Raw genomic sequence first — 57671 nt, 5'->3', positions numbered from 1 at the left:
GATGCTGAATAAGCACCACTTACAGCAGGGTGTGCCATAATAGGAACTGGGATTTCATCATCTTCTGCAAGTGATTGCAGTACATCTAGTCCGTAAGCAAATACGTTAAATAATAGAATATCAGCTCCAGCTTGCACTGCACGTTTCGCATTTTCTTTTAAATCAAAAGTTCGTCCTGTTAAATTTACGGCATATAACGTTTTATGTCCGTATGTTTCATATACGGATTGTAAAACTTCTTTTCCAGATACAATGCGTTTCGTAAGTGGTGTTAATGCATTTTCAAATAATATTTCATCATCTTTTACTATATCTACACCACCACTTGCTTGATCACGTAATTGCGTTTTTAAATACCCAATATTTCGTCCAATCATTCCTTTAAAAATACTCATTAAAAGGGGACGATCATGCACTTGTAAAAGGTTTCGAATCCCATCTATCCCGAATTTTGGACCAGGAAAATGTTCTTTCAATTCTTCTGAAAAAGTTAAGTCAATTAATTTTACTTCGCCATCAAGGGATAGCTTTCCAAATGTAGTCGTTAAAATTGCTGGTAAATCTGGACTGAAGTTTAATAACGGATATTCGATTTTAATAATTCCGCGTTTTACTTTTTTACGTAAATACGAATTCGTATGTTCATGTTCAGCTAATTCCTCAATATGAATGACGTTGCCTTTATGTTGCTTTAATTGTTCTTGCAATAATTGTGGCAAATGAGTCCAAGAGCTAATTGTTAAACCAAGTGCAATTTGCTCAGCCTTTTTTTCTAAGTTATGTGAATCATCATGGATTAAATACGTCGCTATAATTCCGCTCATTGTTATAACCTCCTAGTTAAATAAAAAAACCTCTCAGCTAAGGAGAGGTTTTTTTACAACCAGCTCCTTATCTGTCAGCATAATGCTGCGAGAATTAGCACCGTGTCTACGATTGTAGATCGGTTGCCGGGTTTCGTCGGGCTCGTCCCTCCACCTGCTCTTGATAAGAAGTATTTAGAAATGTTTAAATTTTTAAGATAACTGAATTTTGTCAGATATTTTTCATGTTGTCAATTACTTTTTGAAAAAATTTAATTTATCAATTCGATTAATGGCTTCTCGTAATCTATCTTCTGTATGCAAGAGACCAACACGGACATACCCTTCGCCATGTTCACCAAATCCAACACCAGGAGCAACTGCAACATGTGCTTTTTCTAGTAAAATATCAGAAAATTGCTCGGATGTATAACCTTCTGGTACAGGAAGCCATGCAAAGAATGATCCGGTTGGAATGTCTACATTCCAACCAATTGAGTGACAAGCTGAAATAAGAGCGTTTCTCCGAGATTCGTAACTATTTACAAGATCTACTACACAAGACTGTGAACTTAATAGTGCTTCGCGAGCAGCATCTTGAATTGCACCAAAAATACTAACATACATATGATCTTGCAATAGGTTAATGGTTTCGATGACACTTTCATTTCCAACTGCAAAAGCAATACGCCAGCCAGCCATATTGAAAGTTTTTGATAACGTGTAAATTTCAATTCCTATATCTTTCGCACCATCTGCTTGCAAGAAACTAACAGGTTTTTGACCATCAAATCCGATAGCACCGTAAGCGAAATCGTGAACAACTAATATATTATGTTTATTAGCAAAATGAATGGTTGTATCAAAAAAATCTTTTGATGCAGTAGCACCTGTAGGGTTATTTGGATAGTTTAAAAACATTAACTTTGCCCGTTCAGCGATAGAGTCGTCAATTTTTTTATAATCCGGTAAAAAATGATTTTCTGCAATAAGCGGCATGGTTTCAAAGTGTGCCTTTGCTAAGGCAACCCCAGATAAATAATCTGGATAGCCTGGATCCGGAACGAGAATTGTATCACCAGGATTTGTAAAACAAATTGGTAATTCTACTAGTCCAGCCTTCCCACCAAACAAAATAGCAACTTCAGTTTTTGGGTTTAATTCGACGCCGTATTCACGTTTATAGAATGTAGTCACGGCTTCCTTTAAGCTTTCATGTCCGCGAAATGGCGGATATTTATGATGAATGGTCTTTTCGGCAGCATCTTGTAAAGCTTTTACGATATGCTGCGGTGTTGGTTGATCTGGATTACCTTGACCTAGATTAATAACATCGTGACCAGCTGCAACGACTTTGTTAACTTTTGCAACAAGTGAAGCGAAAAATTGTGTTGGCAATGATGTTACTATCTCAGAAGGTTGAAATAATTTCATACTTTCCACCTCTTTTGAAAGTTGTTACAATTCTAGTGACAAATGATATAATCTTTCCAGTATTTTGTAAAGAAAAAAATAAGAATGGGGCTGAAAAAATGAAAGTCGCATGTATTCAAATGGATATTGTTTTTGGAGATGTAGAAAAAAATATTGAGAATGCTAAAAATAAAATAAGCGAAGCTATGAAGGAAAGGCCAGATGTTATCGTCTTACCAGAACTATGGACAACAGGATATGATTTAACGAGACTTTCTGAAATTGCAGATAGGGATGGAGTGGAAACGAAAGAAAAGTTAATAGAATGGGCGAAGCAATATGATGTACATATTGTTGGTGGTTCTATAGCAAAGCAAACAGAGCAAGGCGTTACAAATACGATGTATGTTGTAAATAATGAAGGACAGCTAGTCAACGAATATAGTAAAGTACATTTATTTCAGCTTATGGATGAACATAAATATTTAATAGCCGGTAATGGTACGGGCGAATTTAAGCTGGATGATGTTGGATGCGCTGGAACAATTTGTTATGATATTCGTTTTCCAGAGTGGATGCGTGTCCATACTGCTAAAGGGGCAAAAGTATTATTTGTTGTAGCAGAATGGCCATTAGTTCGTTTAGCACATTGGCGTTTGCTATTGCAAGCAAGAGCAGTTGAAAATCAGTGTTATGTTGTTGCATGTAATAGAGCGGGAAAGGATCCAAATAATGTATTTGCGGGTCATTCTTTAATTGTGGACCCTTGGGGTGAAGTTGTAGTAGAGGCGAATGAAGAGGAATCAATTTTATTTGGAGAGCTTGAATTCGAGAAAATTAAAGAAGTACGTAAAGGAATTCCAGTTTTTGCGGATCGCCGTCCAGAATTATACAAATAAAATGTTGACAAGTGATTTTTATTCTTGGTATAGTCTTCAACATAAAGTTAAAAATTCAAAAAAATATACAACTCTTATCAAGAGCAGGTGGAGGGATTTGGCCCGATGAAGCCCAGCAACCGACCGTAATACCATTGTGAAATGGGGCGTTTATTACGCCAAAAGGCACGGTGCTAATTCCAGCAGAAAGTAAAACTTTCTGGCAGATAAGAGGGGAGAAGATAAACTTCAAACCTCTTTCTTAGTGGAAAGAGGTTTTTCTATGTTAGAAAAACCTCTGAATTTAAAAAGGGGGAGAAGAAGATGGGATATTATTCATTAACAGAAATAACAGCTGTACAATATGCGAAAGATCATGGCTACTTTGAAGCGAAGGCAAATGTCGTTTGTCATGAAATTGGAGACGGAAACTTAAATTACGTGTTCAAATTAGATGATGGAGAGAAATCGATTATAATAAAACAAGCACTGCCTTATGCGAAAGTAGTTGGTGAAAGCTGGCCATTGTCTATAAAAAGAGCAACGATTGAAAGCAAGGCATTACAAATTTTTGCGCAGTATGTACCGGATTATGTTCCAGTAGTGTACAGTCATGATGAAGAGTTAGCGATAACGGTAATAGAAGACTTATCAAGACTAACAATTACAAGAAAAGGATTAATAGACGGAGAAGAATATCCGCTTTTATCCCAGCATATCGGCCGTTTTCTAGCACATGTTTTATTTTACACTTCAGATTTTGGTTTACAGTCAGAAGAGAAGAGGGTACTAGAAGGTACCTTTGTAAATCCGGACCTTTGTAAAATTACAGAGGATTTAGTGTTTACAGATCCGTTTGGACATTATGATACAAATGATTATGAGCCAGATTTACAGCTCGTGGTTGATGAACTTTGGAGTGATAAAACTTTAAAACTAAAAGTAGCACAATATAAATATAAGTTCTTAACAAGAAAAGAAACTCTTATTCATGGTGATTTACATACTGGTAGTATTTTTTCGTCACCTTCTGAAACGAAAGTGATTGATCCAGAATTTGCGACATATGGCCCATTTGGATTTGACATAGGTCAATTTATTGCAAATCTATTATTAAATGCTTTATCTAGAGAAGAAGAGAAAAGAAGTGTACTATTTTTCCATATAGAAAAGACGTGGAGTTATTTTGTAGAAACTTTTACAAAGTTATGGATTGGAGAAGGTGTAGAAGCATATACGAAAGAAAAACAATGGTTACCAATTATTTTGCAAAATATCTTTACTGATGCAGTTGGATTTGCCGGATGTGAACTGATTCGTAGAACAATTGGTTTAGCTCATGTAGCAGATTTAGATGAAATAGAAAATAAAGAAACAAGAATTCAAGCTAAGAAACAAGCGCTATCCTTAGGTAAAGAACTAATAAAATATGAATCTAAAAGTGCTGATATTCAACTGTTTCGAACATTATTTCAACAGACAGTTTCAGGGGGCGTAAAAGCGTGAGTACAATTGTTACTGTTCCGAGATCTATAAGCTGGAAAGGTGATGCAATTGCGGTATTAAATCAAACGAAATTGCCGCATAGCACAGAATACAAAACATTGACGACTATTGAAGAGGTTTGGAAAAGCATCGTAATGTTAGAAGTACGAGGAGCGCCTGCAATTGGAATTGTAGCTGCATTTGGCTTAGCGCTTGCATCAAAAAAATATAACATTGTACATATTGAAGAATTTCAAAAGAAGTTTAATAGAGATTGTAATTATTTAGGAACGTCACGCCCGACAGCAGTAAATTTATTTTGGGCAATTGATCGTATGAGAGAATCTATTCGAGAGATTACTACAATAAAAGAAGCACAAAAAACATTAGAAGAAGAAGCGCTTCGCATTCAGCAGGAAGATGAAGAGGTGTGCCGAAATATTGGGGAATATGCGTTAACATGTTTTAAAGATGGCGATAATATTTTAACAATCTGTAATGCTGGAAGTATCGCAACTGCCAGATATGGAACTGCATTAGCTCCCTTTTATATTGGAAAAGAGAAAGGTGTGCGTTTACATGCATATGCGTGTGAAACGAGACCAGTTTTACAAGGTGGTCGCTTAACGACCTGGGAATTGAAGCAAGCAAATATTGATGTGACCCTTATTACAGATAATACTGCAGCTCATGCTATTCAAACGAAAGAAATAAATGCAATTATTGTAGGGGCGGATCGAATTGTCGCAAATGGAGATACGGCAAATAAAATAGGGACAATGAATTTAGCTATTTTAGCAAAGCACTTTGATATCCCATTTTATGTTGCTGCGCCACTGTCAACATTTGATGTTACGAAAGAAACTGGAGCCGAAATAATTATTGAAGAAAGAGATGAAACAGAAGTTACGAAAATCTTTGGAAAACAAGTAGCACCAATTGGAACGAATGTTTATAACCCTGCATTTGACGTAACACCGAACGAATTAATTACAGGAATTATTACTGAGAAAGGTATTATAAGCGGGGATTATAAACGAGAAATTGCATCATTATTTGAAAAACAGGCTAATACATAATAGCTTGTTTTTTTATGCCTAAATGCATTGTTTTCTCTTACTTATATAATGAAAGGAGGAGAAGAGGATGGAAGAGTGGATCAAGATGATAGGTAATGTAGGGTTTCCAATTGTTGTAACATTATATTTACTCCACCGTATTGAAAGTAAATTAGAGGGGGTAATTGTTGCAATTGAGAAGCTCCCGCGGCAATTACTAAAGTACGAAGATCCTCGCAATAAAAAATAAAGTTTGCTCTTCTTGAGCAAACTTTATTTTTTATTGAGCAGTATAGCCACCATCGATAACGACAGCTTGACCAGTAATACCTTTAGCTTTTTCACTCGCTAAAAACATAGCATAATCAGCGATTTCTTGTACTTGTAATAAGCGCTTTTGTGGGACGAGTGGATAAATAACATCTTCTAAAACATTTTCAAGTGGTACATTTCGTGTAGTAGCTAAGTCTTGTAGTTGATTACGTACAAGAGGGGTATCGACATAACCAGGGCAAAGGGCATTAACAGTAATACCATGCGTAGCACCTTCTAAAGCGGCAACTTTTGTTAATCCAATTACGCCATGTTTTGCACTATTGTAGGCAGCTTTTCCAGCAAACCCGACAAGGCCGTTAATAGAAGCGACATTAATAATACGACCATATTTTTGTTGTTTCATAATCGGAAAGGCATGCTTAATTGCGATAAACGGAGCAATTTGCATAATTTGAATTAGTAGCTCAAACTTTTCCGTTGGAAAGTCTTCAATGGGTGAAACGTGTTGCATTCCTGCGTTGTTAATTAATATATCTAATGAACCGAAATGACTAACTGTTTGAGAAATTGATGCTGTAATTTCCTCTTCAGATGTAACGTCACATTTTAAACCGATAGCTTGAAAACCTTCACTTTGTAATTGCTCAGCAGCTTCTTTCGCACGTTCTTCAAGACGATCAGTAATCACAACTTTTGCACCTTCTTTTGCAAAAGCACTTCCCATTTCATATCCAATACCACTCGCAGCACCTGTTAAAAAGACAACTCGATTTGTAACCATGATGAAAAACATCCCTTCATAATAAAGTTTTCATAGTGCTCTATTTAGAGAGGTTATAATGAAAATCCTGCAAACATTTGGAAAAAATATCGTTAGCTATCTTGTTTTGCAAAATAGTCTTTGCTATACTATTTTGTAAAGCAAGATACTTACGCTTATCTATCTTGTAAAACAAGATAGTAGGAGGATTTGAATTATGTCGACAAGTCAAATGCTGAAAGGGATCTTAGAAGGATGCTTACTTGCTATTATTTCTGAAGGCGAAATATACGGTTATGAAATGAGTGAGAAGCTAGCAAAGTATGGTTTTACAATGGCGAGTGAGGGAAGTATTTATCCGTTATTAATACGAATGCAAAAAGAAGGATTAATAACAAGCGTAATGAAGGAATCTCCATCTGGTCCAAAGAGAAAATATTACACATTAACAGAAAAAGGCGAGGAAGCACTTGATGAATTTATGGATCGCTGGGAAGCGATGCAAAGTAGTGTAGAACGTCTACTTGAAGGGAAGGGAAGGAGAAAATAATGTTATCAAGTGAAGCACGAAAGTTTTTGTTAGATATGAGATTATTTTTGACGGCAAAGAGTGTGAAAGAAAATGATATTGAAAACTTTTTAGAAGACGCAGAACTTCATTTAATAGAAGGTGAGAGTGAGGGGAAGAGTGTAGAAGATATTTTCGGAAGCTCACCGAAAGAATATGCAAATGAACTTGTAAAAGTGATGGAAAGAGATAGACAGGAAACGTGGAAGCAAATTGGTTTTACAGTAATGAATATCGTATCTTTTTGGATTATTGCTTCTATCTTAATAGTGAGTAATGGAATGTTACAGATTTCACTTATTCAGTGTATTGGTTACAGTTTTTCATTAATTTTAGTTGTTATGGGTCCTAATTTTCTACTTCGCAAAATGACCTTCGTCACAAGCTTTACAAAAACATGGTTTTCCATGTGGTCTTTAGTTATGATTGCTCCATTGTTTTTATTAGGAGCTGTTACGATATTAGATGTGATATATCCTACAAAAATGCTCACATTCACCGAAGTCCAAAGTTATATAGTAGCTGGTGGGATTTTTATCATCACAGTAGCGATAAATATATATTTTGAAGGATGGTTTAAAAACTTATATTTAATCATTCCACTTTCTATTATGTTACTGTTTAAAACATTTACATCTGAAGATCTCATGCCAATGTTATTTCAAATTATATGTTTATACGGAAGTTTGTTTATTTTAATTTTCTTTGAAATTATGATGAAGACGAATAGAAGAGAAATGGTTAAATAAGGGGGTGATAAAAGTGCTATCGAATGAAGGGCAAAAGTTTTTAGATGATACTCAAGGGTATTTACGAACAAAGGGCATTAGAGAAGCTGATATTCTTTTCTTTATAGAAGATGCGGAAGTTCATTTAATAGAAGGAGAAAAGAGAGGGAAGAGTGTAAATGATATATTCGGTCATGCTCCAAAAGAGTATGCAAATCAACTTGCCAAAGAGATGGAAGTTGATAAAAAAGGGAATTATAAATTATTGCTTTATTTCATTATAAATTTATTAGCATTCACGATGATGAAGAGTGTATTTTTTAGTGAAGTCGACCATCGTTTGTCTTATTCTTTAATTGAATTAATCGGATATCCAATTATGATTTTTGTAGGAATTAGTGTATTAATATGGGGCATGAGAACAGCCTCATTTAAGCGTAAAAGAACTGAATTTTTAATTATGTATATAAGTGGTGCGATATGGTTTTTATCAATTTTCAGTATTGCATTATTAAATAATTTTTATGGTACAACATTTATTAAATTTACTGCGACAGAAAGCTTCATTCTTGTTGGAATAGTAGTTCTATTTGCAGCTATTGTAAATATTAAATTTGGTGGTTGGTTTACTTTGGCGTATTTACTAGTTCCAATTGCATTGGAATATGTATTCGTAATGATAGATTTATCAAGTATTATTGGAATGTATGTACAACAAATAATTCTTTTCATTGTTATTTATATGCTTTTGAAAATTCATATAAAATTAGAAAAAGGAAAGTATACGAATAAAAAGAGAGACAGTATTATTTATAGGTAAATTGAGTAGTAGTTTTCTAAGGTTAACCTAACAATAACTCTTTTATAAAAAGGATATATGTTGACTATTTTATTAATATATTAGATTACACATCAGGATATATTCTGTTTTTCGGTTTAATAGGAAAGCGGCTGCTCTGGATATACCAAAAATTATTTCCAAAGAAATATTATATAGGGATTTTTAGAGGGATTACATTTACATTTAGTTGTCTATTTTTATTTCTAGCAGCCGGGATTTGGTTTGTTGATTGGAACAAGTTGTTTTAAACAGTAACATGAGGGTTACTGTTTTTTTCTTTGTAGTAAAGAGCTTTGTAAAGAGAGCGCTTTTTGTTCTGTTGTTAATAAGGAATGAATATGAACGTTTTCTGGACGAGGGACTATCGGATACATAAGATTTGTTGGAGAAGGGTGGTGCTCCGAGCCGGTTGGAGAATGAGGATCTGCATGAGTAAGTTTTCCATGAATACGTCTTGTAAATAAAATATGACCGATTTCGTGAGCGAGCGTATATATATTTTTCATAGGGGCAGCCGAATTTGTTAAAACGATATAGCCAGTAAGTTGCTGTTGTTTTGCTAAAGAATAAGCGCAGGCAATTACTGCTGTTTCTTTGAAATAATCACTGCCAATATAACAAATATAAAGGTCGCATTCAGGAGCTTCATTTACACATGTTTGGAAAAAGGATGCCAACTTTTCTTGACTTTGAATGGAATTTTTATAACTGATTTCACGGTCAAAAAAACGGAAAAGTTCATTTAATACAATTACTTCTTGAATTTGAAATGTAATGGGGTGCCAAATTGATTCTGCAACAGCTAAATCTTTTGCGATGCGGTCATCAGAAATATCGGCACCGGGAGTAATACAAATACATATATTGACGTATGGATCCATAAGGAACACCTCAAATGAAAAAAGTTCTTCCTATAATATATGTGGGAAAAAGATGTCATGTATGGATAAACGCCTTCTTTATTGAATATATAGATGACAAGTCGAAAAAATTTCATAGTTCTATAACATTGTGTGGTCGTCTTTTTGATATAGTAAAGGAAAGGGGGAGAATATATGTATACATTAAAAATCGTTTCAGACAGAGAAGCACTTTATCAATTTGCGAGTTATGTAAGAGTTGTACAAGGGGTTGAAGATGTATATGTAGAGGTGGGAGAACCTTTATATGAACATCCTTTAATGAAGTTTTATGTACATATTAAGCTGAAAGAAACATATGAGCAGCATAAAGCGTTACAGGAAATAGCAAGATTAGTAGAATTGGGCCGTTTTACATATGTCCATTATCGTAATGATGAAATTGAGGAAGCTTTTGAAGCTGTAAAATATGAAAGTTTTAAGAAATAAAGGTGAAAAAATGGAGGCGAAAGCTTCCTTTTTTTCTTTAAAATTACATGAACAAAAAGAGAGAAATTTTGTTATGATAAGGGAGGTTAGGGAAAGGGGAATTTACATATGGGGTATATTGAAGAGTTACGAAAAGTCGTTGGTACAAGACCGCTTATTCTCGTAGGATCAGCAATTATTATATTAAATGATAATCAAGAAGTATTGCTTCAATATCGTTCAGATACATATGATTGGGGTGTACCTGGCGGGGCGATGGAACTGGGTGAAACGACAGAAGAAACGGCACGTAGAGAGTTATTTGAGGAAACGGGGTTAACTGCAAAAATAATGCAATTTCTTGGTGTTCTATCAGGAAAAGAAGTATATTTCCGTTATCCGAATGGCGATGAAATTTTCAATGTCATTCATCTGTATCAGGCACATCATGTGAGCGGGGAATTAAAGCTCGATCATGAAGGGTTGAAACTTCAATATTTTCCAGTAGATAAGTTGCCAAAATTGAATGAAACGACAGAGAAAATTTTACAAAAGTTTTTATATGCACTGACAGAATAGAAGGTTAATTCCTTCTATTTTTATTATATTAAATATTTTGATTTTTTAGTATGTTTATAGTATGATAGTTGTAGATATACATCTTATGGAATTTCACCTAAAAACTGACTAGGGTACATAAGAGAGGGGCAAGTACAAAATGCATAATGTTGTTATTACAGCTGCAGTTCGTTCGCCAATTGGAACTTTTGGAGGAGCGCTAAAAAATGTAACGCCAGTAGAATTAGCTGTTCCTGTACTTCAGGAAGCTGTAAAACGAGGCGGGGTAGAACCACATGAAGTTGATGAAGTAATTTTAGGTCATTGTATTCAAAGAACTGATGAAGCAAATACGGCGAGAACAGCTGCATTAGCGGCAGGATTTCCTGACACAGTTACGGGATATACAATCCAACGTCAATGTTCTTCAGGTATGCAAGCAATTATGTCAGCTGCAATGCAAATCCAATTAGGTGTAAGTGATGTTGTTGTTGCAGGTGGAGTAGAAGCGATGAGTTCGAGCCCTTATGCATTGAAACAGCACCGCTGGGGACAACGTCTACAGCACGGAGAAATTCGTGATACGGTGTGGGAAGTGTTAGAAGATCCGATTCACCATATTATGATGGGTGAAACAGCGGAAAATTTAGTTGAACAATATGAAATTACAAGAGAGGAACAAGATGAAGTTGCTCTTCGCAGTCATACATTGGCACTGAAGGCAATCGAGTCTGGACACTTTGACGATCAAATTGTTCCTATTACAATAAAAGAACGTAGAAAAGAAGTAGTATTTTCGAAGGATGAGCATCCACGTGCAGATATTACAGCGGAAAAATTAGCAGGGTTAAAACCAGCATTCCGTAAAGATGGGTCTGTAACTGCAGGTAATGCATCTGGCCTGAATGACGGAAGTGCAGTTCTAGTATTAATGAGCGAAGAAAAAGCAAAAGAAAAAGGCTTACAACCGTTAGCTAGAATTGTTGGATATTCAGTAGCTGGAGTAGACCCGAAAATTATGGGTATTGGACCAGCACCAGCAATTCGTAAAGGTTTAGAAAAAGTGGATTGGTCATTAGAAGATGCAGATTTACTTGAAATTAATGAAGCTTTCGCGGCTCAATATTTAGCTGTAGAGAAAGAGTTAGGTTTAGACCGTGAAAAAGTGAACGTAAACGGTAGTGGCGTAGGACTTGGGCATCCAATTGGTTGTACAGGGGCTCGTATTACGGTAAGTTTAATTCACGAATTAAAAAGACGTGGGTTAGAAAAAGGAATTGCCTCTTTATGCGTCGGTGGCGGTATCGGGGTTGCCTTATTTATAGAAGCACTATAAAAAAGAAGCAGCTATTGCTGCTTCTTTTTTTATGACTCAAATAGATGATGAAATAATCGATCACGATTTTCAAAGAAAAGTTTCGTTGTTTGGTAATGCTCGGTTTCTTCTAATGTGGATTCGTGAATCCCCTCTTGTGTTAAAGAGTATATAGTAGATTCAGGGTAAGCCATTAAAATAGGAGAATGCGTCGCAATAACAAATTGTGAACCTTGTTCCGCTAGTTCATGCATTCGAATGAGCATGGAAAGTTGTCTCATTGGTGATAGAGCGGCCTCAGGCTCATCTAAAATGTATAAACCTTGTCCTGAAAAACGGTTCATAAATAAGGAAAAGAATGATTCACCATGTGATTGCTCGTGAAGTGAAACGCCGCCATAAGATTTTATAGCATCTATTTCATCAATATAAGAAGCAACGTTATAAAAAGATTCAGCGCGAAGAAAGAAACCGTCGTTTGGTGTATTGAAACTTTTTGAAATTCGAAGGTATTCATGTAAAGATGAATGTGAATCGTTTGTGCTAAAGCGGAAATTTTTCGTTCCACCTTCTGCATTAAAACCTAACGCAATTGCAATTCCTTCAAGTAATGTTGATTTACCCGTTCCGTTTTCTCCAATAATGAATGTTACATTTGGATGGAAAGCTAGTGATTGTAATGTTCGGATAGCGGGTAAGCAGTAAGGATATGCGGAAAAACTAGGGATATTTTCTTTTTTTAATGTGACATTTTGTAAAAAGGGTACGTCAATCAATATATAAACCTCAATTCATAACGGATTTTGAATCTAAAAAGGCAGCAAATACAAGTGTTAATGACACCTGAATCCCTTCCTTATTTTCTGAATATTTTATGTGGATTATATCATTTAAACTATCATATTCCAATGTGAAAATAAATATTGCATGAAGATCTATTCTCTCGTTATGATAGATGGTATTCTATTGAAAATGTGAGAAGGAGTTAAAGTATGCCGTTTACATTTGCACATCCAGCAGCAGTTCTTCCTTTTGCGAAAAAGCATTCTAAATATATGTCAGTAACGGCTCTTATATTAGGTAGTATGGCGCCTGACTTTGAATATTTTTTACACTTTAGACCGTATGGTGTTATTGGGCATACGTGGCTTGGGTTCTTATATTTAAATTTACCACTTGTCTTCTTATTAGCATGTATATATCATTACATTTTAAAAAAGCCTTTTATAACACATTTACCTAAACCATTTGCTGGGTATTATACATATGTAGTAGATAAGGGGTGGAGGATTCATACATGGAAGGATCTTTTTATATTTTGTTATTCAGCATTATTCGGTATGTTAACGCATGTTGTTTGGGATGCATTCACTCATAAGACAGGCTATTTTGTTATGAAAATACCATTATTGCAAAGAGAATGGTACGGTATCCCTGTTTATAAATATATGCAACATGGAAGTACATGTATTGGTTTTCTATTATTAGTATACGTTTTATGGAAATATAGAAATGAAATGGGTAAAGACCTTATTTTAGCTTCGGAAAAAAGAAAGTATTGGATTTCAGTAATTGTTGTGGCAACTATTATATTTATCGTGCATGCGTTCCTAGATCCCTATTTTCATATTTTCCAAATTGGAGGTATAATAGTATCTGGACTGACAAGTTCATTTTGTGGACTTTTCATTGTTTCTATAGTTTACAAGGCAAGGGACTAATTTTATATTCATGAATGATAGTGTTAGGAGAAATGAAATGATGAAAGCATGGAAAAGTATTTTTGTTTTATGTAGTTTTCTTCTTATGTTAAGTGGTTGCTTCCATCAAGAAGAAAAGAAAGCTGAACCGAAGAAAAAAGAATCTATTCCTGAAACGAAAGAATATGGTGGGCGTGAGCTGAAAAAAGTAGGACAAAAAGTGAAAGAAACAGGATGGGGTACTTTCAAGTTAGAGCAGATGCACTCTGTGAATCAAACATTTGAAGTAGCGCCAATGAAAATTCACGTACAAGATGTGAAAGTAATCTCTTTATCACAGATGAGTGAAAAAGCAAAAAATACATTGAAAGTATACACGGCACTAACTCCTGAAGAAGTAAAACGTAGATTAGGGGATAAAGTAAGCCAAGAAGATGCAGAATTATATGCATCGCTAAGTGGAACAGAGATTAGTAATACAATTCGTTACGTTGAGATTACATATAAGGTGGAGAATAGCGGGAATAAAAATATGCAATTTTTCTCTATGAATGATGTTATGATTAATGGTAAGCAACATTTTAAAGTAGCGACTCAAAACTTTTTATATGATGAAGATACGTTAGTTGGTACAAAAAATGTGTCAAGAGAAGACTATAAGCCTGGTGAAACAAGAGATGGTATTATTGGTTTAATACTTGACGATGGAAAAGACAAAGTAAAGGATATTCAGTTTACAACTGATGATTTACTTGCAGGAGATTCAGAAACACAAGATGTTGTAAAAGAGTCACAAACGTTTAATATCTCACTTTCGGAGTAAGGTGTTTTTAAAATAATGTAAGAAAAACAGTCAGCACTCAAATATTATGCTGACTGTTTTTTTATTTCTTTTATGTATGAATCTACATTTTGAAAAGGTACCTTAATTTTAAACGCATCTTTTTGTTCGTTAAATTGCTTTTCATTGTAGGGACCGAAACGTTTATTGTGCTTTACGTCAATAATCCAATAATGTTCACTTTTTTTATTTGCAATTGCTGCGTCAGGGTTATTTGGATCTGATTTTTCCTCAGTTTGTTTTGCAATAATGTATTTATCATCCCAAGCAATGTCTGTAATTTTTGCAGGGATGTATTGTGTGGCATATACAGCATCTTGCGAGGGGAAAAGTTCAAATGCATTTCCAGAAGTACGTATGAGTTCGTATTCATCGTTAACCGTATAAGTTAAGTGACTTGTGTTTCCTGCACAACCAGTTAATAGGAAGGCGACGAATAGGATTATCCATTTTTTCAATATGGGAACCTCCTTTATAATGCTATTGTAACAAATTGTACAAGAAAAGTAAGAGAAACGCTAGTTTACAATGTTTTTTAGAAGTGGTACGATGAGACGGGTAAAGAAGGATATGAAGGAGTCGACATAAAATGAAGTTAAAGATGCATCGTCCAGCGCTTGTAATGAATCGCATAGGTGCTTCCCTAATTGACATGTTTTTAATCTCGGTTATGTATGGTGCAGTAGTAGCTATTATGACCGGAAACTATAGTGCTATGTTTAAGCGCTTTAATATAAGCTTAGGTGATTTTAGATATGATTTCGCAGTAGTTTTCATATTAATGGCGATATATTTTATTGTATTACCCTTTATTTGGAACGGTGTTACACTTGGAAAAAAGGTAACGAGAATAAAATTAATTTCATTGAAGAGTGAAAAGCTAACGTTGCAAACATTAATTATAAGATTTTTTGTAGTGTTATTACCGAACGTATTGCTATTAGGAATTCCATTAATATGTAACGTATATATGATGTTGTTCCGCAAAGACAATTGCGGTTTTCAGGACTTAATTACAAAGACGAAAATAATAAGTCTTGTATAATAAAATAAAATAAAAAAAGACCCTTTTATATATATAAGGGTCTTTTTTTATTTTATAAGTATATTGTGAATATTTACAGTAAGGAAAAGCTAAAATGTGTCATTTCTATTTATAATAGATTGAAAATTAAGATAATGGTATAATAATTAAAAATAATATCTTTATCTCACCATTTGGGGCTAATTAAAGTTTTACTTTATATAATAAGGGGGAAGTTGAGATGACAGGAGGCAGCATAATTTTTTGGGGGATTCTCATTTTTATCGGTCTAGTTCTTGATCAGCGTAAGAGTAAGAAAAAAGAAGGATAAAAAGTAAGCGTTTACAAATTGAATAGCAATTTTTCTTGCTTGCAGAATAATCTCATAAAGGAGTATACTGAATGACGGTAAGACTTATAGAAGGGGTAATGAAAATGAAGCTTGCAGGAAAAGTTGCTATCGTAACTGGCGGTGGCATCGGTATTGGACGTAATACAGCTCTTTTGTTGGCTAAACAAGGCGCAAAAGTAATTGTGACGGACATTGATCAAGAAAGTGGACAAGCAACAGTGGAGGAAATTACGAATCTAGGCGGAGAAGCCCTTTTTGTATTCTATGATATGGAAAAGCAAGGAGATTGGCAACGCGTTATTAGCATTACTTTGAATGCATTCAGTCGCATTGACATGCTTTTTCAAAATGCTGGTTTATATAAAATAGATTCTATTTTTTCTCGTCAACAAGAGAACGATTCCAATGTACTTTGTATTAATGACGTTTGGATAGAGATAAAACAATTAACGTCATCTTTTATGAAACAGCAAGAAGAAGTGGTGCTTAGTGATTTACCGATTTTCGGTATTATTGGCACGAAAGGACAATCATTTCATACAGTAGAAGCCCTAGTATAATAATGAAAACCGCCCTCAATATATGTGGACGGTTTTTTTGTATGTTATATAGAAGGAAATTTTTTTAGCGAATACGTTGTTCTGTTTGGCTGTCAAAGAAATGCGCTTTATTTAAATCAAATGCCAATTTAATTTGGTCTCCAGGTGAGAATATATGTCTTGCATCAACACGTGCTGCAAAATCTTGATTTCCAAGTTTCATATATAAAATAGATTCAGCACCTAACAATTCAGCAACTTCAATTTTTGTTGTGAAAGTAGTAGATTGTGAAGCTTCTAAAAATAGTAGTTCATCATGAATGTCCTCCGGGCGAATACCTAAAACAATTTCTTTATTTACATAGCCTTGTTCACGTAGCATCTTCATTTTTCCTTCAGATACTTTGATTTTTATAGTATTGTCTATAACGAAATCGGTTTCAGTCAATTTACCACGGAAGAAGTTCATCGCTGGTGACCCGATAAATCCACCCACGAAAATGTTTTCTGGTGTTTCATATACTTCTTTTGGTGTTCCAATTTGTTGAATCTTTCCATCCTTCATAACGACAAGACGCGAAGCCATAGTCATTGCTTCTGTTTGGTCATGTGTTACATAAATTGTTGTTGTTCCAAGGCGATGATGTAGCTTAGAAATTTCTGAGCGCATTGCAACACGGAGTTTAGCATCTAAGTTTGATAATGGCTCGTCCATTAAGAAAACTTTTGCATCTCGAACGATTGCTCTACCTAACGCAACACGTTGGCGCTGTCCACCTGATAATGCTTTCGGTTTTCTATCTAAATATTGTTCAAGTCCTAAAATTTTTGCTGCATCTTTTACACGACGATCGATTTCATCTTTTGGTATTTTTCGAAGTTTTAATCCAAATGCCATATTATCATATACACTCATATGTGGATAAAGAGCGTAGTTTTGGAATACCATTGCGATATCTCGATCTTTTGGAGGAACATCATTCATTAGTTTACCATCAATTGAAAACTCGCCTTTTGAAATATCTTCGAGTCCAGCTACCATTCGTAACGTTGTAGATTTTCCGCATCCAGAAGGACCGACAAATACGATAAATTCTTTATCTTGAATGTGTAAATTAAAATCAGTTACAGCTGTTACGTTATTATCATATATCTTATAAATGTTTTCTAATTTAAGTTCTGCCATGGTATTTCCCCCTAGAAATAATTATGCAAACGTTTTCTTTGAGTTCATTATAAACGAATAGATTCAAAAAATAAATAAAAAAATAAAACGTTTTCATATATTGGAGAATTATTAGTGATTTTCGCGTTTTTTCTTAGAAAAAGAACAATAAAAATTGTAAGCGCTATTTTAAATTGAGATAGAATCTGTTATCATTCATTAATGAAAACGTTTGCGCCTTAAAAAAGAGAAAAATGAATGATGAATGAAATGGGGTAGCATAATGGAAAAACAATGGTGGAAAGAAAGCGTAGTATATCAAATTTATCCTCGTAGCTTTATGGATGGTAATGGTGATGGTATAGGAGATCTTCAAGGGATTATTTCAAAGCTAGATTACTTAAAAGAGTTAGGGATTGATGTGATTTGGTTATCACCAGTCTATGAATCTCCAAATGATGATAATGGTTACGATATAAGTGATTATTGTAAAATTATGAACGAGTTCGGAACAATGGAAGATTGGGATGAACTATTACATGAAATGCATGAACGTAATATGAAATTGATGATGGATTTAGTTGTTAATCATACATCTGATGAACATAATTGGTTTATTGAATCACGTAAATCAAAAGATAATAAATATAGAGATTACTATATATGGCGTCCTGGAAAAGAAGGGAAAGAACCAAACAACTGGGGAGCTGCTTTTAGTGGATCTGCATGGAAGTATGATGAAATGACGGATGAATATTATTTACATCTGTTTTCTAAAAAACAACCAGATTTAAACTGGGATAATGAAAAGGTAAGACAAGATGTTTATGAGATGATGAAGTTTTGGTTAGAAAAAGGAATTGATGGATTCCGCATGGATGTTATCAATTTTATTTCTAAAGAAGAAGGGTTACCAACAGTTGAAACAGATGAAGATGGTTATGTTTCAGGTCATAAACATTTTATGAACGGTCCAAACATTCATAAATATTTGCATGAAATGAATGAGGAAGTATTATCGAATTATGATATTATGACGGTTGGTGAAATGCCAGGTGTAACGACAGAAGAAGCCAAATTGTATACTGGAGAAGAACGAAAAGAGTTGCAAATGGTATTCCAATTTGAACATATGGATTTAGATTCAGGAGAAGGTGGAAAGTGGGATGTAAAACCATGCTCACTTCTTACTTTAAAAGAGAATTTAACAAAGTGGCAAAAAGCATTAGAGCATACCGGATGGAATAGCCTTTATTGGAATAACCATGATCAGCCTCGCGTTGTATCTCGTTTTGGTAACGATGGAATGTATCGCATTGAATCTGCAAAAATGTTAGCGACAGTTCTTCATATGATGAAGGGAACGCCATATATTTATCAAGGTGAAGAAATCGGAATGACGAACGTTCGATTCCAATCAATTGATGAATATCGAGATATTGAAACGTTAAATATGTATAAAGAAAAAGTGATAGACCATGGTGAAGATATAGAAAAAGTAATGGAATCTATTTATATAAAGGGTCGTGATAATGCTAGAACTCCGATGCAGTGGGATGATCAGAATCACGCTGGATTTACAACAGGTGAACCTTGGATTACTGTAAATCCTAACTATAAAGAGATTAATGTGAAACAAGCAATCCAAGATGAAGGTTCAATTTTTTATTACTATAAGAAATTAATTGAGCTACGCAAAAATAATGAAATAGTTGTATATGGATCATATGATTTAATATTAGAGAATAATCCTTCTATTTTTGCTTATGTAAGAACATATGGAGACGAAAAATTACTTGTTATTGCAAACTTTACTGCGGATGAAAGTGTATTTGAAATGCCTGAGGATATTAGTTATAGTGAATCAGAATTATTCATACACAATTACGATGTAGAAATCGGATTGATAGATAACATTACATTACGTCCGTATGAAGCGATGGTATTCAAATTGAAATAAGAAAAATCCTTATGCCACCTTGGCATAAGGATTTTTTGGGTTACCATTTTAATATGGAGAATCCATATGGAGGAAGTGTAACTTGTAATACACTTGCTTCTGCTGAAAATTCTTCATTTGTATAAATGTTAATTATTTTCTTACCAGTAACATGAAGAGGGAGTGAAACTGTAACTTCACTATTAGTAGGGTTTAAAACGAAAAAGATAGTTTCATCCTCATATGTTTTCGTATAAGAAATATAATTATGTTCATCATTTGCTTCGATGAATTGAAAAGTACCATGTCCTCCAAAAGCTGCATGTTGTTTTCGTAATGAAATCAATGTTTGTATATGTGTAAATAATGCATGATCTTGTTCTTTAGTATCCCAAATCATACATTTACGGCAATTGGGGTCCATACCACCATCCATGCCGATTTCATCTCCGTAATAAATACATGGAGAGCCGATGAAAGAAAGATGGAATACATAGAGCAATTTCAACTTATTTTTATCTCCATTGCATGTTGTTAAAATTCTTGGAGTATCATGGCTATCTAATAAATGAAAGGCTGCTTCATTTACATTCATAGAGTAGGAATGTAGAGATTCTGTAATTTGCTTCATGAATTCACTTGCTTTAATGGAATCGTTAGCAAAGTAAGAAAGTAGAGCGTTTGTAACAGGATAGCTCATGACAGCATCAAATTGATCACCTTGTAGCCACGGAAGGGCATCGTGCCAAATTTCTCCCAAAATATATACTTCAGGATTTAATGTTTTTATTTCAGTTCGGAATTCTCTCCAAAAGTTGTGATCGACTTCATTTGCGACATCAAGGCGCCAGCCATCTATATTGAATTCTCGTACCCAATAACGTCCTACTTCAAGTAAGTACTCTTTTACATCTGGATGAGCTGTATTTAATTTAGGCATATACGGTGTAAAGGCGAAAGTATCATAATTTGGAAGTGGTTCGGTTATAATCGGGAAATCATGAATGTGGAACCACTCTTTATATGCGGACTTCTCACCATTCTCTAGTACGTCTTGAAATTTCTCGAAAAAGTATCCACTATGATTAAACACAGCATCGAGCATGACTTTTATACCGTGTTTATGACATTCTTCAATGAGCTCTTTAAAAGTTTCTTTCGTCCCAAATTGTGGATCAATTTCCATATAGTCAATTGTGTCATATTTATGGTTTGAATGAGCTTTGAAAATAGGTGTGAAATATATTCCGGAAATGCCAAGCTTAACAAGGTAATCAAGGTTTTGAATAACACCAGCAAAATCCCCGCCGAAAAAATTAGTTGGAGTTGGATTCGTACTTCCCCAAGGAAGGGTGTTTTCTGGATTCAGCGTACTATCGCCATTAGCGAATCGTTCAGGGAAAATCTGATACCAAATGGTGTCTTTAATCCACGATGGTGCTTTGAATACATCATCTGCATGAATAAATGGAAAACAAAAAAAGTTACCAACATCATCATTTGGAATGTTAGAAAAGAATCCTCGCTCTGTATAAATAAGAGTGTCTGTTTCAGATTTTAATTCAAATCCATAACGTAAGCGCTTAAATTTTGGTTCGATTGAAATGGACCAATAATCAAATAATGCAGTAGAACCCGTTTTTTTCATTGGTGTACTTGCTGATATCCATTTCCCGTCATTCCATTCGTAAGGATCACCGTAAATAAGAGTGGCGCTTTGAACATCATCTCTCTTAGTACGTACCCGGATGTGAATTGTTTGTTCATCGTAAGCGTATGCATAATTATCTTTCGGCCTATGATAAATGGCTTCTTTAAACATATAGAAAATCCCCCTTCAATATCTCTATACATAGTATTCCCTTAAGTGTAATAATAAAGACTGTATTGCAAACGATTGCCTTTCTTACAGCTTTAATATTGCTTATAAGAGTAGTATTCATTTCATATAAAGTCAATGTATAAAGAGTATAATGACATAATTTTTAAATTAATATTTGCAAAATGAATAAAAGAATGTATAATGATAGACAAATAGCGCAAACGTTTTCATAGACTTGGGATATTGTTTGCGCTTCAATTAAACTATTAAATGCAAACGTTTTCAGTTACTGAGGTACATAGACAATTTAGGGAGGTTTTTGGGATGAAGAAAGCATTATCATTATTAACGGTTTCAGCATTATCTATTGGTATGTTATCTGCATGTGGACCGAAAGATTCAGGGAAAAAAGAGGAAAGTAAAGCGAAAAAAGACTATGATCTTCTTGTTTGGGAAGATGATAAAAAAGGTGTTGGTTTAGAACCAGCAGTGAAAAGCTTTGAGGAAAAATATAAAGTAAAAGTAAAAGTTGTTGAAATGCAAATGACAGATCAAGTGAAGAAGTTACGCCTTGATGGGCCAGCGGGGACTGGACCAGATGTTGTAACATTGCCACATGATCAAATCGGAAATGCAGTAACAGAAGGTTTACTTTCTGAAGTGAAAGCAGATGATGCTGTAAAGAGTAAATTTACTAATTCATCAATAGAAGCACAGACATATAACGGAAAATTATATGGTTTACCAAAAGCAATTGAGACACCAGTCTTTATTTATAATAAAAAACTAATGCCAAAAGCGCCAGAAACGATGGATGAGCTGTTTAACTTCTCAAAAGAATTTACGAAAGATGGCAAGTACGGATTTTTAGCATTAGGAGATAACTTCTACTTTGCTAATGCATTTATGGCAGGTATGGGCGGTTATGTATTTGGTGAAAAAGATGGAAAGCCAAATGCAAGTGATGTTGGATTAAATAATAGCGGAGCAGTACAAGGTGCTGAATATCTTCAAAAATGGTACAAAGAAAAATTATTCCCGAAAGGTATTATCGGTGAATCAGGTGGGCCTGCTGCTGATGGACTATTCAATGAAGGAAAAGCAGCATCTATCATGAATGGCCCATGGGCGTTCCAAGCAATGGAAAAGAACGGGATTGATTATGGCGTTGCTCCAATGCCGAAATTACCAAATGGTCAACCGATGAAAACGTTTGTTGGGGTTAAAGGATGGCATGTAACAAGTTTTTCTAAACAAAATGATTTAGCTACAAAATTCACTGAGTGGGTAACAAATGAAGAAAACGCAAAAATTCGATTTGAGAAAACAAAAGAAATTCCTCCAGTAAAATCAGTAATGGAAGATCCAATTATTAAAGATAACGAAGCTGCAAAAGCAGTTGCAACGCAATCTGAAAATGGAATTCCAATGCCAAACATTCCAGAAATGCAAGAAGTTTGGAAACCAGCTGGAGATGCGCTTCAATTAGTTGTTACAGATAAAGAGGCACCAAAAGCGGCGCTTGATAGTGCAGTGAAACAAATTAAAGGTAATATTGAGGCAAATCATAACAAGAAAAAATAAGGTGAAATTCGTGCCTCTAATATGAGAGGCACGAATTCTCTCCCTTCCATGTAGGAAGAAAAAAGGGGGAAGGAACATGCAAACATCTATGGAACCAGCAAATGGGTTAAACCATTCAAAGCATAGAAAAATGGCAACCATGTTATCAATCATTCCAGGCGTGGGCCAAATGTATAATAAACAATTTGTAAAAGGTCTTATTTTTCTAGTATTAACAGGTTCATTTATTGTAGCCTTTGCTGATTTATTAAATATGGGATTATGGGGTATTGTAACGCTTGGTACAGAAGTTCCACGTGACCATTCTGTCTTTCTATTAGTAGAAGGAATCTTGGCCCTTATCGTTATCGCTTTTGGGCTCGGCATATATGCATTTAACTTATACGATGCATACCAAAATGGAAAGAAACGTGATATCGGAACACCGTTAAATTCTGTAAAAGAGCAATACCGTAATTTGTTAGATCAAGGTTTTCCTTATTTAATGGTTTCACCAGGTTTTCTACTACTTATCTTTGTTGTCGTATTTCCAATCATCTTCGTAATTTTAATTGGATTTACAAACTATGATTTATATCATTCTCCTCCAGCTAAATTAGTAGATTGGGTGGGCTTTAAAAACTTTATTGATATTTTCACTTTACCGATGTGGAGAGAGACATTTGTAAGTGTATTCTCTTGGACTGTCATTTGGACATTCGTTGCAACAACATTACAAGTTGCGCTCGGTATTTTCTTAGCGATTATCGTAAATCAGCCTGGTATTAAAGGAAAGGCGATTATTCGAACAATCTTCATTTTACCGTGGGCGGTTCCAGCATTCGTATCTATTCTTGTTTTCTCTGGTATGTTTAATGAAACATTCGGAGCGATTAACAATCAAGTATTAGCTTTATTCGGAATTGAAAAAATTGCTTGGATGACAGATCCATTTTGGGCGAAGATTGCTTTAATTATGATTCAAACGTGGCTTGGGTTCCCGTTTATCTTTGCGATGACAACAGGTATACTGCAATCGATTCCGGGAGAATTATATGAAGCGGCTACAGTAGATGGAGCGACAGCTTGGCAACAGTTTCGTAAAATTACATTGCCACTTGTGTTATATGCAACAGCACCAATATTAATTACGCAATATACGTTTAACTTTAATAACTTTAGTATCATCTATCTATTTAACGGTGGAGGTCCTGCTGTAGCTGGACAAGACGCAGGTGGAACGGATATTTTAATTTCATGGATTTATAAGCTAACGATGACTTCAGCGCAGTACGGAAAAGCAGCAGCTCTTACAATGATATTATCGTTAATCGTTATTACAGTTGCGTTATGGCAATTTAAGAGAACAAAATCATTCCAAGAAGAGGATATGATGTAAATGAATATTAAAAGACAGAAGATGTTACGTCTCTCATTAAGTTATTTAGTTATTTTCGTAATGTGTGCCATCATTTTCTATCCGTTATTATGGATTATTGGCTCATCGTTTAATCCAGGTGATAGTTTATCTGGATCAAGTATTATTCCACAAAATGCAACGTTAGATCATTATCGTAAGTTATTAGATCTAGAGAATAGTAATTACTTACTATGGTATAAAAACACATTAAAAGTAAGTGTTTTAACGATGATTTTCTCAGTGTTAGCAATTAGCTTTACTGCTTATGCATTTTCGAGATATCGTTTTGTTGGAAGAAAAAATGGTTTATTAACATTTTTAATCCTGCAAATGATTCCAAACTTTGCAGCGTTAATTGCTCTATACGTATTAGCTCAATTAACAGGATTAATTGATACACACCTTGCATTAATTTTAATTTATGTAGGCGGGGCCATTCCGATGAATACATGGCTTATGAAAGGGTATTTTGATACGATTCCGAAAGAACTGGATGAATCAGCTCGTATGGATGGAGCAGGACATTTCCGTATTTTTTGGCAAATCATTATGCCACTTGCAAAGCCAATCGTAGCGGTTGTAGCGTTATTTACTTTCATTGGTCCATTTACAGATTTCATTTTAGCGAGTATTATTTTGCGAACACCAGAAAATTATACTTTAGCAGTTGGATTATATGAAATGGTTGCGAAGAAATTCGGTAATGAATTTACAACGTTTGCAGCGGGTTCTGTGTTAATTGCGATTCCAATTTCAATTTTATTCCTATCACTACAAAAATACTTTATTTCTGGTTTAACAGCTGGAGGTACAAAAGGATGAAAAATGGGACATTATGTCCCATTTTTCTTTTCATCTCCCTATAAATAACTTTATAGGGAGATGAAAAGAGATTTGACATCACATGTGAAAAGAAGTGAAATAAATAGTATATTATAGTATAGGAAAAAATAGCTATATCCCTTACAATACATGAAGAGGGAGAATAGGATTAGTTTTGCAAGATATAAGAAATGAAAGTTTATGACTTGCAATGAGTGCGAGATAAAATATATGAAAAATGGCAGAGAAATGAGAGGAGGGGGATTTTTATGACAGTTACAATTAAAGATGTGGCGAAGCAAGCGAATGTTGCACCATCAACAGTTTCTCGTGTAATTGCTGATAATCCAAGTATAAGTGAAAAAACAAAGCGCCGTGTTAGGAAAGTGATGAGTGAATTAGGGTATCATCCCAATTTAAATGCGAGAAATCTTGCGAACCAAACGACGAAAACACTTGGTCTTGTTATGCCAAGTTCTGCAAGTAAAGCTTTTCAAAATCCATTTTTCCCAGAAGTTATAAGAGGGATTAGTTCATTTGCACACGTAGAAGGTTATGCGCTTTACATGTCGACAGGTGAAACGGAAGAAGAAATTTTTAATGGTGTCGTAAAGATGGTACAGGGACGTCAAATTGGTGGTATTATTCTTTTATATTCAAGGGAGAATGATCGGATTATTCAATATTTACATGAACAAAATTTCCCGTTTGTTTTAATAGGAAAACCATATGATCGAAAAGATGAAATTACATATGTAGATAATGACAATTATACAGCTGCAAGAGAAGTGGCAGAATATTTAATTTCATTAGGGCATAAGCAAATCGCGTTCATTGGTGGTGGATCAGATTTACTTGTAACGAGAGATCGTTTAGCTGGTATGAGTGATGCCTTGAAATTAGCAGACATTGTATTACCAAAAGAATATATTTTACATTTTGATTTTTCGAGGGAAAGTGGTCAACAAGCCGTTGAGGAATTAATGGGACTGCAGCAACCGCCAACGGCAATTATGGCAACGGATGACTTAATTGGACTTGGTGTGTTAAGTGCTCTTTCTAAAAAAGGATTCGTTGTACCGAAGGATGTTTCTATTGTAAGCTTTAATAATGCTTTATTATCAGAAATTGCGAGCCCTCCACTTTCGACAGTTGATGTGAATATTTATCAGCTAGGATATGAGGCAGCAAAAGCTTTAGTTGATAAAGTAGAGAATGCAGAATCCACTGCAAAGTGTATCATTATTCCTCATAAATTACTAAAACGTCAAACTTGTGATCATTATGCAGAAAAAAGCTAAGAGTTTAACTCTTAGCTTTTTTTATTAGAAAGGCTTCTAATCGGTCGCAGCCTTCTTTTAAAGTTTCGATACTATACGCATAGGACAAGCGAAGGTAGCCTTCACCGTATTCAGAGAATGCTGTTCCAGGAACTACAGCTAGTCCAGCTTCTTTGACAAGATCAAGTGCAAAATCAAATGATGAAGATGTCAAATGACCGACATATGGGAATAAGTAAAATGCACCTGTTGGCTTTTCAACTGCTAATCCCATTTGAGTGAGTCTATTATATACGTAATCACGGCGTTTTTTATATTGGTGGCGCATCATTTTGGGTGCGTCTTTAGCAGCTGTTAATGCTTCAATCGCAGCGTATTGAGCGATTGAAGTAGCACACGTTACATTGTATTGATGAACTTTTAATATGTGTCCTGCTAAATAGCTTGGTGCGAATAAAAGTCCAACACGCCAGCCAGTCATAGAATGTGATTTAGATAAACCGTTAATGACAATTGTCTTTTCACGCATTTCTGGGAAATGAGCGATAGATGTATGCTTTTGTTCATACACAAGCTCGCTATAAATTTCATCTGAAAGGACGAAAATATTTTTATCTTTTAAAACATCTACAATATCTTTTAATTCTTCTATGGATAAAGTTACACCAGTTGGGTTAGAAGGATATGGTAGTACGATACATCTTGTTTTTTCTGTAATAGCATTTTTTAGCGCGTCAGCTGTTAAACGGAATCCAGTTTCACGAACATCTACAAAAATGGGCGTTGCACCGCATAATCGAATAATAGGTTCGTAACCTGGATAAATAGGAGCAGGTAAAATTACTTCTGTTCCTGGCTCTAAAATCGTTCGGAATGCAACATCAATTGCTTCGCTAGCACCAATTGTAACGATGGTTTCGTTTTCAGGTGAGTAATGTAAATCGTAGTTATCTTTTACGAAGTTACAAGCTGCCTTACGTAATTCTAGTAAACCAGCGTTATGTGTATAGCTGGTATAGTTTTCTGTAATAGCCCGTTTTGCCGCTTCTTTTACGAGAGAAGGTGTAGGGAAATCGGGTTGTCCGATTGTTAAAGAAATCAAATTATCATAGTTTTGAATCATGTTAGAGAATTGACGGATTCCAGAAATTTGGATATCCTTCACTCTAGGGTTAATGAATTGTTCCATTGTATCTCCCTTTCTTCCGTTTGAAAATTAAGTTCATTTTATCATATTTTCTATGATTGCGCTTTGTATATGTAATTTAGAAAGAGAGAGAAAAGAAAAAAAGCCGCTATAAGCGACTTTTTAATATCCGTATTCCCAATCTATTTCATCTTCATTCCAGAGTACAGAGGATACCTTGCCAAGGTGAACAACTGATTCGTTCACAGCACATGTGCAATCTTCATCTCCTGCTTTATGCTGTAACTCTTCATATACTGATTTTTCAACATTTTCTAGAACAACCAAATTTTCTTCTTTTAAAACAAGCGTAGTACCCGCCATATTTATCTTCCTCCTACTAAAGTAATGATCACTTATTTGTAAACATAGATAGTATGGATTATATGCTGTATTTTGCTATAGTTGTCCGTCTAAAAAAGTATTTTTACATTTTCTTTGTAATCCGTATTCATTGTATACTGCACGAAGGAAATTTGGTACAGGGTTTACAATCATTTCGAAAATCTGTAACAATTATTATGAGTTGTTAACAAAGAATTAACAAATATGTTAAGAAAAATCAAAATTTTAAAACAAATAAACCTATAAAATGATATAATCATATCAAAATACATATAGGGGATGAGAGGTTATGGAGCTTATCCGTGATTTGTTGATTCAAATTGCCATCATAATTTTACCACTATTTTTATATGAAGCGATTCGTTTAAATCGCTATCAAGAAATGCCTCCGAAGCCAAATCGTTACTTTATTATGTTTTTATCTAGCGTTACGCTCGTTCTCTCCATGACATACTCTATTTGTTTTGGCAATGTGTGTGGGTATAACTTTCACCCAATTCCAATTGTCAGTGGTTTTTTATATGGTGGGATTGTTGGTTTAATCCCAGCGGTTATTTTTGTTGCATATGAATGGTTACTAAAGGGAATGAGCTTTCTTCCAGTTTTAGAAGTAATATTTCTATTGATAGTTCCGCTATTTTTATCAAAGAAATGGTCTCTTTTTTCAAGAGATAAGAAATTAATTTTAGCATTTATGATTTCATCATTTTATGTGCTTGTTTCTTTAGTATTAGGCATGATTAATGTTCTTTTGGAAACAGGATTTACACCGTATATTTCGCAAATATATAGCGGATTTATATTTGCCTCGCTTATCATGGTCATGACAATGGTATTTCAGGTATATTTAACTGAATATTTAAATGAAAATGCATTGCTACGTACAGAGATGCAAAAATCAGAAAAGCTTAATATTGTAAGTGAGTTAGCAGCAAGTGTGGCACATGAAGTTCGAAATCCACTTACTGTTGTTCGTGGATTTATCCAATTGCTAGAAAGTACGGAAGATGTGAAGAATAAGGATTATATGCGTCTCGTATTAGCTGAATTGGATCGGGCGGAACAAATTATTTCAGATTATTTGAATTTAGCAAGGCCGCAAATTGAGAAAAAAGAACACATTTGTTTATCAGCCCAATTAATAGAAATGACCACTCTTATGTCGTCATTTGCAGCAATGCAAGGTGTATATTTACAAGTTGAAATTTCAGAAAGTCTTTATACGATTGGTGATAAGACAAAATTGAAGCAAGCTATTATGAATGTTGTTAAAAATGGTATTGAAGCAATTCAAGGAAATAAAGGATATTTAAAAGTAACAGCTATTCAAAAAGACGAAACAATCATAATAAGAGTTAAAGATAGTGGTGTTGGTATGACGAAAGAACAGTTAGCAAGGCTGGGGCAACCATATTATTCTTTAAAAGAAAAAGGGACAGGATTAGGGCTTATGGTAACATTTAGTATTTTACAAGCGCATAATGGTACATTGGAATATAAGAGTGAAAGTGGAAAAGGCACTGAAGCAATTATTATATTACCAGCTGTACAAAATAAGGAATAAAAGTTACCGATGGAAGGTAACTTTTTATTTTATATTGTTTATTCATTTGTTTTTTCTTGTTTTGCTCGGCTAAATAAACTTTTAAATGATTGAAAGAAGCTTTGCTCTTTTGAGGCAGCGACCATTCTTTTTGTTTCTTGAATTTCTCGAATAACTTGCATAAGCTGTGCATCACGATTACTGTCCTTGTTATAAATTTGACTAACAAGTTTATTCATTTTTTCTTCTTGTTTGGATTCTCGTTTATACATATGATTCATTAATAAGTCCATTTTTTCTTTTTGCAATGCATCTGTTTGAGCGGCGTGCTCGACTAACTCTTGAAGCATTTTTTCTTGAGAGCCTTCTTTTACATACACTTGTTGCATCAATTCATCTAGTTTCTCATCCTTTAAACGATTTTGTGTAATTAGAGTAGAATTTTGATGAATAATTGCTTCATTTAATTGAGCTAGCATTTCAAGTTTCAACATGAACTCCTCAAAGTTACGCCCATCTTCTTTTTCTTTCGGTTGTATCTCTTGCTTATCTTGTATAACTGGTACAGGTGGGGCCTCTTTTTCTTTTAAAATAATCGGTATCGTTTCTGAAATATCTTCTTGTAATGTGGCAGCTCTTTCATGTATAGATTTCAATAGTTTTAAATCATCAAGTTTATAAATACGAGCATCAGCTGTTTTAGAAATCATATAACCATGTTCCTCTAACAGTTGACTATATTTGCGGACTATATGTTTTGGGATGCCTGTTTTATTCGTGACATCTTTCGTTTTATAGGTAGCTTCCATGATATTTCCTCCCCAAAAAGTATCGTATATATCATTTCAATCTTTTATGAGGACTTCCTTTGAAAAAGAATGTCGGAAGGCTATTAGTTTTCTACAGCATTAGTGAAAAAATGAAATTTTTTGGCGGAATGGCAAGGAATAACTAAAATAATGTCTGAAAACATATACAGGAGAAGTTTGTTATAATAACTGAGGAAAAGAAACTGGTAGAAACATGGAGGTATACATGAAGCAATTAAAAGGTATTATCATTTCAATTATTGCAATTCTGTCTATTTTAGTAGCAGTTTATGAAGTACTTGTGCCAGAGGAAACAAGTGTAAAGAAAACGAATACGTATGATCAAGTGTTAGAATTTCCGAAAGAACGTTATCCAGAGACAGGAAAACATATTACGGATGCTATAAAAGAAGGGCATTCAGAAGTTTGTACAATCGATCGTGGTGGTGCTGCAGATAGAAGGAAATTGTCGTTAGCACCGTATCCATCAAAAAAAGGGTATGATCGTGATGAATGGCCAATGGCGATGTGCAAGGAAGGCGGAAAAGGAGCACATATTGAATATATAAGTCCGGCGGATAACCGGGGAGCAGGCTCTTGGGTAGGGAATAAGTTAGATAAATATCCAGATGGTACGCGTGTGAAATTTGAAGTGAAGTAGTATTTGTACATTTCATAATGAAGGAGAAGGGGAACTATGGAGTTAACAATTTCTTATTCGCAATTAATGTTGATGAACTATGACGGTGAGCAGCCTTATGTAGACTGGACGGATGAAGATTTTGAAAGAGGTTATGCTGAGGCAGAGGGAACTGTTATTTTTGAAGCACTTTCTGATTATACTTGTGAAGTGAAAGTGACCCCAGGGAAACATATTGAAAAAGAAGAAGTGGTTAGAACGATTACGGTTCCTTTTACGGTTGAAAATGAAAGTATTGTTATAACGAGTATTCTTTCAAACAAATTTCAAATATCTATTCCAAATGGTGAGTATACAGTTGTCTTACAAGCAATTCCTCTTGAAGAGCCAACGGATGATGAATTATATAAAATACAATACGAATTCTTCTTTGAAAGTAAAGAATAAAAAATGGGTTATCCTGAGAAAAGGATAACCCATTTTTGTTATGCGTTTGTTTTTAAAAGGGAACGAGCATCTTTCGCTGCTTGAACCATATGTTCTAAAGCTGGAATAACTTCTTCTGTTCTTCTCGTTTTTAAACCACAATCAGGATTAATCCAGAAATATTTAGGATCGCATACTTCTAAAGATTGTTCTACGATTTTATACATTTCATCTTTACTCGGTACACGTGGGCTATGAATATCATATACACCTAGACCGATGCCTTTTTCATATGTTGTATGTTTTAACGTATCAATAAATTCTCCGTGACTTCTTGATGTTTCGATAGAAATTACATCTGCATCTAATGCGCGAATCGCGTCAACAATATCTTCGAAGTTACTGTAACACATATGAGTATGAATTTGTGTTTCATTTGCTACAGAAGAAGTTGCTAAAAGGAAGGATTGTACTGCCCATGTAATATAAGCATCCCAATCTTTTTCTTTTAGTGGCATTCCTTCACGAAGTGCTGGCTCATCGACTTGGATTACTCTAATTCCGGAAGATTCAAGTAGTTCAATTTCGTGACGAAGAGCTAGTGCAATTTGATACGAAACTTCTTTTCTTGGAATGTCATTTCGAACGAAGGACCAATTTAAAATCGTAACAGGTCCAGTTAACATTCCTTTTACAACTTTCTCCGTTAAGCTTTGTGCATAAACTGTTTCCTTAATAGTCATGCCGTTAATAAAGGCTACATCACCATAAATAACAGGTGGTTTTACGCAGCGGGAACCGTATGATTGTACCCAACCGTTTTTAGTGAATGAGAAACCAGCAAGGCGCTCACCAAAATATTCGACCATGTCAGTTCTTTCAAATTCACCATGTACAAGGACATCAAGCCCAATTTCTTCTTGGTAACGAATCCATTTTTCTGTCTCTTTTTCAATAAATTGTTCATATTGTTCATTTGAAATAACACCGTTACGCCATTCTTTTCGCGTTTGACGAACTTCAGTTGTTTGCGGGAAGCTACCAATGGTCGTTGTTGGTAATAGCGGTAACTCCAGGGCAACTTGTTGTAATTCGTATCGTTTTTCAAATGGAAGAGGGCGTGAAAAATCTTCTTCTTTTAGTGCTGTTCGTGCTGCTTTAACATCTTCTCGGTTACGTGCAGCAGATGAGCGAATTGTATGATGTACGTTTCGATATGTTTCCAGCTCATTACTAATGCTTTCTGTACCTTGAGTGAGAGCGGAATGAATAAGAACTAACTCTTCTAATTTTTGATTTGCAAATGCTAATGCATCAAATAGCTCAGTCGATAAGTGAGTTTCTTCTGTTTTATCGATCGGTGTATGCAATAAGCTACAAGAAGGCTGAACGATGAAATCTTTCGTTTGGACTTGTTTTTGTAACGTTGTAAATAACTCAAGAACTTCATCAAGGTCAGCTCTCCAAATGTTACGGCCATCTATACAACCGACAGCTAAAGTTTTATCAGCTGGGAATCCATATTTTGAAATAGCATTTAAATTACCTTCTTTACCATGAATGAAATCTAATCCAATACCGGATACCGGGAATGTAATAATTTCTTCATAGTTTTCTTCCACGCTATCAAAATACGTTTGTAAAAGAAGAGTCGCATTTGGAACTTCTTTACGAATAGCTTCATAAATTTCTTTTGCTTGTTGAACTTCTTCTTTCGTTAAAGAAGCGAAAATTGGTTCATCAACTTGAATGGCTTGTGCACCAGCTGCATGTAGTTCTGAAAGCAGTTGTACGTAAGGTGCAACTAACTGTTTTAAAATGGAAGGAAATTGTTCTTGTGTATAGCCTTTAGCTAATTTTAAGAAAGTATATGGACCTAAAATAACAGGCTTTCCATCTACTCCTAATTCTTGTTTTGCCTCTTCGTATAAGCGAAGTGGACGATTATCTTTTAAAGAGATTTGTAATCCCTCTTCATATTCAGGAACGATATAGTGATAGTTTGTGTTAAACCATTTTGTCATTTCGGAAGCTACGTGATTTTTAGAGCCACGCGCCATTGCGAAATATACATCAAGGTAAGATGTAAACTCAGAAAAACGTGATGGGATAAATCCTAGCATATAGGCAGTATCCAAAACGTGATCATAATATGTAAAGTCGCCAATTGGAATGAGTTCAATCCCTTTTTCTTGCTGTACTTTTACGTGTTGAAGGCGAATTTCTTTCATTGTTGTTAAAAATTGTTCTTCATCAATTTTATTGGACCAAAAAGCTTCCAATGTTTTTTTCCACTCTCGTTGTAGTCCGATACGTGGATAACCTAAGTTACTTGTTTGAATTGCCATTTTAAATTCCTCCCTAATTGAAAGTAAGCATTTCCGTTTACTAGGAAATACTTATAACAAAAAGTGCAAAGACATAGAAAATAAGCCTTCCTTTTTGTTTTAACACCTCATCATCATCCGTGAATCTATCAGTGTTGTTAAAACAGGCAGGTCTCCTGACTTATGCTTCATATAATTTCTTTCACCTTCCCGTTTTCACAGTGGCACCAAAAAGAAATCTCAGCATTTACAGTGGCGGGACCGTGTTGGAGTTTCACCAAGCTTCCCTTTTAAACACGAAACGAAATGTTCGTGTACCTATTTTCCTTTTGAAAGGAATTTAACAAGCGATATGATATTGAAACAAATTCTAACACAATTTTTGGAATTTTGTCTACTGTTTTAAAATAAGAAAATTCCGAAGTTTTTATTTCTTATTATTCTGACTTTTTTATTCTGAAGTAACTAATAATATTACAGTATAAAAAGAGAAATTGAGCTATGAAAGAAGTAGGGATGTCTTCTTTCATAGCTCAATTTTCATCTATAGCAACTTCTGAAAGTCGGCCTGCTATAGCATCTTTAAGGAGGGTGTTTAGCCATTGTAATTCAACTGTAATATGCTCAATTACACTTTGCAAGATATATAGTTGTGCACGTGGAACCTTTCCTTTATTACAATCATATATCGTTTGCATAGTATGTAAATATTGAAGAGTATCATTTTTCTTTTTTTCTAAAATAGGAACTAATTCATGATCATTGCTAAAGTGAGCGAAAGATAGGGCTGAATAAATAGGTTTATATATTTGGTTTTTTGCTTCGAATTGTTTTAATAGTAAAGTGTGGAATAGTTTTTTGCCTTCTTCTGTTATATGAAAAATCGTTTTGTCAGGTCGGTTTGTGTCTCTAATTACATTTGTAATGTGAATTGCGCCTTGCTTTTCTAATTGCTCGAAAGCGTAATAAAGTGATCCTTTAGCATATTTAATATAACAATCCATTTGTCGTTCTTTCATAATATGCTGCACTTCATATGGATGTTTATCTCCTTCGAGTAGCAAGCCGAGAATGACTAATTTCATGCTCATGCTGTCTCAACTCCTGTATATAAAAACTTTATACATATTATAAACGGCATATCCTTTTTCATAAAGGGATATGCCGCTTCTTTTTTATATTAACTGACTTGCTTTTGTTTTTCTTTCTTTTTAGGGCCTGTAAAAAGGCGTTCATTTCCCATTAGTAAAATACAAATAACACTTAGTACAGCCGGGATGAGTGCCCAGAAGAATGTGTTCGCAATAGATGTAGCGAGAGCTTCTTTAATACCCGCTAATATTTCAGCAGGAATTTTTGCGGTAGCGCCTGGTGATAATAAGAAACTTGTGTCTCCGCCTTTTGGAGCTAATTTTGCTAGTTCAGGGGGGAACACAGAGTTTAGTTTATCTGTAAAAATATGATTTTGAATTGTACCGAAAATCGTTACACCAAGAGTCATACCGAGTGATCGGAAGAATGAGTTTGTTGATGTCGCCGAACCGCGGTCTCGCATTTCTAACTTGTGAATAGAAGACATACTTAATACTGAGAATGAGAAGCCAACACCAAGCCCAGCGAGAATCATAAATAGTGTTACGAGTAAACGAGGTGTGTCCATTGTTAAAGTACTTAATGAATAAATACCAAGAACGAAGAAGACACCAGATACCATCATAATGTTACGATAGCTTGTTCGAGAAGCTAATTGTCCTCCTGTTTGACTTCCAATTACAGAACCAACCATCATTGGTGTTAAAATTAATCCAGCATTAGAGGCCGAACCTCCAAGAACGCCTTGAATGAAGATTGGAATATAAACTGTACAGATAATAAAAGCAGCACCATAGAAAAAGGCAACTCCTTGACTAGCTGCGAATAAAGGTTTTTTAAATAGATGGAACGAAATAATAGGCTCGGTTGCTTTTCTTTCTACAAAGAAGAAAATAATAAGCGCAATAACTACTGTTGTAAATAAGCCAATAATTACAGTGGAATTCCAGGCATATTCCTTACCACCAAGTTCTAATGCGAACATTAAGCAAACGATACTTATGACAAGTGTAATAGCACCAGCCCAATCAATTTTTTGTTTTCTAAATTCTAGAGACTCACTGTAGTATTTAGTAATGAAGAAAAAGGAGATAAGTCCTAATGGAATATTGATATAGAAGACCCAATGCCAACTTATATAGTCTGTAATATAAGCACCTAATAAAGGACCGAATACACTAGATGTCCCGAAAACAGCACCGAATAGTCCTGTCATCTTCCCGCGTTTTTCTGGTGGGAAGATATCATACATAATTGTAAAGGCGATAGGCATAAGGGCACCACCACCGATACCTTGAATAGCTCTATAAATACTTAATTGCTCAATACTTGAAGCTGTTCCGCAAAGCGCAGAACCGAATAAGAAAAGAATGAGGCCCCCAATATAAAAACGTTTCCGCCCGTACATATCAGAAAGTTTCCCAAAGATAGGCATCCCTGCCATTGTTGCTACCATATAAGCTGATGTGACCCAAACAAACTTATCAAAGCCTCCTAGGTCTCCAACGATTGTTGCCATTGCGGTTGCAACGATTGTATTATCCATTGCGGCCATTAATATACCAAGTAGCAAACCAGCAACAACAAATTTTGTCTTGTTGGTGCCTTTTTTTAATGGTTGAGTTTCCAAATATAACCCTCCTTTAGAAATAAGTAAACTATATTAAGTTTTGAGTGCAGTGGATAAAAAATTTAAATGTATAGTTGATTTTAATTTCTTTTCCATAAGTGCACTAATATGCCATAAAGAATATTATAGTCAAATTTGACTATAAGGCAAATTTTTTCTTCCGTCAAAATATTCTTTCATATAAGTAGAGAACGAGTGAGCGATACGAATATTGCTATAAAGGAAATGAAGTAAATTGTAAAAAAATTTCATAAAGAACACCTTCTGTTAATAGATGAAAAATGGTTTTTTCTTCATATTGTCGAATAGGATAAAAGGAAGAGAAATATTAAACATTACTTGTAGCAAGCTTTAGTAAGTTGAGGAATTTATTGTGTGTATGGTACATCTGAAATGAGGTGAATATATATTATGAAAATATGGGGACGAATTTCGGATACAGGAAAGTATTCAATACCGCTACAACCAGTATTGTGGATTGACGGATCGAAAAAGGAAAATGAATTTCCTCAAGTAGCCGTTACATTGCAAATTGGTAGTATGTATACAGAACAATTTTCGTATGAATTGACCTACGATGTAAACGACATACTTATTATGCGAATTGAAGTGGAAAATAAAGGGGTAGAAATGATTTCGAGAGTTGTTGTAAGTCATATGATTCGAGATTACTTTGCTTATATTCCTAATTCTTTAAAAGTTGATAAGGGGATAAGTGAGTTTTTATTCCAGCTTGTAAGGTGGCGAATTGATGATTTGTTACCAAATGAAAAGGTGGAACTACGTTGCAAAATAAAAGCTAATAAAGATAAAGCTCTTAAACAAGCATTCTTTCAGGCTACATATACATTTCAAGATAAAGAGATATCATATGGTCCACTGCAAACAAATGAAGTTGTTGTGCGGCAATGATAAAAAGGAACCTGTACAAAAGGTTCCTTTTTTAGTGAAGGTTGTGTTTTTTGAGTATTTTCTTTTGCTCTATTCCTTTTTTTCCTACATAGTTATTTTTGTAGCCAAAGTATAGAATAAATAAAAATGAAACAACATTTACAATTGCGTCGATTTGATCGTTTGTAATAAAGTGTATGCCGAAAGAGGTAAATAATAATTTTAATGATAATAGAAAACCAGCTAGTAAACGCATAGCATCTGATAGATTCTCTTTTTGTAGCATATAGATTACTCCTTTCTATAAAAGTTATATATTATATATATGAAATAGAGTAGGAAAGGTATACAAGCTTAAGCAGAAATGTACATTGCATATGTACATTTTTTATTTTGTAGAAAAACATTATTGATATAGAAACATATATTGGTATAAAAGGGGGAGAAGTATGAAACATAAAGGGAAAATTAGTGGATTATTACTTGGAAATACAGTGGCAGTTACAGAATGGATTGCACTTCAGGATGTAATTGCAAAACTGGATTCACGATCATTTTATACCGTCTTTATTATTTATATACTGCAAATGATACTAAGTTATTATTTTGGACATTGGTACGATAAAAGAGCGAACAAGCGTATGAATGTGGAAGTAGGAGGAATGGCAAGCAACGATTTTGTTGTTGATTTTTTTGGGAAAGTAGCCGCTTTATCTGAAAGAGATTCCCGTAATATTACAGTTTACATTCTTTCTGTAAAAGAATGGGAAGGATTAAAAGACACGTTGCAAGAAAAAAAATTGGGAGTGTTAGTACAAAAATTAGAGAGTACCATTGTAAAGACAATTCGGAAGGGAGATGTTGTTACAAAGTGGGATGAAAATAAGTATGTTATTGTAGCAATTGATAATGGTCATGAAACATCAACAATAACAAACAGATTAATGAAAAATATTGAAAGTGAAATAGAAGGTGATTTACTCAGTTTCACTCTTTTATTTGGAGCAGCTAGCTATCCAGTAGAAGGAAAAACGTTTGAAGAACTGTTGAGAAAGTCGCAAAATCAATTGTATCAGTATAGAAATTTGCAAGAAAATGAGTGAAGCTTCGATTTGAAGATATATGATAGGAAGAAGTTTTATTTGTAACATTTTTTTGACTTTTATTACAAAAAACGTTGCGTTTGTAATAAAAGTCTTTAAAAATATATGAAATAAGCATATAATTATGATGGTAGTGCCAATGCAATTTGCACAATGTGTTTTATTTTAAAAGTGTAGAGGAAAGCAAGCTCTACACTTTTCCTTTTTAGGAAATGAAAAGAATATTTGTAAGTTGTTGCGAGATATCGATTGTACTGTGTAAAATGAACAAAGAGATTATTTGATAGAAAGCTGGAAAGGGAATGATAGACGTGAGAGCGGAACGATCACCTTTTATCAGGTGAACTATTATAGTCTTATTAAGACTGAGGTGAAATTCTGTGGCCATTAAGGTAATACATAGTGTGAACAGGTTTTAAAAAACACGAAGAACTATACTTAAAGATGGATATGGAACTGCTAAATACTTCAAAAAGAATAATGTAATATTAAGTAATAATTCGTACAAACAATATTAATGATCTTCGTAAAAAAGATGCGAGTGTATAGAACAATTACATATTTTATAACTTTTTTATATTACACGATGGTCGTTTATAAATAGGAGGAAGAGATGTTGAAATATAGTAAATTAGCAATTATAACTGCATTATCAATGACTTTATTAGCCGGTTGTTTTGGACCGAAACCAGAAGAAGAATTATATGTAGCGTTTGAAAACGCTGCTAAACAAGAAAAAACAATGTTTGAAGATGCAAAAAAACTTGAGGCTTTAGAGAAAGAAGGACAAGAATTATATAACCAGATTGTGCAAGAAGGAAAAGATAATAATCAAACTGTTAAAGAAAAATTGAATCAAGCAGCAAAGAATACAACTGAACGAGAAAAAGTACTTACAAAAGAAAAAGAGGCTTTAAATAAAGCGCAAGAAGAAGTGAAGTCAGCTGATAAGTATGTGAAGAAAATTGAAGATAATAAGTTGAAAGATCAAGCTGATAAAGTGAAAAGCACCTATGAGAAACGACACGATTCATTTAATAAAATGTATGACAGCTATAATAAATCTTTAAAACAAGAAAAAGAGTTATACACAATGTTACAAGATAAAGGTACTAAATTAAAAGATATTAGTGAAAAAGTAAAAGTAGTAAATCAATCTTATAAGGATATTGAGTCAGAAAAAGATAAATTTAATGAATTCACAAAGTCTTATAATACAGAAAAAGTAGCTTTTTATAAACAAGCAAATATTAAAATTAAAGAAGAGAAAAAATAAAACAGTTTGGCCTACACTTGGCCAAACTGTTTTATTTTTTTGTATAAGTACGACTATACCATGGAACAGGTTCACTTAATTTTTTTTCTTGTTTCAATGCTTCAGGACCAATATAATCTTGAAGTGTTTTTTTTGCTACTGTTAAAGATAAGGTTGTTTTCGGATTTCGATAGGAGGATTCAAGATGACCAAGATGCGGTAGAATTCGAAAATCTTCTTTCGTAGGAGGGATGTGGAAAAAATAATCGCCTAAACGTATAAGGACATCAGATTGTTGTTGGCTAAAACGTGGGTTTCTAGAAAAATGTAATCCTTCTTTAATTGCTTTTTTTTCAGCAATCAAACGTTCTAAAGCTGTCTTTTTTAACCAGTATAAATATTTAGGATTAGTAGCTGCTTTAGCATGACGATTCACAACGAAAATAGATTGAGCTAGTCGATTAATAGAATGTTGGTTTTGTAATTGAGATTGTGGTTGTGAAGGTTTCATATTGAATCTCCTTTCAATTTTTCATTATTATACCATAAATAAAAGAGGTTTTTATTATATGCAAAAAGTGATTGTATATATTTTCAATATTAAAGCAATATTGTTACAAAAAACAACTATTTTGTATAATAGTAATAGAATATGTTTTTGAAATTTGATAATGAAAGAGTGAGAAGTTTGAAAGAAATATTAAAACAACAGTATGCCATTATAGATATTGGATCTAATACAATGCGTTTAGTTATTTATGAAAAGAAAAATGGAGGTTTTTATAAAGAGATTGAAAATACAAAAGTGGTTGCTAGGTTAAGGAATTACTTAATTGATGGTGTGTTGAATGAAGAGGGAATAGAAGTATTATTACAGACATTATTTCAATTTCAAGAAAGTACAAGGTTCCATCAGTTGCATCATGTACTTTGTGTTGCAACAGCAACAATTAGACAGTCTGAGAATCAAGAGGAAATTAAAAAGCTTATTGAAGGACAAACGGACTTTACTCTTAGAGTATTATCAGAGTATGAGGAAGCGCGTTACGGATACTTGGCGGTTATGAATTCTACATCGTTTTCAGAAGGAATAACGGTAGATATTGGTGGGGGAAGTACGGAAGTTACATACTTTAGAAATAGAGAGATTTTAGAGTACCATAGTTTTCCTTTTGGGGCACTTTCTTTAAAGCAACAATTTATTAAAGGTGATATTCCTACTAAAGATGAGTTAGAAGGAATGCAACGGTATTTAGAGTTTCAATTTCGAACGTTACCATGGTTAAGCAATAAGAAATTGCCTCTTATTGCAATTGGTGGTAGTGCGAGGAACTTAGTAAAAATCCATCAAAATTTAATATGTTATCCTATAGCAGGATTACATTTATACAAGATGAAAGAAGAAGATATTGAAAATGTAAAAGATGAATTAGGAAAATTGTCGTTCATAGAACTTCAGAAATTGGAAGGATTGGCAAAAGATCGAGCGGATACGATTATTCCAGCGGTTGAAGTATTTCATACACTTGTTCATGTTATAGAGGCACCGGCATTTGTATTAAGTAGAAAAGGGTTAAGAGAAGGTGTTTTCTATGAAGAGTTGACAAAAGATTTGGGGATTTCATATTATCCGAACGTAGTTGAAGAAAGTTTGCATTTACTATCACATGAATACGAAATGGATATGGAATTTGTAATTCAACTTATTAAACATGGAAGACTAATTTGCAAACAACTTGAGGAAATAGGGCTTATTTCTATGTCAATAAAAGACTGGGAAGTGTTCCATCAAGCAGCGAAAGTATTTAATATAGGCAAATATATAGACGAAGAAGCGAGCCGTTTACATACGTTTTATTTATTAGCGAATAAGACAATTGATGGCATGATGCATAAAGATCGAGTAAGGCTAGCACTTATTGCATCGTATAAATCAAAAATGTTATTTAAACAACATTTATCACCATTTGAAGGTTGGTTTGATAAAAGCGAACAAAAAAAAATCCGCCTGTTAGGAGCTGTTTTACAATTTTCAGCTACTTTAAATGTAAGGCAACGATCGCTTGTTGATACCATATCTATAACAGAAAACGAAGAAGGGTTAACGTTTAAAGTTTTATGCGAACAATCAGCATTAGCGGAAAAAGTGCAAGCTGAAAAACAAAAAAAACAGTTAGAAAGAGTATTAAAAACGAATATTAACTTGTTATTTGAACTAAAACATTAGGTTGTACGGATGTCTTTACAAAAAATTTACACTTTATAATATTGTAATTTGCTAAAATAAAAGTAACTAAATTATAGTAAAAAAGTTTCAAGGGGAAGTGTGAAGAGAATGGAATTATTGAAGGGGAATGCAGTAAATTTAAATGATACAGCTTATTACAATAATCGAGAGTTAAGTTGGTTAGCATTTAATGAACGTGTCTTACAAGAAGCGCAAGATGCAAATAATCCACTTTTGGAAAGATTGAAATTTATTAGTATTTTTAGTTCGAATTTAGATGAATTTTTTATGGTACGTGTAGCGGGATTAAAGGATCAAGTGAGTGCTGGATTTAATCAACCAGAAAATAAAGCTGGCTTAACACCAAAAAAGCAATTAAATAAAATTGCGATAAAAGCCCATGCACTAATGACAGTACAATATGATACATTTAAAAATTATGTATTACCAGCGCTTGAGTTAGAGGGAATTGAACGTTTAACATTCAATGATTTGACGAAAGAGCAGCGAGAATTTATAGAAGAGTATTTTGATGAGCAAATTTTTCCGGTGTTAACTCCTGTAGCTATTGATGCATATCGCCCATTTCCAATGTTATTAAACAAAAGTTTGAATTTGGCTACTCTTTTATATGATGAGAAGCAAGCGGAAGAAGAAAACAGGACGAAATTAGGAATTGTGCAAGTTCCTTCATTACTTGAGCGCTTCATAATTTTACCGAGCGAAGGGCAAAAGCATAAATTTATTTTATTAGAAGACGTAATTAGTAGCTTTACTCATAAATTATTTACGGGATATACAGTATCATCTGTTACTCGTTTCCGTATTACACGCAATGCAGATTTAACGATTCATGAAGAAGGTGCGAGAGATTTATTAAAGGTAATTGAAAAAGAATTAAAAAAGCGTAAGTGGGGGGCTGCTGTTCGTTTAGAGGTTGGGAAAGAACACATTGATGAAAGAGTATTAGCATTATTATATGAGGTTCTGGAAGTAAAAGATGAAGATGTATATATAATGGATGGTCCATTAGATTTAACATGTTTGTTTTCTTTATATAAAAAACTAGCTCCTTTATATGAACATCTTGTATATCCAGCTCTTATTCCGCAACCGCCTCAAGATCTAGGTGATGAAGAAGATGTATTTGAAAAAGCAATTGAGCATGATATTTTATTACATCATCCTTTTGAATCCTTTCAGCCGGTAGTTGATTTTGTTCGTGATGCGGCAGACGATCCGAATGTACTTGCGATTAAACAAACGTTATATCGTGTAAGTGGTGATTCACCGATTATTCAGGCGTTAAAGATAGCGGCTGAAAAGGGAAAACAAGTGACGGTATTGGTTGAATTAAAGGCAAGGTTTGATGAAGAAAACAATGTTCATTGGGCTAAAGAATTAGAACAGGCAGGCTGTCATGTTATTTACGGTGTAAGTCACTTGAAAACACATAGTAAAATTACGTTAGTTGTAAGAAGAAAAAACGGAAAAATTGAAAGGTTCGTACATCTTGGAACTGGAAACTATAATGATGCAACAGCGAAGTTATATACTGATTTTGGATATATTACATCAAGAAAAGACTTTGGGGTTGATGCAACCAATTTCTTTAATTATTTAAGTGGTTATACAACAAAGCCACATTTTCATCATTTATCGGTTGCTCCATTTGATATAAGAGAGCAATTTATGGATTTAATAGATGAAGAAATCCGTTATCATAGGCAATATGGAAATGGATATATTATCGCTAAGATGAATTCATTAACAGATAAACCATTAATTAAAAAAATGTACGAAGCATCACAAGCTGGAGTAAAGGTAGAGCTCATTGTTCGGGGAACATGTTGCCTACGACCTGGTATTCCAAATGTAAGTGAAAATATTCGTGTAGTTAGTGTTGTTGGAAGATATTTAGAACATAGCCGTATTTATTATTTCCATCATAATGGGGAGGAGAAAATATATTTATCTTCAGCTGATTGGATGACGCGAAATATGGAGAAGCGAGTGGAAATATCTTTCCCGATATTAGATATTGAAATGAAGGCACGAATTAAGGCGATTTTACAGCTTACATTAGCTGATAATGTGAAAACACGTGAACAAAATAAAGATGGTGATTACTATTATGTTATTAATGGTAGTACAGAAGAAATTGATAGCCAAGTGAAGTTGTTTAAGATGGCATATCAAAATACAGACGCTGAATAATGAAAAAAGTAAAAACCTCTTATGTCCATAAGAGGTTTTTACTTTTTTCTACTTATATGCTCCCAAAATGGAAGGCTGAGTAGAAACAATAGTTTTATTATAAGCGTGTAATAAGGTGGTTCGTTGAGAGAATAACATTTGAAAGAATCGTTATTTTAACTTAGTAATAGTATGGTTGCTGACATGGTCCACCGTAACAAGGATAAGGTGCTGGTGGCGGGAAAGGTGGTGGATAAGGTGGATAAAACGGTCGAGGGCCGAAAGCTAATGCTCCGCCGAGCAATCCACCAGCAATTCCAGCTAGAAAGGGAACGCCAAAAAACGGAAAGAAGCGTGAGTCGCCTACTGGACCAATAGGTGCTGAACGGACTGGGATTGGTTGATAATATGGATACATGAACATACCTCCTTTATTGGACTCACTTTCATCATATGGTAAATGAAACATGGATGAGCGCGTACAAGAAAGGATATGCAAGAAAATAGGCGAATTATTACGAATGTTGAAGTATAAAAAGTGTAATTTCAGGTTTTGACATAAAACGGAATGGGACACGTGTTCTTCCGAGGCCTCGATTGACATAGAGAGTTAAATCCTGAATTGTATAGAAGCCTTCAATATAGTCTTTGGCGAGTGCTGGTGTAATAATAGGTCCTAAAAAAGGAATTTGTACTTGTCCGCCGTGACTATGACCAGAAAGTTGCAAGTTGATTGGATATTTAGAAACTTTGGGCGCGATATCTGGTTCGTGAACAAGAACAATGTTATAAGTACTTTGCCGTGCATGCTCTAATGTTTTCTCTATTTTTGGTCTGCCTAGTAGTATATCATCGAGACCGAAAATAGAAATTTCACTATTATCCATTAAACGAATTCTTTTTTCACTATTTAGCAATAGTTCAAATCCAGATTCACGCATGATGTGCTCATAGTATTCAGTTCCATATCCACCGTGATCATGGTTACCATAAATAGCGAATTTACCGAAGGGGGCTTGTATATTTTTTAAAATGGATGCAACGAAAGGAGTGTCAGTATACGTTTGATAATTATCAATGAGATCTCCGGTAAAAAGGACAATATCTGGATTTACAGCATTAATTTTAGAAACAACTTTAGATAAATGTTGAAGCGAGAAATAGTATCCGAGATGTAAATCGCTGAATTGAAGAATTTTTATACCATGAAAACTTTTTGGGATGAGTTGTGATTTTAATGTGTGCTGTGTAAAAGAAATGAAATGGGGCTCTATATATTTAGCATAGTAGTATCCGATGCTACTGGTTATAAATGAATAGAGACAAGTACGCATACCAATTTTTAAAAAATTTCTTCTTGTAATGTGCTTCATAAAAATATGAGTATACCTCAATGTTTTTATTCCATTTATAGGCTACTCAAATCTCCTTTCAGTTTATTTAAAATATACTTTACATAATAAAAAAGTAGTATAGATTACGAAAAAAAATGAATAAAAAGAAAGTTCTTTACGCTAAAATATCAGAAAAGTTTAAAAATATAAAGATTTCTATTAAATAAAGTGATAAAATGAATGTGTATTCATTTTTTGGGGGGGATGTATGTGAAAGAAAAGGTAGTTATTATAACAGGTGGATCGAGTGGAATGGGAAAAGGAATGGCGACTCGTTTTGCAAAAGAAGGGGCACGAGTTGTTATTACAGGACGTACAAAGGAAAAACTAGAGGAAACAAAGTTGGAAATTGAACAATTTCCAGGGCAAGTATTACCTGTACAAATGGATGTAAGAAATACGGATGACATTCAGAAAATGATTGAACAGATTGATGAGAAGTTTGGTAGAATTGATGTTTTAATAAATAATGCAGCTGGAAACTTTATTTGTCCAGCAGAAGATTTATCTGTGAATGGCTGGAATTCAGTCATTAATATTGTGTTAAACGGTACGTTTTACTGTAGTCATGCTGTCGGAAAATATTGGATTGAAAAAGGTATAAAAGGGAATATCATTAACATGGTAGCAACGTATGCATGGGATGCAGGTCCAGGAGTGATTCATTCGGCTGCAGCGAAGGCAGGGGTATTAGCGATGACGAAGACGCTCGCTGTTGAGTGGGGGCGTAAATATGGAATACGAGTTAACGCTATCGCGCCAGGACCAATTGAACGTACGGGCGGTGCTGATAAATTATGGATTTCAGAAGAAATGGCTAAGCGTACGATACAAAGTGTTCCGCTTGGAAGGCTGGGTACGCCAGAAGAAATCGCTGGTCTAGCTTATTATTTATGCTCAGATGAAGCGGCGTACATAAATGGAACTTGCATGACAATGGATGGAGGACAACATTTACATCAATATCCATTTTAAAAGGGATAAAAAATGAATGTTTGATTCATTTTTTATGGTTAAATGTGACGGAATTGTGACATATGAAAGAAAAGTGTTTACAAGAGGTCATATATACGTTATATTTAAGACCTCTTTTTTCTTCATAGTAGAATTGCTAATTCCCCTTAGCATTTTACCCCTCTAATCCCTTCAGGAAAACTGAAGGGATTTTTTATTATTTTTCCGTAAATATCATGTTATAATTTTTGAAAAGTAAAGGGAGGGAAGCACGTTGATAGATGCATTAGATGTAATGAGTAACTTGGATAAAGTCCTTCCTTATTATCAAGCTATTTTTAGTGCTGATGAGCATACTGTAATTGGATATGAAGTAGTAGGACGTATTCAAACAGAAGAGGGCATACAAAGTTTAGCTTCTTTCTTTCACGATGATTCGATTCCAAGTGAATTTCAACTGGAAGCGGATAATATTATAGTAGAAAAAGCTTTAAATCGTTATTTAGAAAGCGATCAAAAATTATTATTATTTATACATCGGAATGCTAATGTATTAATGAATGATGATGATGAAAGCTTGCTTCAACTTTTATTGAGGTATGAAGAACAAGGTTTAAATTTAAAACAAATTGTTTTAGAGATTACAGAGCATGAATGTAAAGAAGATATAGAGCAATTTAATCATTTGCTTATGTATTATCGTACATATGGTATTCAAATTTCGATTAATAAGGTCGGAACGGGCACAAGTAATTTAGAGCGTATTAGCGTGTTAGCACCTGATATTTTAAAAGTAGATTTAACGAACTTAAGGCAAACAGCACTTTTACAATCTTATCAAGATATTTTATATTCTTTATCATTACTTGCTAGAAGAATTGGTGCAACCTTGTTATATGAAGAAATAGATGCTTTTTATCAATTGCAATATGCTTGGAAAAACGGTGGAAGATATTATCAAGGTAATTATTTGAAAGAATGTTTACCTGATTTTATTGAAACGAATGTTTTGAAAGAGCGACTTGGTAATGAATGTCATCAGTTTATTCAGCATGAAAAGAAGAAGTTACAAAAAATTTATAATTTAACAGAGATGTTACGCGATCGAATTGGCGATGTTTTATCAAAACAAAAAAAGAATGAAGATATCAATGATTGGTTATTACAATTTAGTCAAAGTGTATCACAGTATAGTTTTCGCATATTTATTTGTAATGAAGATGGTTTCCAACAATCAGGAAATGTTATGAAAAAAGATGGAGAATGGATTGTGATGCCGGATTATTATATGAAGAACTGGAGTTGGCGCCCGTATTTTCTCGAGAATATCATGAAAATGCGTTTTGAGAATAAGGCAAGGCTTTCAGATTTATATGCAGATATCGAAACGGGCGAAATGGTACGAACATTTTCTTTTCCAATAGATGATGACAACTTTTTATTTATAGATTTATCATATGAGTATTTATATGAAGAAGATGTTTTATTTTAATGCACGAAGAGATTCGTGCATTTTTTGTTTGTTTTTATCATAAATTGGTAATAGTGAAAATGGTGATGAAAATGCTGTCTATCGTTGTAAAGATTTTACGAACGAAATCTGTCCTTTCTTTGCATAATCATTGTTACAATGAATACTACAAAGACAAGTTCTTTTAAAAGGAAGGTGAAAAAATGAGGAAATATGGAATATGGCTTGTTCTATTTGTATGTGTTGCCTTTCTAGTTGGTTATAGTGTTACGACTGTTTTAGGGAAAGAGGAAGTGGAAGTTGATCGGAAAGAAGTATTTACAACGATACAAAAAGGCTATGAAACCCAGTTTTCAATTCGTGGGAAGCATTTGCCGATGAATAAGATGATAGAGACGTTATCACCGTATTTTACAGATAATTTCCTTCAAGTATTTACAGATGAAAATAGCAGAAGTGATAAACAAAGTGGTGAATATTTACTTCCGGCAAAAGAAGCACCGTTTTCTTTTAATTCAGAAACGAAAATGTCGTATGATCAAGAGCATAAAAATTTATATGTATATGAGCGGACAAAAAGTGGACAATATCAAATTGTAACATTGAAAAGGGATCAAGATAAATGGAAGTTAGCAGGATATCATGAAAGTCAGGAACTTTTAACTGAAATAAAAAGGTTGCAACAATTATAAAGTGAAACTTTTAATTAGTGGGAGTTTTACTATCTACAAACAGCGGGATAAGAATAGGAATAGGTATTTACCTATTCCTATTCTATATTGAGTAGTTGTTGTAACTTTTCAATTTGAAAACCTGCAACTACTTCGCCATCAATTACGACTGTTGGAGTTGAATAGGAATCATAGTCGCTTAAAAGACGGTTGCGAGCAGCAGCGTCTTTTTTTACGTCAAATTCTTCATATGCAACGTTATTATGCTTCAAAAATTCTTTCACAATAACACATGGCGGACAATCAGGTTGTGTATAAACCTCAATTTTTTTCATTGTAATTCCTCCCTTTTTCTGTTTTTTATTATATTCTTCCAGTATAAAAACCGCAATAAAGAAGGGGAAATATGTTCTTTCTGTTTTTTCCTTCGCATTTCGACAAATTTTAGTTGAGTTTCTGGCTAATAACCTTTATCCTAGAGTGTGGAACATTTTTTCTGTTATGACGGATAGAATGAGTATAGCTGTAAAACCTATTGGTAGGAAGATCAGAGAAAGGAGAGATTTCATGTCTCTACTCCAAGGAATTTTAACTCGACTTGTTAGTCTACAAGAACAAGCTGAAAGCGGTGAAGTAGCACAACGCTATTTTGAAGTGAACGGTGAGCGCAAATGTAGCGTGAAATTTTTCGATAAAAGTGAAATGTATGAGTTAGAAGTGTATCAACAAGGTGAAAAACCTCAAGTGTACCAATTCGATAATATCGACATGGTTGCAATTGAGATTTACGATATCATTTCTTGATACATATAAAAAAGGTACTGCCATATGGCAGTACCTTTTTTAGTTCTATTACTTTCCAGCGTAATGTATAGAAGTTTTTTATTTTTCCTACAATGGTATTAAAATGAAAATTTAATCCGTGCAAGTTTGCTTATCCATGTGGATAAGTAGTCCCGTCAACCGGGTGAATATGTGAAGCTAAACTTCTCACAATTGCTGGGTTCTGCAAATAGCGGGAGAAATATAACTAGGAGGTTATCGTATGGAACGTTTACCAGTTGTGATTTGTCCTAATTGTCAAAGTTCTGCTGAGATTATTCATGTATTAACGGCTCAATCTAATCAAAATGTAATTTATACGTGTCAAGTTTGTCACTTTGTAATTCGAAATATTGAAACGAATAAAGGATAGGAAGTTATAATTTTAGTTTTTGTCCCATACAATGAGAATACGAAAAGTCTGTCTAATTGAAAGGACGTGACTCTGTGGACGGTGCACATAAATTTTACAATGTTTCAGAGAGACATTTAAATTTTGATATGGTCTTTAACCGTATTTGTAGTTTCATTGAAAAGGATCCGCGAAATTTGTATCGATTATCCATTGGGACAGACTCGCAAGCGCATCAAAAGGATACGAGGTTTATTACAGCAATCCATATTCATCGTGTTGGAAAAGGTGCCTGGGGTTGTTTACACCATAGATCAGTAAAAGATAAGCCAGCGACCTTACGTGAGAAAATATATTTAGAAACGCAGTTTAGTCAAGAAATCGCATGTCTATTTACGCCTACTCATATACAAACAATATGGGAGTTATTGCATCCTTATGCTCAAGATGGGGCTGGATTCATAATGGAAATTCATTTAGACATTGGGAATGATGGTTTAACAAGAGAATTTATTTTAGATATGACAGAAAAAATTCGAGCGATGGGATTAACTGCAAAAATTAAGCCGGATGCTTATGCGGCGTTTAGTTATGCAAATCGATATACGAAATGATTTTTTGTATGTTTATAATTGCTACATATCTTTTGGTAAAAACTGAATATTACATCTATTAAATAGGTTAAATTTTTTATATAATAAGAGTGAGTAACGATGCGAGTGTAAGGAGAGGGGTATATGCAAAGGGAAGTTGTTTTAACGAAGGAAGAAGAAAGTTTACTACTAGATATTTTATTTCAGCAAAATTATGCAAGTGAAATTTTAGCTGTGGAACTTACGGACATTGAGAATGGTTTGAAACAGACAGATGTGATGCAATATAAAAAAATCACAAGGTTATTTTACAGATTAAAAAATAAAGGGTATTAAGCGCTACCGGAATGGTAGTCTTTTTTTTGTGCTGTATGCTAAAATAGCTGTGTGATTGTATTTTTATTGAAATAAATTTAGGACAAAATAATAATATGAAAACGCTGTCATAAAATGTGAATAGAGTTATGAACATAAGCAGGAAAAAGGGAAAATGGGGGATGTAATATGATTAGTATTCCGAAAGACGAATTTCAACAAATTCTTGTGAAGGATTTAATGATTTCATCGGAAAAAGTAGCTCATGTCCAAATTGGAAATGGTTTAGAACATGCTTTACTCGTTCTTGTGAAATCTGGATATTCGGCGATACCTGTCTTAGATCCAATGTATAAATTACATGGTTTGATTAGTACGGCCATGATATTAGATGGTATGTTAGGATTAGAGCGTATTGAGTTTGAAAGACTTGATGATATGAAAGTAGAGCAGGTGATGAAGGAAGATATACCTTTTCTTAAATTAGAAGATTCATTTGCAAAAGCTTTAGAAATGACAATTGATCATCCTTTTATTTGCGCTGTTAATGAAGAAGGCTATTTTGAGGGGATTTTAACACGTCGGGCTATTTTAAAATTGTTGAATAAGAAAGTAAGGCAACATAATCGATAACGTGAGAAAAGTGACTTCATAGAAACGAAGAAGTCACTTTTTTTTCGTGCATATCACTTGTGTATGTATTATATTAAAAAAGACATAAAACATAAGGGAAGTTTGCGCTGAAAAATTGTATTTTCTGAATGAAAGCTTAATGGAATAAGGTGTATGGAAGCTAAGGAAAGAGGGAGAAAGTTGCAAATTGATGATTTTCAAATGATGGTTGTGTTAGCTCAGGAATCAAATATGAGAAAAGCGGCGGAACGTTTATTTGTTTCACAACCTGCGCTGAGTCAACGATTACAATCTATGGAGAAACAATGGGGAATGAAGTTTTTTATTCGCTCACAAAAAGGATTGACAATTACACCTGAAGGGGAAAAAGTTGCAAATTATGCCAAAGAAATGTTGCAAAAGGAAGAGGATATAAAAAGTGAGCTAGCTGTTTTTAGAACGGAAACTCATGGAACTTTAAAAATAGCTGTTGCATCAGTTATTGGTCAATATTGGCTCCCTCCTGTTTTGAAAAAGTTTGTGCATAAATATCCTTCTGTAAAGATATCGCTGTTTACTGGATGGAGTAGTGAAGTGCAAAAGCAGTTTTATGAAGGAGACGTTCATGTTGCTATACTGAGGGGAACACAAGAATATAAAGGTCAAAAGCAACAATTATTTGAAGATGAACTGTATTTAGTTGATAAAGAAATAAAAGATATTTCGATGCTAAAAGAAACAAATAGACCGTTCATTCAATTTAAAAGTGACTCAACTTATTATGGACAAATACAAAATTGGTGGTATGGTTTATTTTCTAATCCGCCTAAGCGAACGATTGTAGTTGACCAAATTGAAACATGCAAACAACTTGTTTTAAATGGTATAGGTTACGCCCTTTTACCTTCTACTGTTTTAAAGGAAGTACAGGAAAATATGTATAAAACACCTGTTCAACTGACGAGAGAAACATGGTTGTTAACAAGTGACTCGGCAAGGCAGTTGAAGCAAGTACAAGCATTTTTAGAAATTATAGAAGAAATTCAAAGGGAAAAATAAGATTATTATCTTGCTACTCGCTCTTTCGTTTGGTAGAGTAACATTATAAATGGATTTAGGAGGCAACAAGAATGAAAATGATGGACGCTAACGAAATTATTTCGTTTATTCAAAAAAGTGAAAAGAAAACTCCTGTAAAGGTATACATAAAAGGGGATTTAAAAGAAGTAACATTCCCTGAAACAGTACAAGCATTTGTGAATAAAAAATCAGGTGTATTATTCGGAGAATGGTCTGAAATTAAGACAATTCTTGATGAGAATAATAAGCACATCGTTGACTATGTTGTAGAAAACGATCGTCGTAATTCTGCAATTCCAATGCTTGATTTAAAAGGTATTAAAGCTCGCATCGAGCCAGGTGCTATTATTCGTGACCATGTTGAAATTGGTGACAATGCTGTAATTATGATGAATGCAACAATTAACATTGGTGCTGTAATTGGTGAAGGTTCTATGATCGACATGAACGCAGTACTTGGTGGACGTGCAACAGTCGGTAAAAACTGTCACGTAGGTGCAGGTGCTGTACTTGCAGGTGTTATTGAGCCACCTTCTGCAAAACCAGTTATCGTTGAAGATGATGTAGTAATCGGTGCAAACGTAGTTGTTTTAGAGGGTGTTACAGTAGGTAAAGGTGCAGTTGTAGCAGCAGGAGCTGTTGTAACAGAAGATGTGCCTCCATACACAGTTGTTGCAGGTACTCCAGCACGTGTAATTAAAGAAATTGATGAGAAGACAAAAGCAAAAACAGAAATTAAACAAGAGCTTCGTCAATTAAACCCAGAGAAATAAAAAGTAAAAAAAGCGTAAGAGCGTAAATGGGCTCTTACGCTTTTTATAGATAGAGGTGCAAAAATGACAGTAAGCAAATTTGTCCAAATTCGTAGAGATCTACATAGAATTCCGGAAATTGGATTTAAGGAATGGAAAACACAACAGTATATTTTAGATTATATAGGAACACTTTCTCTTGAATTTGTGGAAGTGAAGACATGGAAAACGGGTGTAATCGTTAAAGTAAATGGAAAAAATCCAGAAAAAATAATAGGTTATCGTGCAGATATAGATGGTCTGCCAATTACAGAGGAAACTGGATATGAGTTTGCTTCTATTCATGAAGGAATGATGCATGCATGTGGCCACGATGTACATACAACAATCGGTTTAGGCCTTCTAACGAAAGCTGTGAGCGAAAGAATAGATGATGACCTTGTATTTCTATTCCAGCCAGCAGAAGAAGGACCAGGCGGTGCTCTTCCTATGTTAGAAAGTGAAGAGTTAAAAGAATGGAAACCAAATATAATTCTTGGTCTTCATATTGCACCAGAATACGCTGTAGGGACAATTGCAACGAAAGAAGGACTGTTATTTGCTAATACTTCAGAATTATATATTGATTTAAAAGGGAAAGGTGGCCATGCTGCCTATCCGCATACTGCAAATGATATGATTGTTGCAGCAAGTCATCTTGTTACACAGCTTCAATCCGTTATTAGTCGCAATGTAAATCCTCTTGATAGTGCAGTAATTACAATCGGGAAAATTACAGGTGGTACGGTTCAAAATATTATTGCAGAAAAATCTCGTTTAGAAGGAACGATTCGAACATTATCAGTGGAATCAATGAAGCGTGTGAAAAGCAGAATTGAGGCAATTGTTGCAGGTATCGAAGCTTCTTTCCAGTGTGAGGCGATTATAGATTACGGAGCAATGTATCATCAAGTATATAACCATGAAGAGTTAACAAGAGAGTTTATGCAATTTGTACATAAACAAACAGATATGAATGTTATTACATGTACTGAGGCAATGACAGGTGAAGATTTTGGTTATATGCTTCGAGAAATCCCTGGATTTATGTTTTGGCTTGGAGTAAATTCAGAATATGGTTTACATCATGCAAAATTAAAACCAGACGAAGAAGTGATTGAAAAGGCAATTACATTTTTAAGCCAATATGTAAAGTGGAAAGGGAATAGAAAATAAAACTTCCGCTTTATTGAAGGTTCCAAAAAACTTTTTGTTATGAGGTGTAAGTAACGCTCGTATAGAGTGATTTTAGACATTTACATACAAATGAAAGAATAAAGTTAATTGGACTGTTTTAATAATGAGCAGGGGGTTTTTAGCCACTGCTCATTATTAATTATTTGACTAACTTATATATGTTTACTTTTAGTATGAAAAGTGTGTAAAATCAATGTGAAACATAGAAAAAAGGGTGGGGAATTACGTGCAAATTAGCAGTGCGATTTTATGTTTCGTCTTATATGCGTATGTTATTATTGCGGCGGTTTATTTTGGGATAAGTTTTTATGCCTATCGTTTAGTAGATAATAATGAATATGACGAAACATACAAATGGGTGAAGAGATATTTATCACCTGTACTAGAAATTATGAATGGGTTTGTGCTCTTTTTATTTATTGGATTAATTGCTTTCTCAACGAGTTTAGTAGGGAATAAAACTACGTTATTTGTATTGGGTATCATTATTTTTATGTTGTTAGGAATAAGGATTGGTAATACGGTCTTTTGGAATGAAAGAAAAGTAGATGGTTGGACGGGAATGTTAATTCCATGCATGTTAGCTGCAATCGTGACAAATATAGAACATGAATATTATCAATTACATTTTTGGCTTATTATCGTTTTAACAATTCTTTCTGTTTTGTATATAAGCACAGTAGTACTAACATATATTGCACATGAAAAAGGTGATGTTAAAGGCACTCGTTTCTTTAGAGGACGGGCATTATTTTGGAGTGTGCCGACGATGGCAGTTATCGCGCTTATTGCGATATTAGTAAATGGATATCAATTTTCTAGTTGGCAACTATTTTTAGAAAATTGGTGGATCTTTATCTTTTCGTTTATTGCTTTTTTAGGTGCAACGCATTATTTATTCCATCAACATCATTACATATGGGCGTTGTTATTTGCATTCATACAGCTTCTATTTGCCTTTTTTGGTCAAGAAACATTATTATTCGTTTTTGAAACATTTAGTTCGTTTGGAAATATATTTGTATTTGCTATGTTACTTGTTGGTATCGCTTTTTACTTGCAACAATATTTTTATATACAAAAACAAAAATAAGAGCTAATTACAGTTTTTGTGACGCATATAAAGTGTGTTACACTGAAAATAAATAGTACTTGAAGTTATTGGAGGAATTCCTGTGGGTGAGAAAGAAAAAGAATTTGCTGTCATTGGACTTGGTCGCTTTGGTGGAAGTATTTGCCGAGAACTAGCTCAATTAGGTATGGAAGTAATGGCAATCGACTCAGATGAGGATAAAATTAATGAATTTGCAAATATAGCTTCGCATGCTGTAATTGCAGATTCAACAGATGAGATGGTATTAAAAAGCCTTGGTATTCGAAATTTTGATCACGTAGTCGTTGCTATTGGAGATAATTTAAATTCAAGTATTCTAACTACTTTGATTTTGAAAGAATTGGGTGTAAAAAATATTACTGTAAAAGCTCAAAATGATTATCATGAAAAAGTGTTAAGTAAAATAGGTGCAGATCATATTGTGCATCCAGAACGTGATATGGGAAAAAGGATTGCTAATAATATTGCATCAAGCAATGTGTTAGACTACCTTGAGCTTTCAGATGAGCATAGTATTGTAGAGATTATTGCGAATAAAAAAATTGATGGGCACTCTTTAATTGAATTAGATATTCGTGCGAAGTTTGGATTGAATATTGTAGCAATTAAACGAGGTAAAGAAGTTATCGTATCCCCTCGGGCTACGGAGAATATTCAAGCAGGAGATATATTAATTGTCATTGGTCATGACGATGAAGTGGATCGATTTAAACACTTTTTAAGATAAGAGAAAAGAAAAGGACAATGCCTTCATAGCATTGTCCTTTTTCTTATATTTCCATAATGATTGGTAAAATCATTGGACGGCGTTTCGTTTTCTCATATAGGAATGGAGCTAATGTGTCTGTAATTTCATTTTTAATTTCAGACCATTGTGTTGTTTTACGCTCCATTACTTTTTCTAAATGAGTTGTAATTAATGTTTGTGCATCATTGATTAAATCGCTGCTTTCACGCATGTAAACGAAACCGCGTGAGATGATATCAGGTCCTGCTGCAACTTTAAATTCTTTCATATCAATGCTTACAACTACAATTACAAGTCCTTCTTCAGAAAGGATACGACGATCTCGTAATACGATATTGCCGATATCCCCAATACCGTTTCCATCAATGTAGACCGAACCAGATGGGATTTTTCCAGCTACGCTAGCTTCATCAGAACGTAAAGCAAGAACATCGCCATTATCCATAATGAAGCAATTTTCTTCAGGGATACCACAATCATTTGCTATGTTCATGTGCATACGCTGCATACGATATTCACCATGAATTGGCATGAAGTACTTCGGTTTAATTAGACGTAACATTAACTTTTGTTCTTCTTGTCCACCGTGTCCACTTGTATGGATATTTGAAAGTTTCCCGTGAATTACATCAGCGCCAGCGCGGTACAACATGTTAATTGTACGACTTACGCTAATTGTATTTCCTGGAATTGGTGAAGAAGAGAAAACAACTGTATCTCCAGGAATAATTTGAATTTGGCGGTGTGTACCGTTTGCAATACGTGAAAGTGCTGCCATCGGTTCACCTTGACTACCTGTACATAAAATAACAACTTTATTAGCTGGTAAACGGTTTAGTTGAGATGCATCTATGAATGTATCTTTCGGGCAACGAATATAACCAAGGTTTTGTCCGATTTCAATCGCTGCTTCCATACTTCGACCAAACACAGCTACTTTACGGTTGTTTTCAACAGCAGCTTCAATAACTTGTTGTAAGCGGTGAATATTTGATGCAAAGGTTGCGAATATAATCCGTCCGTCTACTTTACGGAAAATGTCTTGAATGCTATCACCAACGCGACGCTCAGACATAGTAAAGTTTGGAACTTCACTGTTCGTACTATCAGATAATAGACATAGCACGCCATCTTTACCGATTTCAGCCATTTTTGTTAAATCAGCTGGTTCACCAACTGGTGTGAAATCAAATTTGAAATCACCTGTATGAACAACTTGACCTTGAGGTGTTTTCACAACAACGCCGTACGAATCTGGAATACTGTGAGTTGTACGGAAGAAGGATACAGACGTTTTTTTGAATTTAATAACGTCATCTTCTTGAATTTCGTAAAGTTTTGCTTTACGAAGTAAGCCGTGTTCTTCCAATTTGTTTTTGATGAGTGCAATTGCTAATTTTCCGCCGTAA

At 34.2% G+C, this 57671-nt stretch carries 62 protein-coding genes and 3 riboswitches (2 of these 65 cut by a window edge); of the genes, 42 read left to right on the top strand and 20 right to left on the bottom strand.

What is annotated here, in order from left to right:
• A protein-coding gene (mtnW, locus tag MHH27_RS20800; RefSeq protein WP_340943932.1) for a 2,3-diketo-5-methylthiopentyl-1-phosphate enolase crosses the window boundary here: on the bottom strand, positions 1-824 show its 5' portion. Its footprint begins 421 nt before the window's first position; 824 of the gene's 1245 nt are visible here — the first part of the coding sequence; it begins with the start codon at positions 822-824; its stop codon lies off the left edge, out of view.
• A 64-nt stretch (positions 825-888) separates the two neighbouring features.
• A riboswitch (SAM riboswitch) is annotated at positions 889-994 on the bottom strand.
• A 64-nt stretch (positions 995-1058) separates the two neighbouring features.
• Complete coding sequence (locus MHH27_RS20795; protein ID WP_053563713.1) at positions 1059-2237, bottom strand: pyridoxal phosphate-dependent aminotransferase; 1179 nt, start codon at positions 2235-2237, stop codon at positions 1059-1061.
• A 14-nt stretch (positions 2238-2251) separates the two neighbouring features.
• Here MHH27_RS20795 and MHH27_RS20790 point away from each other — a divergent pair, with 14 nt between their 5' ends.
• From MHH27_RS20790 to MHH27_RS20775, 4 genes are all read left to right on the top strand, one after another.
• A complete protein-coding gene (locus tag MHH27_RS20790; protein WP_340943930.1) occupies positions 2252-3115 on the top strand; it encodes a carbon-nitrogen family hydrolase in 864 nt (287 codons plus the stop codon).
• Between the two features lie 71 nt (positions 3116-3186).
• Positions 3187-3328, top strand: a riboswitch (SAM riboswitch).
• Between the two features lie 90 nt (positions 3329-3418).
• On the top strand, positions 3419-4600 hold the full coding sequence (gene mtnK, locus MHH27_RS20785) for an S-methyl-5-thioribose kinase (protein WP_000542674.1): 1182 nt from the start codon (positions 3419-3421) through the stop codon (positions 4598-4600).
• Positions 4597-5658 (top strand): S-methyl-5-thioribose-1-phosphate isomerase, encoded by a 1062-nt coding sequence (gene mtnA, locus MHH27_RS20780; RefSeq protein WP_098235787.1) that lies wholly within the window; start codon positions 4597-4599, stop codon positions 5656-5658. The genes mtnK and mtnA overlap by 4 nt, the downstream gene beginning before the upstream one ends.
• 67 nt (positions 5659-5725) lie before the next feature.
• Entirely contained in the window at positions 5726-5887 is a 162-nt protein-coding gene (locus tag MHH27_RS20775) for a YvrJ family protein (RefSeq protein ID WP_000393338.1), read from the top strand.
• A gap of 30 nt (positions 5888-5917) precedes the next feature.
• Here MHH27_RS20775 and MHH27_RS20770 read toward each other — a convergent pair whose 3' ends face one another.
• Positions 5918-6694: a 3-hydroxybutyrate dehydrogenase gene (locus MHH27_RS20770; RefSeq protein ID WP_000258450.1), complete on the bottom strand. Its 777-nt coding sequence runs from the start codon at positions 6692-6694 to the stop codon at positions 5918-5920.
• 196 nt (positions 6695-6890) lie between these two features.
• Between MHH27_RS20770 and MHH27_RS20765 the strand changes: the two genes are divergently transcribed.
• Genes MHH27_RS20765 through MHH27_RS20750 form a run of 4 tightly spaced genes read left to right on the top strand, consistent with a single transcriptional unit; the run spans position 6891 to position 9058 of the window.
• Entirely contained in the window at positions 6891-7223 is a 333-nt protein-coding gene (locus MHH27_RS20765) for a PadR family transcriptional regulator (protein WP_000107977.1), read from the top strand.
• Positions 7223-7990: a DUF1129 domain-containing protein gene (locus MHH27_RS20760; protein ID WP_071713529.1), complete on the top strand. Its 768-nt coding sequence runs from the start codon at positions 7223-7225 to the stop codon at positions 7988-7990. The genes MHH27_RS20765 and MHH27_RS20760 overlap by 1 nt, the downstream gene beginning before the upstream one ends.
• 13 nt (positions 7991-8003) lie before the next feature.
• Positions 8004-8789, top strand: coding sequence for a DUF1129 domain-containing protein (locus MHH27_RS20755; RefSeq protein WP_090977141.1), 786 nt, complete (start codon positions 8004-8006; stop codon positions 8787-8789).
• A gap of 44 nt (positions 8790-8833) precedes the next feature.
• Positions 8834-9058 carry a DNA-binding protein gene (locus MHH27_RS20750; RefSeq protein ID WP_369812837.1) on the top strand — a complete coding sequence of 75 codons (225 nt, stop codon included), beginning with the start codon at positions 8834-8836 and terminating at the stop codon, positions 9056-9058.
• Between the two features lie 15 nt (positions 9059-9073).
• Here the strand turns inward: MHH27_RS20750 and MHH27_RS20745 are convergent, their stop codons facing one another.
• A complete protein-coding gene (locus MHH27_RS20745; RefSeq protein ID WP_000371606.1) occupies positions 9074-9691 on the bottom strand; it encodes an ImmA/IrrE family metallo-endopeptidase in 618 nt (205 codons plus the stop codon).
• A gap of 174 nt (positions 9692-9865) precedes the next feature.
• Here MHH27_RS20745 and MHH27_RS20740 point away from each other — a divergent pair, with 174 nt between their 5' ends.
• The 3 genes from MHH27_RS20740 to MHH27_RS20730 all read left to right on the top strand — a co-directional run bounded on the left by MHH27_RS20740 (position 9866) and on the right by MHH27_RS20730 (position 12032).
• A complete protein-coding gene (locus tag MHH27_RS20740; RefSeq protein WP_000288330.1) occupies positions 9866-10159 on the top strand; it encodes a DUF3928 family protein in 294 nt (97 codons plus the stop codon).
• Between the two features lie 108 nt (positions 10160-10267).
• Positions 10268-10717 carry an NUDIX hydrolase gene (locus MHH27_RS20735; protein ID WP_000540529.1) on the top strand — a complete coding sequence of 150 codons (450 nt, stop codon included), beginning with the start codon at positions 10268-10270 and terminating at the stop codon, positions 10715-10717.
• A 139-nt stretch (positions 10718-10856) separates the two neighbouring features.
• Positions 10857-12032: an acetyl-CoA C-acetyltransferase gene (locus MHH27_RS20730; RefSeq protein ID WP_000552075.1), complete on the top strand. Its 1176-nt coding sequence runs from the start codon at positions 10857-10859 to the stop codon at positions 12030-12032.
• Positions 12033-12061: 29 nt separating this feature from the next.
• On the opposite strand, the gene MHH27_RS20725 is transcribed toward MHH27_RS20730, so the two are convergent.
• A complete protein-coding gene (locus MHH27_RS20725; protein ID WP_000568001.1) occupies positions 12062-12787 on the bottom strand; it encodes an AAA family ATPase in 726 nt (241 codons plus the stop codon).
• Positions 12788-13003: 216 nt separating this feature from the next.
• Between MHH27_RS20725 and MHH27_RS20720 the strand changes: the two genes are divergently transcribed.
• Complete coding sequence (locus MHH27_RS20720; RefSeq protein WP_016080420.1) at positions 13004-13732, top strand: DUF4184 family protein; 729 nt, start codon at positions 13004-13006, stop codon at positions 13730-13732.
• A 37-nt stretch (positions 13733-13769) separates the two neighbouring features.
• The gene (locus tag MHH27_RS20715) at positions 13770-14534 is read left to right on the top strand and encodes a hypothetical protein (RefSeq protein WP_000973900.1); all 765 of its coding nucleotides are present in this window, start codon (positions 13770-13772) and stop codon (positions 14532-14534) included.
• Between the two features lie 44 nt (positions 14535-14578).
• Here the strand turns inward: MHH27_RS20715 and MHH27_RS20710 are convergent, their stop codons facing one another.
• Positions 14579-15010: a DUF3997 domain-containing protein gene (locus MHH27_RS20710; protein WP_000758789.1), complete on the bottom strand. Its 432-nt coding sequence runs from the start codon at positions 15008-15010 to the stop codon at positions 14579-14581.
• A gap of 131 nt (positions 15011-15141) precedes the next feature.
• Here MHH27_RS20710 and MHH27_RS20705 point away from each other — a divergent pair, with 131 nt between their 5' ends.
• From MHH27_RS20705 to MHH27_RS20695, 3 genes are all read left to right on the top strand, one after another.
• On the top strand, positions 15142-15597 hold the full coding sequence (locus MHH27_RS20705; RefSeq protein ID WP_000769080.1) for an RDD family protein: 456 nt from the start codon (positions 15142-15144) through the stop codon (positions 15595-15597).
• Positions 15598-15817: 220 nt separating this feature from the next.
• Positions 15818-15907 (top strand): hypothetical protein, encoded by a 90-nt coding sequence (locus tag MHH27_RS20700; protein ID WP_000145638.1) that lies wholly within the window; start codon positions 15818-15820, stop codon positions 15905-15907.
• 71 nt (positions 15908-15978) lie between these two features.
• Positions 15979-16488: an SDR family NAD(P)-dependent oxidoreductase gene (locus MHH27_RS20695; protein ID WP_000218413.1), complete on the top strand. Its 510-nt coding sequence runs from the start codon at positions 15979-15981 to the stop codon at positions 16486-16488.
• Positions 16489-16552: 64 nt separating this feature from the next.
• On the opposite strand, the gene MHH27_RS20690 is transcribed toward MHH27_RS20695, so the two are convergent.
• Positions 16553-17653, bottom strand: a complete 1101-nt coding sequence (locus tag MHH27_RS20690) for an ABC transporter ATP-binding protein (protein WP_000818934.1) — start codon at positions 17651-17653, stop codon at positions 16553-16555.
• Positions 17654-17915: 262 nt separating this feature from the next.
• Between MHH27_RS20690 and malL the strand changes: the two genes are divergently transcribed.
• A complete protein-coding gene (gene malL, locus MHH27_RS20685; protein ID WP_097924714.1) occupies positions 17916-19592 on the top strand; it encodes an oligo-1,6-glucosidase in 1677 nt (558 codons plus the stop codon).
• Between the two features lie 40 nt (positions 19593-19632).
• On the opposite strand, the gene MHH27_RS20680 is transcribed toward malL, so the two are convergent.
• On the bottom strand, positions 19633-21393 hold the full coding sequence (locus MHH27_RS20680; protein ID WP_340943922.1) for an alpha-glycosidase: 1761 nt from the start codon (positions 21391-21393) through the stop codon (positions 19633-19635).
• Between the two features lie 324 nt (positions 21394-21717).
• Between MHH27_RS20680 and MHH27_RS20675 the strand changes: the two genes are divergently transcribed.
• From MHH27_RS20675 to malR, 4 genes are all read left to right on the top strand, one after another.
• Positions 21718-22977 (top strand): extracellular solute-binding protein, encoded by a 1260-nt coding sequence (locus MHH27_RS20675; RefSeq protein ID WP_000709923.1) that lies wholly within the window; start codon positions 21718-21720, stop codon positions 22975-22977.
• Between the two features lie 76 nt (positions 22978-23053).
• Positions 23054-24355, top strand: coding sequence for a maltosaccharide ABC transporter permease MalC (gene malC / locus MHH27_RS20670; protein WP_001194993.1), 1302 nt, complete (start codon positions 23054-23056; stop codon positions 24353-24355).
• Positions 24356-25198, top strand: coding sequence for a maltosaccharide ABC transporter permease MalD (gene malD / locus MHH27_RS20665; protein ID WP_001022608.1), 843 nt, complete (start codon positions 24356-24358; stop codon positions 25196-25198).
• A 269-nt stretch (positions 25199-25467) separates the two neighbouring features.
• A complete protein-coding gene (gene malR, locus MHH27_RS20660) occupies positions 25468-26499 on the top strand; it encodes a maltose operon transcriptional repressor MalR (RefSeq protein WP_016512354.1) in 1032 nt (343 codons plus the stop codon).
• Positions 26500-26503: 4 nt separating this feature from the next.
• Here the strand turns inward: malR and MHH27_RS20655 are convergent, their stop codons facing one another.
• Positions 26504-27667 carry an aminotransferase A gene (locus MHH27_RS20655; protein WP_053563723.1) on the bottom strand — a complete coding sequence of 388 codons (1164 nt, stop codon included), beginning with the start codon at positions 27665-27667 and terminating at the stop codon, positions 26504-26506.
• A 120-nt stretch (positions 27668-27787) separates the two neighbouring features.
• Complete coding sequence (locus tag MHH27_RS20650; RefSeq protein WP_000929276.1) at positions 27788-27988, bottom strand: hypothetical protein; 201 nt, start codon at positions 27986-27988, stop codon at positions 27788-27790.
• 310 nt (positions 27989-28298) lie between these two features.
• Here MHH27_RS20650 and kinB point away from each other — a divergent pair, with 310 nt between their 5' ends.
• Entirely contained in the window at positions 28299-29573 is a 1275-nt protein-coding gene (gene kinB, locus MHH27_RS20645) for a sporulation sensor histidine kinase KinB (RefSeq protein WP_000420369.1), read from the top strand.
• A 38-nt stretch (positions 29574-29611) separates the two neighbouring features.
• Here kinB and MHH27_RS20640 read toward each other — a convergent pair whose 3' ends face one another.
• A complete protein-coding gene (locus tag MHH27_RS20640) occupies positions 29612-30361 on the bottom strand; it encodes a DUF3967 domain-containing protein (RefSeq protein WP_000388467.1) in 750 nt (249 codons plus the stop codon).
• A 226-nt stretch (positions 30362-30587) separates the two neighbouring features.
• Between MHH27_RS20640 and nucA the strand changes: the two genes are divergently transcribed.
• On the top strand, positions 30588-31022 hold the full coding sequence (gene nucA, locus MHH27_RS20635) for a DNA-entry nuclease (protein WP_000811494.1): 435 nt from the start codon (positions 30588-30590) through the stop codon (positions 31020-31022).
• A gap of 36 nt (positions 31023-31058) precedes the next feature.
• Positions 31059-31448, top strand: a complete 390-nt coding sequence (locus MHH27_RS20630; protein ID WP_000424024.1) for a competence protein ComJ — start codon at positions 31059-31061, stop codon at positions 31446-31448.
• A gap of 38 nt (positions 31449-31486) precedes the next feature.
• Here MHH27_RS20630 and metE read toward each other — a convergent pair whose 3' ends face one another.
• From metE to MHH27_RS20615, 3 genes are all read right to left on the bottom strand, one after another.
• Positions 31487-33775, bottom strand: coding sequence for a 5-methyltetrahydropteroyltriglutamate--homocysteine S-methyltransferase (metE, locus tag MHH27_RS20625; protein ID WP_089171703.1), 2289 nt, complete (start codon positions 33773-33775; stop codon positions 31487-31489).
• Positions 33776-33903: 128 nt separating this feature from the next.
• Positions 33904-34091, bottom strand: a riboswitch (cobalamin riboswitch).
• A gap of 196 nt (positions 34092-34287) precedes the next feature.
• Positions 34288-34845, bottom strand: a complete 558-nt coding sequence (locus MHH27_RS20620) for a PadR family transcriptional regulator (RefSeq protein ID WP_000062063.1) — start codon at positions 34843-34845, stop codon at positions 34288-34290.
• 89 nt (positions 34846-34934) lie between these two features.
• Positions 34935-36476, bottom strand: coding sequence for an MDR family MFS transporter (locus MHH27_RS20615; RefSeq protein ID WP_340943916.1), 1542 nt, complete (start codon positions 36474-36476; stop codon positions 34935-34937).
• 411 nt (positions 36477-36887) lie between these two features.
• On the opposite strand from MHH27_RS20615, the gene MHH27_RS20610 reads away from it, so the two are divergent.
• Positions 36888-37388, top strand: a complete 501-nt coding sequence (locus MHH27_RS20610) for a hypothetical protein (protein WP_000708119.1) — start codon at positions 36888-36890, stop codon at positions 37386-37388.
• A gap of 31 nt (positions 37389-37419) precedes the next feature.
• Here MHH27_RS20610 and MHH27_RS20605 read toward each other — a convergent pair whose 3' ends face one another.
• Positions 37420-37653, bottom strand: a complete 234-nt coding sequence (locus MHH27_RS20605) for an SPP1 phage holin family protein (protein WP_000939446.1) — start codon at positions 37651-37653, stop codon at positions 37420-37422.
• Positions 37654-37816: 163 nt separating this feature from the next.
• Between MHH27_RS20605 and MHH27_RS20600 the strand changes: the two genes are divergently transcribed.
• Both MHH27_RS20600 and MHH27_RS20595 read left to right on the top strand, forming a co-directional pair.
• Positions 37817-38470, top strand: a complete 654-nt coding sequence (locus tag MHH27_RS20600; protein ID WP_197242694.1) for a diguanylate cyclase domain-containing protein — start codon at positions 37817-37819, stop codon at positions 38468-38470.
• A gap of 613 nt (positions 38471-39083) precedes the next feature.
• The gene (locus MHH27_RS20595; RefSeq protein WP_000922465.1) at positions 39084-39746 is read left to right on the top strand and encodes a YkyA family protein; all 663 of its coding nucleotides are present in this window, start codon (positions 39084-39086) and stop codon (positions 39744-39746) included.
• A gap of 31 nt (positions 39747-39777) precedes the next feature.
• On the opposite strand, the gene MHH27_RS20590 is transcribed toward MHH27_RS20595, so the two are convergent.
• Complete coding sequence (locus tag MHH27_RS20590; protein WP_000804864.1) at positions 39778-40236, bottom strand: YkyB family protein; 459 nt, start codon at positions 40234-40236, stop codon at positions 39778-39780.
• 141 nt (positions 40237-40377) lie between these two features.
• Between MHH27_RS20590 and MHH27_RS20585 the strand changes: the two genes are divergently transcribed.
• Together MHH27_RS20585 and MHH27_RS20580 are read left to right on the top strand one after the other, a co-directional pair.
• On the top strand, positions 40378-41952 hold the full coding sequence (locus MHH27_RS20585; protein WP_071713521.1) for a Ppx/GppA family phosphatase: 1575 nt from the start codon (positions 40378-40380) through the stop codon (positions 41950-41952).
• A 108-nt stretch (positions 41953-42060) separates the two neighbouring features.
• Complete coding sequence (locus MHH27_RS20580; RefSeq protein WP_053563730.1) at positions 42061-44169, top strand: polyphosphate kinase; 2109 nt, start codon at positions 42061-42063, stop codon at positions 44167-44169.
• Positions 44170-44329: 160 nt separating this feature from the next.
• Here MHH27_RS20580 and MHH27_RS20575 read toward each other — a convergent pair whose 3' ends face one another.
• Together MHH27_RS20575 and MHH27_RS20570 are read right to left on the bottom strand one after the other, a co-directional pair.
• Positions 44330-44566, bottom strand: coding sequence for a hypothetical protein (locus MHH27_RS20575; protein WP_000283738.1), 237 nt, complete (start codon positions 44564-44566; stop codon positions 44330-44332).
• 97 nt (positions 44567-44663) lie between these two features.
• Entirely contained in the window at positions 44664-45521 is an 858-nt protein-coding gene (locus MHH27_RS20570; protein WP_097946062.1) for a metallophosphoesterase, read from the bottom strand.
• A gap of 231 nt (positions 45522-45752) precedes the next feature.
• On the opposite strand from MHH27_RS20570, the gene fadH reads away from it, so the two are divergent.
• The 3 genes from fadH (at position 45753) to MHH27_RS20555 (ending at position 48659) form a co-directional block, all read left to right on the top strand.
• Positions 45753-46517 (top strand): 2,4-dienoyl-CoA reductase, encoded by a 765-nt coding sequence (gene fadH / locus MHH27_RS20565; RefSeq protein ID WP_000660913.1) that lies wholly within the window; start codon positions 45753-45755, stop codon positions 46515-46517.
• Positions 46518-46770: 253 nt separating this feature from the next.
• Entirely contained in the window at positions 46771-47988 is a 1218-nt protein-coding gene (locus MHH27_RS20560) for an EAL domain-containing protein (protein ID WP_000564307.1), read from the top strand.
• A gap of 182 nt (positions 47989-48170) precedes the next feature.
• Positions 48171-48659, top strand: coding sequence for a DUF3993 domain-containing protein (locus MHH27_RS20555; protein ID WP_001233805.1), 489 nt, complete (start codon positions 48171-48173; stop codon positions 48657-48659).
• 77 nt (positions 48660-48736) lie between these two features.
• Here MHH27_RS20555 and MHH27_RS20550 read toward each other — a convergent pair whose 3' ends face one another.
• Complete coding sequence (locus tag MHH27_RS20550) at positions 48737-48973, bottom strand: glutaredoxin family protein (protein ID WP_090977161.1); 237 nt, start codon at positions 48971-48973, stop codon at positions 48737-48739.
• A gap of 232 nt (positions 48974-49205) precedes the next feature.
• Here MHH27_RS20550 and MHH27_RS20545 point away from each other — a divergent pair, with 232 nt between their 5' ends.
• From MHH27_RS20545 to MHH27_RS20500, 10 genes are all read left to right on the top strand, one after another.
• Positions 49206-49442 carry a YkuJ family protein gene (locus MHH27_RS20545; protein ID WP_000055151.1) on the top strand — a complete coding sequence of 79 codons (237 nt, stop codon included), beginning with the start codon at positions 49206-49208 and terminating at the stop codon, positions 49440-49442.
• A 241-nt stretch (positions 49443-49683) separates the two neighbouring features.
• Positions 49684-49833 (top strand): hypothetical protein, encoded by a 150-nt coding sequence (locus MHH27_RS20540; RefSeq protein WP_000440540.1) that lies wholly within the window; start codon positions 49684-49686, stop codon positions 49831-49833.
• Positions 49834-49907: 74 nt separating this feature from the next.
• On the top strand, positions 49908-50426 hold the full coding sequence (locus tag MHH27_RS20535; protein WP_000348490.1) for a ribonuclease H-like YkuK family protein: 519 nt from the start codon (positions 49908-49910) through the stop codon (positions 50424-50426).
• Between the two features lie 123 nt (positions 50427-50549).
• Positions 50550-50741: an antirepressor AbbA gene (gene abbA / locus MHH27_RS20530; protein ID WP_001188692.1), complete on the top strand. Its 192-nt coding sequence runs from the start codon at positions 50550-50552 to the stop codon at positions 50739-50741.
• 168 nt (positions 50742-50909) lie between these two features.
• Positions 50910-51353 (top strand): cyclic-di-AMP-binding protein CbpB, encoded by a 444-nt coding sequence (cbpB, locus tag MHH27_RS20525; protein WP_000623573.1) that lies wholly within the window; start codon positions 50910-50912, stop codon positions 51351-51353.
• Between the two features lie 153 nt (positions 51354-51506).
• Entirely contained in the window at positions 51507-52391 is an 885-nt protein-coding gene (locus tag MHH27_RS20520; RefSeq protein WP_002094125.1) for a LysR family transcriptional regulator, read from the top strand.
• 71 nt (positions 52392-52462) lie between these two features.
• Positions 52463-53185 carry a 2,3,4,5-tetrahydropyridine-2,6-dicarboxylate N-acetyltransferase gene (gene dapD, locus MHH27_RS20515; RefSeq protein ID WP_000783241.1) on the top strand — a complete coding sequence of 241 codons (723 nt, stop codon included), beginning with the start codon at positions 52463-52465 and terminating at the stop codon, positions 53183-53185.
• A 63-nt stretch (positions 53186-53248) separates the two neighbouring features.
• Positions 53249-54379, top strand: a complete 1131-nt coding sequence (locus MHH27_RS20510) for an N-acetyldiaminopimelate deacetylase (protein WP_000218677.1) — start codon at positions 53249-53251, stop codon at positions 54377-54379.
• Between the two features lie 247 nt (positions 54380-54626).
• On the top strand, positions 54627-55493 hold the full coding sequence (locus tag MHH27_RS20505) for a hypothetical protein (protein ID WP_001167322.1): 867 nt from the start codon (positions 54627-54629) through the stop codon (positions 55491-55493).
• Between the two features lie 82 nt (positions 55494-55575).
• A complete protein-coding gene (locus tag MHH27_RS20500) occupies positions 55576-56241 on the top strand; it encodes a potassium channel family protein (protein ID WP_000504032.1) in 666 nt (221 codons plus the stop codon).
• Positions 56242-56284: 43 nt separating this feature from the next.
• Here the strand turns inward: MHH27_RS20500 and rnjA are convergent, their stop codons facing one another.
• On the bottom strand, positions 56285-57671 hold the 3' portion of the coding sequence (rnjA, locus tag MHH27_RS20495; protein ID WP_000670375.1) for a ribonuclease J1. Its footprint extends 281 nt past the window's final position; the window shows 1387 of its 1668 coding nt (coding positions 282-1668); the start codon falls outside the window, past its right edge; the stop codon is at positions 56285-56287.

The sequence above is a fragment of the Bacillus sp. FSL L8-0152 genome, assembly GCF_038006365.1.
GTDB lineage: Bacteria > Bacillota > Bacilli > Bacillales > Bacillaceae_G > Bacillus_A > Bacillus_A cereus.
This window is presented reverse-complemented; position numbering and strand designations above follow the sequence as displayed.

Excerpts from the sequence above, each read along its gene's own strand:
- MHH27_RS20795 (WP_053563713.1), bottom strand. The coding sequence starts at position 2,237 with ATGAAATTATTTCAACCTTCTGAGATAGTAACATCATTGCCAACACAA.
- mtnK (WP_000542674.1), top strand. The coding sequence starts at position 3,419 with ATGGGATATTATTCATTAACAGAAATAACAGCTGTACAATATGCGAAA.
- MHH27_RS20775 (WP_000393338.1), top strand. The coding sequence starts at position 5,726 with ATGGAAGAGTGGATCAAGATGATAGGTAATGTAGGGTTTCCAATTGTT.
- MHH27_RS20770 (WP_000258450.1), bottom strand. The coding sequence starts at position 6,694 with ATGGTTACAAATCGAGTTGTCTTTTTAACAGGTGCTGCGAGTGGTATT.
- MHH27_RS20765 (WP_000107977.1), top strand. The coding sequence starts at position 6,891 with ATGTCGACAAGTCAAATGCTGAAAGGGATCTTAGAAGGATGCTTACTT.
- MHH27_RS20760 (WP_071713529.1), top strand. The coding sequence starts at position 7,223 with ATGTTATCAAGTGAAGCACGAAAGTTTTTGTTAGATATGAGATTATTT.
- MHH27_RS20745 (WP_000371606.1), bottom strand. The coding sequence starts at position 9,691 with ATGGATCCATACGTCAATATATGTATTTGTATTACTCCCGGTGCCGAT.
- MHH27_RS20740 (WP_000288330.1), top strand. The coding sequence starts at position 9,866 with ATGTATACATTAAAAATCGTTTCAGACAGAGAAGCACTTTATCAATTT.
- MHH27_RS20735 (WP_000540529.1), top strand. The coding sequence starts at position 10,268 with ATGGGGTATATTGAAGAGTTACGAAAAGTCGTTGGTACAAGACCGCTT.
- MHH27_RS20730 (WP_000552075.1), top strand. The coding sequence starts at position 10,857 with ATGCATAATGTTGTTATTACAGCTGCAGTTCGTTCGCCAATTGGAACT.
- MHH27_RS20720 (WP_016080420.1), top strand. The coding sequence starts at position 13,004 with ATGCCGTTTACATTTGCACATCCAGCAGCAGTTCTTCCTTTTGCGAAA.
- MHH27_RS20715 (WP_000973900.1), top strand. The coding sequence starts at position 13,770 with ATGATGAAAGCATGGAAAAGTATTTTTGTTTTATGTAGTTTTCTTCTT.
- MHH27_RS20705 (WP_000769080.1), top strand. The coding sequence starts at position 15,142 with ATGAAGTTAAAGATGCATCGTCCAGCGCTTGTAATGAATCGCATAGGT.
- MHH27_RS20700 (WP_000145638.1), top strand. The coding sequence starts at position 15,818 with ATGACAGGAGGCAGCATAATTTTTTGGGGGATTCTCATTTTTATCGGT.
- MHH27_RS20695 (WP_000218413.1), top strand. The coding sequence starts at position 15,979 with ATGACGGTAAGACTTATAGAAGGGGTAATGAAAATGAAGCTTGCAGGA.
- MHH27_RS20690 (WP_000818934.1), bottom strand. The coding sequence starts at position 17,653 with ATGGCAGAACTTAAATTAGAAAACATTTATAAGATATATGATAATAAC.
- malL (WP_097924714.1), top strand. The coding sequence starts at position 17,916 with ATGGAAAAACAATGGTGGAAAGAAAGCGTAGTATATCAAATTTATCCT.
- MHH27_RS20680 (WP_340943922.1), bottom strand. The coding sequence starts at position 21,393 with ATGTTTAAAGAAGCCATTTATCATAGGCCGAAAGATAATTATGCATAC.
- MHH27_RS20675 (WP_000709923.1), top strand. The coding sequence starts at position 21,718 with ATGAAGAAAGCATTATCATTATTAACGGTTTCAGCATTATCTATTGGT.
- malC (WP_001194993.1), top strand. The coding sequence starts at position 23,054 with ATGCAAACATCTATGGAACCAGCAAATGGGTTAAACCATTCAAAGCAT.
- malD (WP_001022608.1), top strand. The coding sequence starts at position 24,356 with ATGAATATTAAAAGACAGAAGATGTTACGTCTCTCATTAAGTTATTTA.
- malR (WP_016512354.1), top strand. The coding sequence starts at position 25,468 with ATGACAGTTACAATTAAAGATGTGGCGAAGCAAGCGAATGTTGCACCA.
- MHH27_RS20655 (WP_053563723.1), bottom strand. The coding sequence starts at position 27,667 with ATGGAACAATTCATTAACCCTAGAGTGAAGGATATCCAAATTTCTGGA.
- MHH27_RS20650 (WP_000929276.1), bottom strand. The coding sequence starts at position 27,988 with ATGGCGGGTACTACGCTTGTTTTAAAAGAAGAAAATTTGGTTGTTCTA.
- kinB (WP_000420369.1), top strand. The coding sequence starts at position 28,299 with ATGGAGCTTATCCGTGATTTGTTGATTCAAATTGCCATCATAATTTTA.
- MHH27_RS20640 (WP_000388467.1), bottom strand. The coding sequence starts at position 30,361 with ATGGAAGCTACCTATAAAACGAAAGATGTCACGAATAAAACAGGCATC.
- nucA (WP_000811494.1), top strand. The coding sequence starts at position 30,588 with ATGAAGCAATTAAAAGGTATTATCATTTCAATTATTGCAATTCTGTCT.
- MHH27_RS20630 (WP_000424024.1), top strand. The coding sequence starts at position 31,059 with ATGGAGTTAACAATTTCTTATTCGCAATTAATGTTGATGAACTATGAC.
- metE (WP_089171703.1), bottom strand. The coding sequence starts at position 33,775 with ATGGCAATTCAAACAAGTAACTTAGGTTATCCACGTATCGGACTACAA.
- MHH27_RS20620 (WP_000062063.1), bottom strand. The coding sequence starts at position 34,845 with ATGAGCATGAAATTAGTCATTCTCGGCTTGCTACTCGAAGGAGATAAA.
- MHH27_RS20610 (WP_000708119.1), top strand. The coding sequence starts at position 36,888 with ATGAAAATATGGGGACGAATTTCGGATACAGGAAAGTATTCAATACCG.
- MHH27_RS20605 (WP_000939446.1), bottom strand. The coding sequence starts at position 37,653 with ATGCTACAAAAAGAGAATCTATCAGATGCTATGCGTTTACTAGCTGGT.
- MHH27_RS20600 (WP_197242694.1), top strand. The coding sequence starts at position 37,817 with ATGAAACATAAAGGGAAAATTAGTGGATTATTACTTGGAAATACAGTG.
- MHH27_RS20595 (WP_000922465.1), top strand. The coding sequence starts at position 39,084 with ATGTTGAAATATAGTAAATTAGCAATTATAACTGCATTATCAATGACT.
- MHH27_RS20590 (WP_000804864.1), bottom strand. The coding sequence starts at position 40,236 with ATGAAACCTTCACAACCACAATCTCAATTACAAAACCAACATTCTATT.
- MHH27_RS20585 (WP_071713521.1), top strand. The coding sequence starts at position 40,378 with ATGTTTTTGAAATTTGATAATGAAAGAGTGAGAAGTTTGAAAGAAATA.
- MHH27_RS20580 (WP_053563730.1), top strand. The coding sequence starts at position 42,061 with ATGGAATTATTGAAGGGGAATGCAGTAAATTTAAATGATACAGCTTAT.
- MHH27_RS20575 (WP_000283738.1), bottom strand. The coding sequence starts at position 44,566 with ATGTATCCATATTATCAACCAATCCCAGTCCGTTCAGCACCTATTGGT.
- MHH27_RS20570 (WP_097946062.1), bottom strand. The coding sequence starts at position 45,521 with ATGAAGCACATTACAAGAAGAAATTTTTTAAAAATTGGTATGCGTACT.
- MHH27_RS20555 (WP_001233805.1), top strand. The coding sequence starts at position 48,171 with ATGAGGAAATATGGAATATGGCTTGTTCTATTTGTATGTGTTGCCTTT.
- MHH27_RS20550 (WP_090977161.1), bottom strand. The coding sequence starts at position 48,973 with ATGAAAAAAATTGAGGTTTATACACAACCTGATTGTCCGCCATGTGTT.
- MHH27_RS20545 (WP_000055151.1), top strand. The coding sequence starts at position 49,206 with ATGTCTCTACTCCAAGGAATTTTAACTCGACTTGTTAGTCTACAAGAA.
- MHH27_RS20540 (WP_000440540.1), top strand. The coding sequence starts at position 49,684 with ATGGAACGTTTACCAGTTGTGATTTGTCCTAATTGTCAAAGTTCTGCT.
- abbA (WP_001188692.1), top strand. The coding sequence starts at position 50,550 with ATGCAAAGGGAAGTTGTTTTAACGAAGGAAGAAGAAAGTTTACTACTA.
- cbpB (WP_000623573.1), top strand. The coding sequence starts at position 50,910 with ATGATTAGTATTCCGAAAGACGAATTTCAACAAATTCTTGTGAAGGAT.
- MHH27_RS20520 (WP_002094125.1), top strand. The coding sequence starts at position 51,507 with ATGGAAGCTAAGGAAAGAGGGAGAAAGTTGCAAATTGATGATTTTCAA.
- dapD (WP_000783241.1), top strand. The coding sequence starts at position 52,463 with ATGAAAATGATGGACGCTAACGAAATTATTTCGTTTATTCAAAAAAGT.
- MHH27_RS20510 (WP_000218677.1), top strand. The coding sequence starts at position 53,249 with ATGACAGTAAGCAAATTTGTCCAAATTCGTAGAGATCTACATAGAATT.